The sequence below is a fragment of the Cysteiniphilum sp. JM-1 genome (assembly GCF_008711525.1).
Taxonomy (GTDB): domain Bacteria; phylum Pseudomonadota; class Gammaproteobacteria; order Francisellales; family Francisellaceae; genus Caedibacter.
On record NZ_VXKS01000007.1, the window covers coordinates 57,672 to 114,847 of the forward strand.

The 57,176-nt window shown below is 38.9% G+C and carries 56 protein-coding genes and 3 tRNA genes (1 of these 59 only partly in view); 30 read left to right on the forward strand and 29 right to left on the reverse strand.

The window, feature by feature from the left end; genetic code table 11:
• From F3D68_RS04660 to F3D68_RS04680, 5 genes are all read left to right on the forward strand, one after another.
• Window positions 1–1,269 carry the 3' end of a ribonuclease E/G gene (locus F3D68_RS04660; RefSeq protein WP_151193297.1) on the forward strand. It extends 1,440 nt beyond the left edge of the window, so the window shows 1,269 of its 2,709 coding nt (coding positions 1,441–2,709); its start codon lies off the left edge, out of view; it ends in the stop codon at window positions 1,267–1,269.
• 57 nt (window positions 1,270–1,326) lie between these two features.
• A complete protein-coding gene (locus F3D68_RS04665; RefSeq protein ID WP_151193298.1) occupies window positions 1,327–1,899 on the forward strand; it encodes a tetratricopeptide repeat protein in 573 nt (190 codons plus the stop codon).
• A gap of 23 nt (window positions 1,900–1,922) precedes the next feature.
• Complete coding sequence (ffh, locus tag F3D68_RS04670; RefSeq protein WP_151193299.1) at window positions 1,923–3,323, forward strand: signal recognition particle protein; 1,401 nt, start codon at window positions 1,923–1,925, stop codon at window positions 3,321–3,323.
• A gap of 135 nt (window positions 3,324–3,458) precedes the next feature.
• Complete coding sequence (locus F3D68_RS04675) at window positions 3,459–4,673, forward strand: amino acid permease (protein ID WP_117002563.1); 1,215 nt, start codon at window positions 3,459–3,461, stop codon at window positions 4,671–4,673.
• Window positions 4,674–4,691: 18 nt separating this feature from the next.
• On the forward strand, window positions 4,692–5,429 hold the full coding sequence (locus F3D68_RS04680; RefSeq protein WP_151193300.1) for a 16S rRNA (uracil(1498)-N(3))-methyltransferase: 738 nt from the start codon (window positions 4,692–4,694) through the stop codon (window positions 5,427–5,429).
• On the opposite strand, the gene F3D68_RS04685 is transcribed toward F3D68_RS04680, so the two are convergent.
• From F3D68_RS04685 to aroK, 7 genes are all read right to left on the reverse strand, one after another.
• Window positions 5,423–9,343 (reverse strand): YhdP family protein, encoded by a 3,921-nt coding sequence (locus F3D68_RS04685; RefSeq protein WP_151193301.1) that lies wholly within the window; start codon window positions 9,341–9,343, stop codon window positions 5,423–5,425. The genes F3D68_RS04680 and F3D68_RS04685 overlap by 7 nt on opposite strands.
• A 25-nt stretch (window positions 9,344–9,368) precedes the next feature.
• Entirely contained in the window at window positions 9,369–10,847 is a 1,479-nt protein-coding gene (gene rng / locus F3D68_RS04690) for a ribonuclease G (protein ID WP_224728233.1), read from the reverse strand.
• Window positions 10,848–10,943: 96 nt separating this feature from the next.
• On the reverse strand, window positions 10,944–11,705 hold the full coding sequence (locus F3D68_RS04695; protein ID WP_151193303.1) for a class I SAM-dependent methyltransferase: 762 nt from the start codon (window positions 11,703–11,705) through the stop codon (window positions 10,944–10,946).
• A 104-nt stretch (window positions 11,706–11,809) separates the two neighbouring features.
• Entirely contained in the window at window positions 11,810–12,808 is a 999-nt protein-coding gene (locus F3D68_RS04700; protein ID WP_151193304.1) for a RelA/SpoT domain-containing protein, read from the reverse strand.
• A 111-nt stretch (window positions 12,809–12,919) separates the two neighbouring features.
• A tRNA-Leu gene (locus F3D68_RS04705) sits at window positions 12,920–13,006 on the reverse strand.
• Between the two features lie 129 nt (window positions 13,007–13,135).
• On the reverse strand, window positions 13,136–14,224 hold the full coding sequence (aroB, locus tag F3D68_RS04710; RefSeq protein WP_224728234.1) for a 3-dehydroquinate synthase: 1,089 nt from the start codon (window positions 14,222–14,224) through the stop codon (window positions 13,136–13,138).
• Window positions 14,221–14,745 (reverse strand): shikimate kinase AroK, encoded by a 525-nt coding sequence (gene aroK, locus F3D68_RS04715; protein WP_117003305.1) that lies wholly within the window; start codon window positions 14,743–14,745, stop codon window positions 14,221–14,223. The genes aroB and aroK overlap by 4 nt, the downstream gene beginning before the upstream one ends.
• A 241-nt stretch (window positions 14,746–14,986) precedes the next feature.
• Between aroK and F3D68_RS04720 the strand changes: the two genes are divergently transcribed.
• Together F3D68_RS04720 and F3D68_RS04725 are read left to right on the forward strand one after the other, a co-directional pair.
• Window positions 14,987–15,466: a DUF2062 domain-containing protein gene (locus tag F3D68_RS04720; RefSeq protein ID WP_151193305.1), complete on the forward strand. Its 480-nt coding sequence runs from the start codon at window positions 14,987–14,989 to the stop codon at window positions 15,464–15,466.
• A gap of 225 nt (window positions 15,467–15,691) precedes the next feature.
• Window positions 15,692–17,065 (forward strand): O-antigen ligase family protein, encoded by a 1,374-nt coding sequence (locus tag F3D68_RS04725; RefSeq protein WP_151193306.1) that lies wholly within the window; start codon window positions 15,692–15,694, stop codon window positions 17,063–17,065.
• Window positions 17,066–17,067: 2 nt separating this feature from the next.
• On the opposite strand, the gene F3D68_RS04730 is transcribed toward F3D68_RS04725, so the two are convergent.
• From F3D68_RS04730 to F3D68_RS04750, 5 genes are all read right to left on the reverse strand, one after another.
• Window positions 17,068–17,508: a prepilin-type N-terminal cleavage/methylation domain-containing protein gene (locus tag F3D68_RS04730; RefSeq protein WP_151193307.1), complete on the reverse strand. Its 441-nt coding sequence runs from the start codon at window positions 17,506–17,508 to the stop codon at window positions 17,068–17,070.
• A gap of 225 nt (window positions 17,509–17,733) precedes the next feature.
• Window positions 17,734–18,444 (reverse strand): 1-aminocyclopropane-1-carboxylate deaminase, encoded by a 711-nt coding sequence (locus tag F3D68_RS04735; RefSeq protein ID WP_224728235.1) that lies wholly within the window; start codon window positions 18,442–18,444, stop codon window positions 17,734–17,736.
• Between the two features lie 197 nt (window positions 18,445–18,641).
• Entirely contained in the window at window positions 18,642–18,821 is a 180-nt protein-coding gene (locus tag F3D68_RS04740) for a rubredoxin (protein ID WP_117003344.1), read from the reverse strand.
• Between the two features lie 75 nt (window positions 18,822–18,896).
• Window positions 18,897–19,811 carry an acyltransferase gene (locus F3D68_RS04745; RefSeq protein ID WP_191092701.1) on the reverse strand — a complete coding sequence of 305 codons (915 nt, stop codon included), beginning with the start codon at window positions 19,809–19,811 and terminating at the stop codon, window positions 18,897–18,899.
• A gap of 218 nt (window positions 19,812–20,029) precedes the next feature.
• The gene (locus F3D68_RS04750; protein ID WP_151193310.1) at window positions 20,030–22,135 is read right to left on the reverse strand and encodes a DNA internalization-related competence protein ComEC/Rec2; all 2,106 of its coding nucleotides are present in this window, start codon (window positions 22,133–22,135) and stop codon (window positions 20,030–20,032) included.
• A 261-nt stretch (window positions 22,136–22,396) separates the two neighbouring features.
• Between F3D68_RS04750 and F3D68_RS04755 the strand changes: the two genes are divergently transcribed.
• From F3D68_RS04755 to F3D68_RS04785, 7 genes are all read left to right on the forward strand, one after another.
• On the forward strand, window positions 22,397–23,557 hold the full coding sequence (locus F3D68_RS04755) for a saccharopine dehydrogenase family protein (RefSeq protein ID WP_151193311.1): 1,161 nt from the start codon (window positions 22,397–22,399) through the stop codon (window positions 23,555–23,557).
• A gap of 41 nt (window positions 23,558–23,598) precedes the next feature.
• The gene (locus F3D68_RS04760; protein WP_318010182.1) at window positions 23,599–25,089 is read left to right on the forward strand and encodes an aldehyde dehydrogenase family protein; all 1,491 of its coding nucleotides are present in this window, start codon (window positions 23,599–23,601) and stop codon (window positions 25,087–25,089) included.
• A 10-nt stretch (window positions 25,090–25,099) separates the two neighbouring features.
• Window positions 25,100–25,903 carry a DUF1338 domain-containing protein gene (locus F3D68_RS04765; protein ID WP_151193313.1) on the forward strand — a complete coding sequence of 268 codons (804 nt, stop codon included), beginning with the start codon at window positions 25,100–25,102 and terminating at the stop codon, window positions 25,901–25,903.
• Window positions 25,904–25,911: 8 nt separating this feature from the next.
• Window positions 25,912–27,192 (forward strand): aspartate aminotransferase family protein, encoded by a 1,281-nt coding sequence (locus F3D68_RS04770; protein ID WP_151193314.1) that lies wholly within the window; start codon window positions 25,912–25,914, stop codon window positions 27,190–27,192.
• Between the two features lie 147 nt (window positions 27,193–27,339).
• Window positions 27,340–27,416: transfer RNA gene (locus tag F3D68_RS04775), tRNA-Arg, on the forward strand.
• A gap of 7 nt (window positions 27,417–27,423) precedes the next feature.
• A tRNA-Gly gene (locus F3D68_RS04780) sits at window positions 27,424–27,498 on the forward strand.
• A gap of 209 nt (window positions 27,499–27,707) precedes the next feature.
• On the forward strand, window positions 27,708–28,859 hold the full coding sequence (locus F3D68_RS04785) for a polyamine ABC transporter substrate-binding protein (protein WP_151193344.1): 1,152 nt from the start codon (window positions 27,708–27,710) through the stop codon (window positions 28,857–28,859).
• A 116-nt stretch (window positions 28,860–28,975) separates the two neighbouring features.
• Here the strand turns inward: F3D68_RS04785 and glyA are convergent, their stop codons facing one another.
• Window positions 28,976–30,253 carry a serine hydroxymethyltransferase gene (gene glyA / locus F3D68_RS04790; RefSeq protein ID WP_151193345.1) on the reverse strand — a complete coding sequence of 426 codons (1,278 nt, stop codon included), beginning with the start codon at window positions 30,251–30,253 and terminating at the stop codon, window positions 28,976–28,978.
• Window positions 30,254–30,344: 91 nt separating this feature from the next.
• Here glyA and yjgA point away from each other — a divergent pair, with 91 nt between their 5' ends.
• The 4 genes from yjgA to F3D68_RS04810 all read left to right on the forward strand — a co-directional run bounded on the left by yjgA (window position 30,345) and on the right by F3D68_RS04810 (window position 32,033).
• Window positions 30,345–30,866, forward strand: a complete 522-nt coding sequence (gene yjgA / locus F3D68_RS04795) for a ribosome biogenesis factor YjgA (protein WP_151193315.1) — start codon at window positions 30,345–30,347, stop codon at window positions 30,864–30,866.
• A 3-nt stretch (window positions 30,867–30,869) separates the two neighbouring features.
• Complete coding sequence (locus F3D68_RS04800) at window positions 30,870–31,358, forward strand: TIGR02281 family clan AA aspartic protease (protein WP_151193316.1); 489 nt, start codon at window positions 30,870–30,872, stop codon at window positions 31,356–31,358.
• 74 nt (window positions 31,359–31,432) lie between these two features.
• Window positions 31,433–31,714, forward strand: coding sequence for a type II toxin-antitoxin system RelE/ParE family toxin (locus tag F3D68_RS04805; protein ID WP_151193317.1), 282 nt, complete (start codon window positions 31,433–31,435; stop codon window positions 31,712–31,714).
• 16 nt (window positions 31,715–31,730) lie between these two features.
• Complete coding sequence (locus tag F3D68_RS04810; RefSeq protein ID WP_191092702.1) at window positions 31,731–32,033, forward strand: HigA family addiction module antitoxin; 303 nt, start codon at window positions 31,731–31,733, stop codon at window positions 32,031–32,033.
• A 4-nt stretch (window positions 32,034–32,037) separates the two neighbouring features.
• Here F3D68_RS04810 and metG read toward each other — a convergent pair whose 3' ends face one another.
• Complete coding sequence (gene metG, locus F3D68_RS04815) at window positions 32,038–34,071, reverse strand: methionine--tRNA ligase (RefSeq protein WP_151193319.1); 2,034 nt, start codon at window positions 34,069–34,071, stop codon at window positions 32,038–32,040.
• 157 nt (window positions 34,072–34,228) lie between these two features.
• Here metG and F3D68_RS04820 point away from each other — a divergent pair, with 157 nt between their 5' ends.
• Window positions 34,229–34,897 carry a trimeric intracellular cation channel family protein gene (locus F3D68_RS04820; protein WP_151193320.1) on the forward strand — a complete coding sequence of 223 codons (669 nt, stop codon included), beginning with the start codon at window positions 34,229–34,231 and terminating at the stop codon, window positions 34,895–34,897.
• A gap of 349 nt (window positions 34,898–35,246) precedes the next feature.
• Window positions 35,247–35,909, forward strand: a complete 663-nt coding sequence (locus tag F3D68_RS04825) for a ComF family protein (RefSeq protein ID WP_151193321.1) — start codon at window positions 35,247–35,249, stop codon at window positions 35,907–35,909.
• On the opposite strand, the gene udk is transcribed toward F3D68_RS04825, so the two are convergent.
• The 11 genes from udk to F3D68_RS04880 form a co-directional block, all read right to left on the reverse strand.
• Window positions 35,900–36,553: a uridine kinase gene (gene udk, locus F3D68_RS04830; RefSeq protein ID WP_117003325.1), complete on the reverse strand. Its 654-nt coding sequence runs from the start codon at window positions 36,551–36,553 to the stop codon at window positions 35,900–35,902. The genes F3D68_RS04825 and udk overlap by 10 nt on opposite strands.
• A gap of 82 nt (window positions 36,554–36,635) precedes the next feature.
• On the reverse strand, window positions 36,636–38,018 hold the full coding sequence (locus F3D68_RS04835; RefSeq protein ID WP_151193322.1) for an aldehyde dehydrogenase family protein: 1,383 nt from the start codon (window positions 38,016–38,018) through the stop codon (window positions 36,636–36,638).
• A gap of 17 nt (window positions 38,019–38,035) precedes the next feature.
• Complete coding sequence (locus tag F3D68_RS04840; RefSeq protein ID WP_224728236.1) at window positions 38,036–38,833, reverse strand: sulfite exporter TauE/SafE family protein; 798 nt, start codon at window positions 38,831–38,833, stop codon at window positions 38,036–38,038.
• A 211-nt stretch (window positions 38,834–39,044) separates the two neighbouring features.
• Entirely contained in the window at window positions 39,045–39,380 is a 336-nt protein-coding gene (locus tag F3D68_RS04845; RefSeq protein WP_151193323.1) for a type II toxin-antitoxin system PemK/MazF family toxin, read from the reverse strand.
• Entirely contained in the window at window positions 39,377–39,631 is a 255-nt protein-coding gene (locus tag F3D68_RS04850) for an AbrB/MazE/SpoVT family DNA-binding domain-containing protein (RefSeq protein ID WP_151193324.1), read from the reverse strand. Before F3D68_RS04850 ends, F3D68_RS04845 begins: the two co-directional genes overlap by 4 nt.
• Window positions 39,632–39,775: 144 nt before the next feature.
• Window positions 39,776–39,994 (reverse strand): translation initiation factor IF-1, encoded by a 219-nt coding sequence (infA, locus tag F3D68_RS04855; protein WP_117003346.1) that lies wholly within the window; start codon window positions 39,992–39,994, stop codon window positions 39,776–39,778.
• A gap of 155 nt (window positions 39,995–40,149) precedes the next feature.
• Window positions 40,150–40,722, reverse strand: a complete 573-nt coding sequence (pgsA, locus tag F3D68_RS04860) for a CDP-diacylglycerol--glycerol-3-phosphate 3-phosphatidyltransferase (RefSeq protein WP_151193325.1) — start codon at window positions 40,720–40,722, stop codon at window positions 40,150–40,152.
• Between the two features lie 69 nt (window positions 40,723–40,791).
• Window positions 40,792–41,247: a dUTP diphosphatase gene (dut, locus tag F3D68_RS04865; protein WP_151193326.1), complete on the reverse strand. Its 456-nt coding sequence runs from the start codon at window positions 41,245–41,247 to the stop codon at window positions 40,792–40,794.
• Between the two features lie 8 nt (window positions 41,248–41,255).
• Window positions 41,256–42,308 carry a glutamine-hydrolyzing carbamoyl-phosphate synthase small subunit gene (gene carA, locus F3D68_RS04870; protein ID WP_151193327.1) on the reverse strand — a complete coding sequence of 351 codons (1,053 nt, stop codon included), beginning with the start codon at window positions 42,306–42,308 and terminating at the stop codon, window positions 41,256–41,258.
• A gap of 140 nt (window positions 42,309–42,448) precedes the next feature.
• A complete protein-coding gene (locus tag F3D68_RS04875) occupies window positions 42,449–43,912 on the reverse strand; it encodes a peptide MFS transporter (protein ID WP_151193328.1) in 1,464 nt (487 codons plus the stop codon).
• A 359-nt stretch (window positions 43,913–44,271) separates the two neighbouring features.
• A complete protein-coding gene (locus F3D68_RS04880) occupies window positions 44,272–45,306 on the reverse strand; it encodes an FUSC family protein (RefSeq protein WP_151193329.1) in 1,035 nt (344 codons plus the stop codon).
• Between the two features lie 119 nt (window positions 45,307–45,425).
• Between F3D68_RS04880 and F3D68_RS04885 the strand changes: the two genes are divergently transcribed.
• The 6 genes from F3D68_RS04885 to F3D68_RS04910 all read left to right on the forward strand — a co-directional run bounded on the left by F3D68_RS04885 (window position 45,426) and on the right by F3D68_RS04910 (window position 50,122).
• Window positions 45,426–46,772, forward strand: a complete 1,347-nt coding sequence (locus F3D68_RS04885) for a hypothetical protein (RefSeq protein ID WP_151193330.1) — start codon at window positions 45,426–45,428, stop codon at window positions 46,770–46,772.
• Window positions 46,773–46,837: 65 nt separating this feature from the next.
• A complete protein-coding gene (gene ispB / locus F3D68_RS04890) occupies window positions 46,838–47,809 on the forward strand; it encodes an octaprenyl diphosphate synthase (RefSeq protein WP_151193331.1) in 972 nt (323 codons plus the stop codon).
• Window positions 47,810–47,821: 12 nt separating this feature from the next.
• Window positions 47,822–48,277: a YcgN family cysteine cluster protein gene (locus F3D68_RS04895; RefSeq protein WP_151193332.1), complete on the forward strand. Its 456-nt coding sequence runs from the start codon at window positions 47,822–47,824 to the stop codon at window positions 48,275–48,277.
• 24 nt (window positions 48,278–48,301) lie between these two features.
• Entirely contained in the window at window positions 48,302–49,393 is a 1,092-nt protein-coding gene (locus tag F3D68_RS04900; RefSeq protein WP_151193333.1) for a DSD1 family PLP-dependent enzyme, read from the forward strand.
• A 172-nt stretch (window positions 49,394–49,565) separates the two neighbouring features.
• Window positions 49,566–49,802, forward strand: coding sequence for a hypothetical protein (locus tag F3D68_RS04905; RefSeq protein WP_151193334.1), 237 nt, complete (start codon window positions 49,566–49,568; stop codon window positions 49,800–49,802).
• 32 nt (window positions 49,803–49,834) lie between these two features.
• A complete protein-coding gene (locus F3D68_RS04910; RefSeq protein WP_224728239.1) occupies window positions 49,835–50,122 on the forward strand; it encodes a type II toxin-antitoxin system PemK/MazF family toxin in 288 nt (95 codons plus the stop codon).
• 203 nt (window positions 50,123–50,325) lie between these two features.
• Here the strand turns inward: F3D68_RS04910 and mutT are convergent, their stop codons facing one another.
• Window positions 50,326–50,730 (reverse strand): 8-oxo-dGTP diphosphatase MutT, encoded by a 405-nt coding sequence (gene mutT / locus F3D68_RS04915; RefSeq protein WP_151193335.1) that lies wholly within the window; start codon window positions 50,728–50,730, stop codon window positions 50,326–50,328.
• A gap of 5 nt (window positions 50,731–50,735) precedes the next feature.
• Here mutT and F3D68_RS11205 point away from each other — a divergent pair, with 5 nt between their 5' ends.
• The 3 genes from F3D68_RS11205 (at window position 50,736) to F3D68_RS04925 (ending at window position 52,195) form a co-directional block, all read left to right on the forward strand.
• Entirely contained in the window at window positions 50,736–50,900 is a 165-nt protein-coding gene (locus F3D68_RS11205; protein ID WP_191092703.1) for a hypothetical protein, read from the forward strand.
• Window positions 50,893–51,303, forward strand: a complete 411-nt coding sequence (ruvX, locus tag F3D68_RS04920) for a Holliday junction resolvase RuvX (protein WP_151193336.1) — start codon at window positions 50,893–50,895, stop codon at window positions 51,301–51,303. Before F3D68_RS11205 ends, ruvX begins: the two co-directional genes overlap by 8 nt.
• A 64-nt stretch (window positions 51,304–51,367) precedes the next feature.
• Window positions 51,368–52,195 (forward strand): mechanosensitive ion channel family protein, encoded by an 828-nt coding sequence (locus F3D68_RS04925; RefSeq protein ID WP_191092704.1) that lies wholly within the window; start codon window positions 51,368–51,370, stop codon window positions 52,193–52,195.
• 15 nt (window positions 52,196–52,210) lie between these two features.
• Here the strand turns inward: F3D68_RS04925 and F3D68_RS04930 are convergent, their stop codons facing one another.
• Complete coding sequence (locus F3D68_RS04930) at window positions 52,211–53,449, reverse strand: pyridoxal phosphate-dependent aminotransferase (RefSeq protein ID WP_151193338.1); 1,239 nt, start codon at window positions 53,447–53,449, stop codon at window positions 52,211–52,213.
• Window positions 53,450–53,607: 158 nt separating this feature from the next.
• Window positions 53,608–55,248, reverse strand: a complete 1,641-nt coding sequence (gene glpD, locus F3D68_RS04935; protein ID WP_224728237.1) for a glycerol-3-phosphate dehydrogenase — start codon at window positions 55,246–55,248, stop codon at window positions 53,608–53,610.
• 163 nt (window positions 55,249–55,411) lie between these two features.
• Here glpD and F3D68_RS04940 point away from each other — a divergent pair, with 163 nt between their 5' ends.
• Window positions 55,412–56,614, forward strand: a complete 1,203-nt coding sequence (locus F3D68_RS04940) for a sensor histidine kinase (protein WP_151193339.1) — start codon at window positions 55,412–55,414, stop codon at window positions 56,612–56,614.
• An 85-nt stretch (window positions 56,615–56,699) separates the two neighbouring features.
• Here the strand turns inward: F3D68_RS04940 and F3D68_RS04945 are convergent.
• A partial coding sequence (locus F3D68_RS04945) for a DDE-type integrase/transposase/recombinase (protein ID WP_151193340.1) occupies window positions 56,700–57,176 on the reverse strand: 477 nt, incomplete at its 5' end.

A 57,176-nucleotide genomic window follows, 5' to 3' on the forward strand; every position in this document is an offset into this window, starting at 1 on the left:
TACAGCGTGCAACGCATTTGGGGCGATGCTTATACGGCAAGTCGCCCAAGCTATGATTTGATTGAAGATAAAAAAGATGTTGAACTTTATAAAGCACCAAAACAAGATAAATCAAAGCAGCCTGCGTTAAAATCGGCTGATTATAATCAACCTTCTCACAACACATCTAACAATAGTGACAGCAAAAAAACTGAAGATAAGCCACAAGTTAACAAAGAATTGAGCAAAGAAACCAAGCATAACAAGGCTGAGACCAAGGGTTTCTGGGCAAAATTAAGCGCTTTTTTCTTCAGCGATAAAGAAGCTAGCACTGAGTGTGATGCACGTGATCAAAAACCATCACAGAAATCTACGCAACCTAAAAAAGGTCAGCAAGATAGAGCTGATAACAAAAATAATGAGCGCAATAATCAACGCGATAAGTCTCAATCTCGTGATGGACGCAATAATGACCGTGATAATAATCGTCGCGATAATCGCAATAACAATAAAAATCAGCACGAGAATAAGCCTCGTCATCAGCAACAAAGTGATGAGCGTAACGATCATCATAACAAATCTACTGACGCACGCGATAACAACGACAATCGCAATGATCGTGGCAATAAGAATGATCGTAATGACCGCAACAATCGTAATGATAGAAATGATCGTGATAGAGGTAATAAGGGCAACCGTAGTAATAACCGCAATAATCAACGCCTACAAGTTCACCAAAGTGAAGAGATGGTTGACATTGCTGCACTGAAAAAGGATTCACCTGAAGCACAAAAAGCGGCGAAAGAAAAAGCGATTATGAAAACGATTTCAACCACACCTGAAGAGAAGATTTCAGTGATGGTCAAAGAAGTTTTAGCCGAAGTTACGACACTGGCCAGTGATCAAGCTGTTCAGATTGAAACGCATGCTTCACAAACCCGCAAAGTTAAATACTTAAACTTTGAAGTGGTGGATACGCAAGCATTAACTGCTCAAATTGCCAAAGAAGAAAAGCTTAAGCAAAAAGAGCTTGCCAAACAGGCTAAAGAAGCCCAGGAATCAACAGCAGAAGCGGAAGAAATTGGAATTATCATCGGTGAAACCACACTACAAAGTGATAATAGCACTACTGATGATCGCGAACTTGAAACAGTTGAAGCAAGTGATCATGACGATAACAACAAACAAGAGAGAAAACCGCGCCCTCGCAAATCAGCGCGTAAACCGGCGCACATGGAATACTCTCCTGCGGTTGATGTTAACTCTCAAGGCTATATCACTAAAGCCTAAATAAAGCAGTCATCACCTTTTTAAGGTGATGACCATTTCAAAATGTGAGGATGGATTATGACGCACTTTAAACGTAACGCACTTTTTATTGGTGGTATTTTATTAGCAAGTTTCAGCATTCAAACAGCAAATGCTTGTCGCTCCAAAGCTTATAATGACGCATATGCATTGTTTAAACATGGTCAATATAGCCAATCGGTGCCTGCATTTACCAAGCTCTATAATAACGGCTGCCCAACCTCCCCTTACTTTCTAGGGACTTATTACACCTATGGCATTGCCGTTAAACCTAATTATGATACGGCGATCAAGTATTTTGATAAGTTCCTTGATAAGAAAAATCTGGCACAACCCAGGGACTATCGCGCCAATGCCTATCGCGCCTTGGCACTGATTTACAACGCTAAAAATCAACCAGCAAAAGCCCATGCTTATCTTATTGACTCAGCCAAGCTAGGTAATACTGAGGCGATGTATTTATTAGGCCGGTCATATATTGGCAAAGATCAACCGTATTATACAAAAACCGATCTTCACCAAGCCTTTATTTGGCTTAATAAGGCTGCTAATTATGGCAACATTGCTGCCATGAAACTCATTTATCAACATGAATTACAAAAAGATGCTTAAAGCACAATAAACAGGTAAAACATATGTTTAAAAGTTTATCCGAACGCTTAGGTGGCTCACTTGACAAACTCAAGGGTCAAGGTCGCTTAACCGAAGACAATATCAAAAGTGCCTTACGCGATGTGCGTATGGCATTACTTGAGGCTGATGTTGCCCTCCCCGTCGTCAAAGAGTTTATCAGTCGCATTCAAGAAGAAGCATTGGGTGAGAAAATCCGCACAAGTCTCACACCAGGGCAGACCTTTATTGCAATGGTCAAAAAAGAACTTGAACACACATTAGGTGAGAAAAATGAAACACTTAATCTAAGCGCTCAACCACCTGTTGTTATCTTAATGGCAGGTTTACAGGGCTCTGGTAAAACAACGACTACGGCAAAGCTTGCAAAGTTCTTGAAAGAGCGTCAAAACAAAAAAGTCATGGTGGTCAGTGCCGACATTTATCGACCAGCGGCGATTAAGCAGCTACAAACTTTAGCCGAGTCCCTAGATATCAGCTTTTGCCCATCGTCAGCTGATGAAAAGCCGATTGATATTGCACAAAGAGCCTTGCAACTTGCCAAGCAACAAGTATGCGATGTCTTAATACTCGATACTGCTGGGCGTTTGCATATTGACGCTAAGATGATGGATGAGGTCAAAGCATTACATCATGCGATGAAACCAACGGAGACGCTCTTTGTCGTTGATAGCATGACCGGTCAAGATGCGGCAAATACAGCCAAAGCATTTAATGATGCTTTGCCGTTAACCGGTGTTGTGCTGACTAAAGCCGATGGTGACGCCAGAGGAGGAGCTGCTCTTTCTATTCGTGAGATTACTGGCAAACCGATTAAATTTATCGGGATGGGTGAAAAAACCGATGCTTTAGAGCCATTTCACCCAGATCGTATTGCTTCACGCATTTTAGGAATGGGTGATGTGCTTTCTTTGATTGAAGAAGTTGAGCATAAAGTCGATCAAAAAGAAGCTAAAGAGCTTGCAACAAAACTTAAAAAAGGTAAATCATTCACCTTAGAAGACTTCAAAAGTCAGTTGCAACAAATGAAGAAAATGGGTGGTGTCGGCTCAATGCTGGATAAACTGCCAGGCATGGGTAACATGTCTGCTAATCTTCAGGATAAAGTCAACGATAAGATGTTTGTACAAATGGAAGCCATCATTAACTCGATGACCCCTTTTGAACGTCGCAAACCTGAATTTATCAAGTCATCACGTAAACTGCGTATTGCTAAAGGCTCTGGCACACAAGTGCAAGATATTAATCGCCTATTAAAGCAGTTCACACAAATGCAAAAGATGATGAAGAAAATCAGTGGCAAAGGCGGCATGGGCAAAATGATGGGCGCTATGCGCCAAATGAAGCAAATGAAAAACATGCCAGGCATGATGCCTTCTGGTGGCAAAGGTGGCAAGCTATTCTAAAATAGCTTGTCTGACTCAACTTCATTTGATCGACTTCAAAAATAAATTATCTAATATTTTCACTTTTATGCAGCAGGAAAATCAGGTACTGTAACATTTTAGTAATCAAAACCTTCAATATCTGGAAACTTTTTCATGGCAAATAACTCATTGGCAAAGCAGCTTGGCTGCATGATGATTGTCACCGGTACTGAGATCGGTGCTGGTATTTTAGCGCTCCCCATAATCACCGCCAAGCTTGGCTTTTTTATCAGTAGCATTGTGATGCTTATTGCGTGGTGCATTATGACCTATACTGCACTTTTAATTGCTGATATCTCGCTATCAATGCCAAAAGGCGCAAGCTTCGCCTCTATTGCTAAGCGTACATTAGGTTTGCCTGGTGTTATTATCACTTGGATTTCATTTTTGCTCTTGATGTACTGCATTAGTGTGGCGTATATCTCAGGCGCTGCGTCTGCTTTTAATTCATTACTACCTAGCATTTCCTCAAGCGCATGGTCATTAATATTTGTTGTTGTTTTTGGGGCAATCGTTGTTGTTGGCACATCCGCTGTGGATGTGATCAATCGCATACTGCTCTCAGCTAAGCTTATTTTCCTAGTACTTGTTTGTTTGATTTTCTTGCACTTTGTTGACTTTAGCAATCTTGCAGTATCACCCGTTGATTTAGTACCAACCTTATTAATTGCGATCCCCGTCATTATTACTTCTTTTACATCACATATTATTGTACCAACCCTAAGTGATTATCTTAATCAAGATGCTAAAGCATTATTTCGCGTGATTTTTATTGGTAGCCTCATCCCGCTAATACTCTACTTTTTATGGTTAATTGCAGTACTTGGCGTATTACCTTTGCATGGACCGATCAGCTTTATGAGCTCTATTTTTGATCATATGAGTATTGATCAGGCAAATGTCGGTAACATCCTACATGCATTAAAAGAAAAAATCACAACAACAACTGCTAATATCAGCATGAATGTCTTTACCGATATATCAGTCATGACATCCTACTTAGGTGTCAGCTTGGCACTTTATCACTTTAATGTTGATAGCTATCGCTTAAATCGCCTGCCTGCTCAATTTAAGATTCTTATCGCAATTATTCTCACCTTTATTATTCCATTATTAGTTAACTTGCTTGACCCTAATCTATTTATTAGTGCCATTGGTTATGTTGGTGTGTGTATCGCTGTTTTACTCTTAATGATGCCTGCCGTTATTGCCTATAAACTCAATAAATCAGGGCATGTTTTTCATTATAAAATTAGTCAGTTCTCGCTATTGTGGCTTATCTCATTTATTGCTGGTATTGCCATCATTGTGATTCATTTTTCTGCCTAACCGTAAGCGAGTTATTATATGAGAATTTCTCGTGTATTTTATCCTGAGATTTCTGCGCAATCCGCAATGATCACCCTTTCTGCTGAAACAAGTCATTACCTTATTCGTGTATTAAGGCATAAACAGGGTCATCAAGTTATTTTATTTAATAATACTGATGGGCTTGAGTACCTTACTGAGATCAGTCTTGCAGATCCAAAAAAAGCGATACTTCAGATATTATCTAAAACTGAAAAGCAAAATGAATCACCCATTCATATTCATCTTTTTCAGGCGCTGTCTAAGGGCGACAAGCTAGAAACAGTCATTCAAAAAGCCACTGAGCTTGGCGTCAATGAACTCACACCAATGCTAACCGAACGCGTTGATTACAAGCTTAATCAAGATCGCATAGCGCATAAACTAGATCATTGGCAGAAAATTGCCATAAGTGCCAGTGAGCAATCCGCTCGTGTATTTGTGCCTAAAGTTAATATGCCTCAAGCTTTAGCTGATGTATTAACGATCGATGCAGATATTAAGTTATTCCTATCTCCTCATAGCAATGAGACAATTACCCATCGCTATCAACAGCAATCAAATGCTAAACGTTTTGCTATTTATATCGGTCCTGAGGGTGGTTTTAGTGATAATGAGGAATCGCTTGCATTAAATAAAGGCTGTCACAGCATACGTCTTGGTAAAAGAATACTACGTACAGAAACTGCACCCTTGGCAATTATCGCCATATTGCAGGCTTTATGGGGTGATTACTGAACCTGTTTAAGAGTTGGTTTATCCCAACTACCCGTCACATCAAAACTTATTAAACCAATATTTTTAAATACCGTATTGCCTAAAAGTTTTGTGCCTAAGTAAGTCGCAAAAGCCACAACAGGACCACCAATAGCACCTGCCACTGCCGCGGTTGTTCCCGAGAAATGCGGCTGATATTTAATACGCTGATTTAACTGTTTATTAGTTATATCAACATCACCTGTCACCACCAAAGCAAAGCTAGGGGTATCAATAATCACTGAAGGGTTACTTTTTGCCAAACCATTATCAAGCGTATAAGCACCAACCACACTATTAAACGCCATCCCACGATGCTCAAAATCATCATAAGGCATAAATAAACGTTTGAAATATGAATCCAAACTTAATAAACCAATATATTTAGCAATCCCTGAATCAACCGACAACACGACGCCATTGAGTAAATCAGCCGTTGCCTTACCTGAAACAATCGAAACATTTGGCATGAAATTTGACCAGCTTAATTGCACTTGGACATTGCCAGATCCGCCTTTTAAGAAGTCATCATAGCCAAAATTATGCAGCATATTACCCCAATTTAATGAAAAGACATTTGCATGTATATAACTACCATACGAGGAAAGCTTCGCTGTTGCTAATAACTTGGCATTTGGATCATAGGCGGATAATACCGGAATCGATAATGCTCCTCCTCTAACCGTTGTTGCCATTAGAAAATTTGGGATCGAGTAACCACCTACTTGCAGGTTGATCAGCTTGACATTCATATCGGGCGTTTTACGTAGCACATCAGACGTTAATAACGTGTTTAACATCGTCATAAAGTCGTTCGTATTATTTACATTACTTTTATTATTTTTATTTTCAGTTTCTTTTTCCTTTTGTGGCAAAGCAAAAAACAAATTATCCGCACTGACTTCAATCGGTTCACTTAACGTATCAGGCACACTGATAACCAATGATTTTTGCAATTCCCCACGCGCAATATAGTTTGTATAGTTATGCGCCCTATTGGTTTGCAAAGTGACACTCTGATAATTACTACCAAAAAGGTTTAACTGATCAATACTGAGCATCACTTTTGGGCGCAGTAACTGATTAAGTTGTCGATAAACACAGTCATTATAATTTGCAACCACAAAACATCCTGTTTGACTAAGTTCTTTATCAACCATCGGCACATCTAAGTGCAAAACCTGCTGCCATTGTTCTTTATTTGCTACATTTATAATATCAGCACTACTGATACTTTGCATTGCATTGACTATCAGCTGGCTACTTATTGTTGATAGCTGCCCATATAAGCCAACATCAGACACAACACCCTTGTCATTGACATTAAGACTTGCGCTTATCTTGTCCTGATGCTTGATATCCAACTTGCTACTAAGATGCCATGAGGCTATCTTCTTTTCTGATTGATTTTTTTGCCATGTGCTTTTTAATAACAATGGCGTATATTCAAAGCTTTTTTTCGTTAGCGGTTCACCCAAGTTATTTTGCCAACCCAGTAAATTAGAGCTCACTTGCAAAATACCTTCATTGATATTACCTTTAATCACAAAGTCAAATGGCAACACACCTTGCATCACATGATATATCCCATAATCTAATTGCTCAGCACTGAATCTAGGCGAAAATTTGACAGATGCTCCTCCTTCAAGGTTAATACTCGGATTTTCAAGATCAGCGACATCTACCACACCCTTGACATTAAAGGGTATTTTCATATTCAAAAATCCTGAAAGATTTTGAATTTTGAGCGTCTGATTATTAATCAGCACTTCAGCATTAACATCATAAAGTGATTTAGACAGCGGTTTTTTAATATCAACAACACCCGATTTAAGTTCAACTTTACCTGCAAAGCGATCCTTTTTTGTATGATCACCCAGAGCAATACCAATATTAAGCTTGGCATTAATGTCCCCTTGATACTCAGCATATTGATTAATTTGTTGTGCCAAGGTTCCATATTTCGTTTGCGCTAAATACGCATAGGCATGTTGGCTATTCGTTGCAACATCGGCATCGATACTGAAGATTGCCGGTACATCCGGCGCAATATTATCAATCTTCAAATCGACATTTTTGATCGGAATACCAGCTAAAAATCCCCCATTAACCTTAGCAGTAAATACCTCATTATCAAAATGCAAAGCACCCATAACTTGATGAGCGACACCTAAACCAAAATAAGGCGACAAACTACCCTCTTGAATGGTCGCATCAATCTTAAATATGCCATCATTGTTGGGATATGGAATTTTGTGGGCAATGCCATTTATTACAAAGCTTGCATCTAGTTTTTTAGCACCATATAAACACTGCATTAACCAATCATACAACGGTTTAGGGATTCCTTTTTGCGGCAAAAAGGCCTGATATTCAGTTGTGAGGTTTTGTCCATTAATCTTGCCCTTAAGATCAAGGCTAAAGTCTTTAGGAGTAGTTAATGGCACATCAACGGAGCCTTCAGTCGTAAAATGAATATTCGCATTCGTTAATGCTAAATTATCAACCACAAAGCGGATTTTTGAAGGCTCTTTGATAATATCTATATTTCCCCTAACTGTAAGCTCAGGCCAATCACGGCTAAATATATGATTCTCTGCCATATCAAAATTTGGCGAGTCTATGCTTAGTTTTACATGATTCTCACGCCACCAAACGTTGCCACTTAAGCCTTTAAAATCGACATTATGATCGCTATTAGCAATGCCTAGATCATTAAAATGCGCCTTTAATTGCATACCACTTAAACTAAAATCCTGAAGATCAAAACTAAAGCTCACATCACTTAGCACACCAGAGAGCACAATGTTTTTACGCCAATCACTGGTTTCCATCTGCACTAATGACGAGAAATCCGCTAAATCAAGTCGTGGAATATTCATCACTAAGCGGTGTTGGTCTAATGAAAAAAGAGCTGATCTGAAGGTATATCGCTTATGATTCGTTACAAAAGACAAAGGATTAGCACCTAATACAAAGCGATTTTGATAACGGAATAATCGCAAATTAAATACGATATTACTGTATATTGACTCATCTAATTGACTGGTTTTAAACTCAGCTTTTGATAACTCACCCATGATCATCACTGAATCTAGTCCTTTAACTGAGCTGACCACTGACAATGCCAACTGATGATCGATTAGCTGAGATATTTTTACTTGTTGTGTCACGTTATCAATTAAGGTTGCCAAAACATTATGCTTATCATTTAAGGTACTATCGAAATAGTATTTTCCGTCTTTTTCTTCAACAACAGAAACAATATCAATCTGACTAGGATGATTATTTTCATCATGTTCTTTTTGCGGTTGTAGTGTCAAGCGTAAAACGCCTTTTGCTTGAGTTCTTTGCTGATAATTTGCATTAACTATCAGTTTTGCCAATGATTGAGGATTTTTATGAATATCAACGCGCATATTCTGCAATTCAAGATTATTTTGCTGCAATAAATAATCCAAGATACTTGACAAGCGAGTGCCGACTTCATCAATCTCCGCGACTGATAAAGATTGCAACATTCGATAATCGAAACCTTTGCCACTGGAATAAAAGACAAGTTTAGGTGCTGCCACAGTGACGTCTCTGGTCACAAAGCGCCAACTCATTAGCGATTGCCAGGCATTGATATGCACAGTCATTCTAGGAATATTAAGAGAAAACCCTCTATCTTTAACCTTGACATCTCTGACTTCAATCACAGGATTGATACCATGCCAGCTGGCATACTCTACCTTTAAAGAAACACTAGAGCCCGTTACCTTTGACAACACATCTTCAATCGAGCTTTGATAAGCAGGTAAAAGCCTTAAAACACCATAGCCAACGACACACGCAACAATAAGAAAAGTAGCAAATACTGAACTTAACCATAATATAAATATTCTTCTTTTCATAAATTGCTGCTCATTAGATCCATAATTACATTAGCACGATATCATACATTTCTTGAGCATAGCTTAATTCTGGCTGAAGTTTAATGGGTTTACCAATAATAATTTCTAACTCACCTAGACCAAACGATTCATCATTTTGCAAGGCATCAATTACCGAGTTTGCAGCAACAATCAAAAAGCCATTGCTTTGGTAAGCATTTGCCTCACGATTAATCTCGCGAAAAATCTCATAACAAATGCTTTGTACTGATTTAATGCGACCTTTTCCTTGGCACATCGGGCAAGGCTCGCATAAAAACTGTGCCAGACTTTCCTGCGTGCGCTTACGCGTCATCTCAACTAAACCAAGCTCTGATAAAGGTGAAAATGTCGTACGTGCATAGTCAAGTTCCAACGCCTTTTCAAGTGCTTCTAAGACTTGAGCTTTATGCTCTTCCTCAGACATATCAATAAAATCAACAATGATAATACCGCCAAGATTTCTTAGTCTTAACTGCCTTGTTAAAACGCGTACTGCCTCTAAATTAGTTTTAAAAATTGTCTCTTCAAGATTGACCATACCGACATAACCACCGGTATTGACATCAATCGTTGTCATAGCTTCAGTTTGATCAATAACAATATGCCCACCAGATTTTAATGGCACTTTACGCTCAAGCGCACGTGATAACTCTTCTTCAACACCATACATATCAAAGATTGGTGTATTTGAGCTATATAACTCCAGTTTCTCACGTACTCCAGGCACAAATTTATCACTAAAGCGGCATAGCTCACTATACATATCGATATTATCAATGCGAATGCGCTCAACCTTATCATTGGCAAAGTCTCTTAACGCACGCATAAGCAGGCTTAAGTCTTGATAAACAACACCAGGCTTTGTCACAGTACTGGCTGAATCGACGACGTCCTGCCATAGGTTTTGCAAGAAATTAATATCCTTTCTAAGCTCCTCAGAAGATAAGCCCTCAGCAACCGTGCGAATGATAAATCCGCGTGGATAATCAGAGCCAATCGCCTCTTTCATTACTTGCTGCAAACGCTCACGCTCTTCCTCGGATTCAATGCGCAAAGAAATACCGATATGATCTAAATCTGGCATATGCACTAAATAGCGCGACGCTAATGACAAATGCGCACTTAAACGCGCACCTTTGCTACCTAATGGGTCTTTAAGCACTTGCACCAAGATGCTTTGCCCTTCTCTCAGCCAATGACGCACATCAGCTTCTTTGCTGTTTAAGTCAATGCCAGCACTTTCATCTGAAGCAATCGGCATAACATCAGAAACATGTAAAAAGCCAGAGCGCTCAAGCCCTATATCAACAAACGCAGCCTGCATTCCAGGTAAAACCCGCGTGATTTTCCCTTTATAAATATTGCCAACAATACCGCGCTGATTCTCACGCTCAAAATGCACTTCCTGCAACACACCGTTTTCGATCACGGCAACCCGCTTTTCGTGTGCTGCTATATTCATTAAAATCTCTGCTTTTACCATAACAGCCACTACCAAAATCAAAATAATTTATCCATGCACAGTTTACTGGATTTAACTCGGTGCAGCAGTAGTTTTTACAGTGTTTTTGGACTTTAATTACTTAAGCTTGATTGCCACCATGCGTAAACGCACATAATCAGCATACCACTGCCCATCTTGATATTGTGTACCTTTTGCCAACGACTCAACCTCGCTTAAATAATCTTCATGACTATCATTTGGAATCTGGCTTAAGACATCATTGCGAAACATCTTTACCCAATTGCGTAAGCCCTCACCTGTTTGCAATAAGGTTGGGCGATCAAAATGAACAGCAAATGTCACACGGAAACCGTTATTTTCAAGTAATGTCGCATATTCTGCGATTGATGGGTAAAAATTAAAAGCACTAAACTTTGTTACACCATAAGCTTGAGCTGCTGTCTCAATCGCAGTTAGCACATTATTAACATTGCCTTTACCACCCATCTCAAAAACAAAGCGTCCATTGGATTTTAGCACTTCTTTGATATTTTTAATCACCGCATCGGCATTGTGCATCCAATGAAGGGCAGCATTAGAAAAAACAGCATCAAAACTTTCTTTGGCAAAAGGAAAAGTCAATTCTGCATTGTGCTGTGTAAACTCAATATGTGGATAATCTTTATTTGCCTGCTCAACCATTGACTGCGCAAAATCAATTCCACAGACCTTATGACTCCTTTTGGAAATTTCGTAACTTAACTCACCATTGCCACAACCTAAATCTAATATGACTTCATTTTGTTGAGGCGCCAGTAACTCAACCACCTCATAACCGTAGTTGGTGACAAAATTATGTTGTGTTGTATAACGCTTAACATCCCATTGTGTTGTCATTGTTTTATCCTCAATTGACCGTTTGAGGTTTCATTATTGTGAATAACCTAAGACTCGTCAAAAATGACAAGCAAACTTCCTTATAAGATTCAGCCCAACAACCTTCACCTTTTGATGGTTTGCTTTGCCAGCCTAATAAATTCATGGCTATCGGCAAAGTAATTTGGATAAGCTTTCTTAAGCTCCTTCAGAGGTTGCGCATTAATTAAAACAATATCTGTGTTTCGATCATCATTAAATTGTTTTTCAAGAGCTAAATAAGTTTCAACCGCCCTTTGATAACCATTTTTTGTAAAAGGCTGAATTTTAATTTCTTGATCCTGCAAAATAAGTAAATAATACTCGCCAATACTTGGCGCTTTTTTGTCTATAAATTGTGTCGTTACTCTATATTTTGATAAAGTAGCTAGTGCATTAAGTTCATTATCAAGTTTAATTATTTGATCAACATTATTATCACCAAACAGTCCTGTCGTTGGCAATTGTTCCATTTTGGCAAACTCATCCGATACTCGAGCAAAAAACTCTAACCATTTTTCATTACCTGTACTTGCTTTTAACATCTCTCGATTAAAAAGTCCTACAATTTCCACAGCAGTTGCCCAAGCATGCTGCACCTTTGTTCTTAATTGAACCTCTACCGTCAAACCTTGATATTTAGCATTTTCTTCTTTTGTTGGATTATATTTATAGCTCAAGTGCAGACTTCTATAACCTGATTTCTTTGGAGAATCAAAGTAGTTTTTCTCAATTTTTATTACTTTTTTTGCCAGTTGATCAGCAAGCGTTAACACTTGCTCTTTACTCGCCAAAACACATCGACAACCACCTATATCTTGCATTCTACTAAGTTTCATTTCTAAATAGCGCTGCAGCTTTGCAGTAATAGAAGGAGTCCGCTTAAGTCTTTGGCTCAAAATAGCACCTTTATCCAAAATCTTAGCTTTCTGCTTTAGTAATTTATAGGCGACAGTTAGTGGCTGTGCATGCATTGCCCTCCAGTTAGATAGTGCTTGTAAAGCTTCATCTGTTACATGATTTCTCAGGATTTTTCCTGCCTTATCAGCCTGGCTTTTTGAGATTGTTTGTTCGTCTGTAACCATAACGTCCTGACTTTACTGATAATATCAAATTCTTTTAGTCATTATGACAGTAAATAACAAATAGTCTAACGGCATAACAGATATTCAACATTTTAATTTAGAAAATCTTTTTGGTACCAGAGGCCGGACTCGAACCGGCACAGTGTTGCCACCGGTGGATTTTGAATCCACTGCGTCTACCAATTTCGCCACTCTGGCACACAAACTCGTGTGAATGATAAATTGAGCTTCTCGCATCGCGAGAACAGGTGCTATTCTAGCTAAAGGACACCTGATGTCAAACACTATTTAAGCTTTTATAATAATTTATGATGAATCAAGACAAACTCAATCAAAATATCTTGATAAAAATGCCGACAAAGCACTCTCTGAGGCGGACTTATCTACTTTTGCCTTACCAATTGCATCTAGCAGAATAAGCGTAATACCTGCTGTGGTATTTTTCTTATCACGTAACATTGTGGCGATAAATTCTGTCTTACTCAATCCTTTTGGTAACGCCACGGGCAATGAGAAGTACTGCAGTAGTGCGCGTATTCTTTCAACAACCAATTCATCAACAAATCCCAAAGTTTGTGATAACTCGGCAGCCATTAGCATGCCAATAGCAACCGCCTCACCATGCTTTAACCCTTGATAGTTTTGACAACACTCAATGGCATGTCCAAAGGTATGCCCAAGATTTAAAAGTGCACGCACACCCGTTTTTTCTTCTTCATCAAGGCTTACTACACGCGCTTTAAGCTCGCAGCTTTTGGCAATCGCATAGATCAATGCATTTGAATCATGCGCTATTAATAGCTGAGTATTTTGCTCAAGCCATGCAAAGAAATCAGCATCAATAATACAGCCATATTTGATCACTTCTGCCATACCTGCGGCAAATTCACGTTGAGGTAAAGTCTTTAAAAATTGCGTTGACGTCATCACCAATTGCGGCTGAAAAAAAGCGCCAATCATATTCTTACCCAGTGGGTGATTAATTGCCGTTTTACCGCCAACCGAAGAATCTACTTGTGATAACAAAGTCGTTGGAATCTGAATAACATTAGCACCGCGCTGATACGTAGCCGCTGCAAACCCTGTAATATCACCGATAACGCCACCACCTAACGCAATAAGCACACAGTTACGTGTGTAATTACGCTCAAGCAAATGTTGATAAATCGTATTTAAAGAATCACTGTTTTTATAGGCTTCACCATCGGCTAAAATACAATGCGCATATTTAAAACATTCATCTTTAATGGCTTTATCCAATTGTGATAAATACAAATCAGCAATTATGGTATTGGTAACAACCAACACTTCTTTGCTGTTGATATAGGAAATAAGTTTTGTAAAATCAATATCAGGCGAAATCATGACAGGGTAACTTGGCTTACCCTTCGGAGCAACGACAACCTCGGTGATCACACCGCCTCTTCCATTAATAGATTTGTGATTTTTTGCACGACATTGCGCACGGTCGTTTCACTTGTCTCAATGGTAATATCGGCGATCTCTTGATATAACGGCTCACGCTCTGCCATCAACTTCTTCAGTTGTGCTTCCTTATCATCGACTTGTAATAATGGACGCTTCTTATCTTTGGCTGTACGCTCTAATTGTTGCTCAATTGAGGCTTGCAAATAGACTACTTTGCCACGTGATGACAACAGCGTTCTATTCTCAGGCAGAATAATCGCACCCCCTCCAGTAGCCAAAACAATACCTTGACGAGTCGCTAAATCACCGAGCACTTCTTGCTCTCTTTTTCTAAAGCCTTCTTCGCCCTCAATATCAAAAATCCAATCAATATCAACGCCACAACGTTGTTCAATTTCACGATCTGAATCGACAAAATCAAGCTTAAGCTCACTTGCTAATTGACGACCTATTGTACTCTTGCCAGCACCAACTGGCCCAATCAAGAAAACATTTTGAGTAATAATCATTTTTCTCTACATTACGTTTAATGTGTTTAACACATAGACCCACAACACGATCATAACCTTGCATGATCCACTTCAAAAAACCAAAACAAAATACACAAAAAAGTCATTTTAAGCAAGATTTTTTGCACTAAAGAGATCTTGGCATAACGGATAGATTTTTTATTTTTTTGCCGGTGTTCAACAGCTTTTATCATCACTTTTTGCTATGATTTCCCAAGTTTATGAATAATGGAAATACATCGTGAAGCGCAAATGGCTGCCTAGCAAAGAGGAATTGAAAGAACATAAATGGTTGCGCTTTTTACACAAACACATGCACCATAATTTCTTATGGCAATTTGACAAAAGCAGTGTCAGCAAAGCCTGTGCTATCGGTGGTTTTATGTGTATGATGCCGATGCCATTTCAAATGGTGCCTGCAGCAATCTTAGCACTATTTTTGCGTGCCAACTTAATTATTGCTGTTGCCTTAGTATGGATAAGCAATCCCATTACCATGCTACCAATGATGTATGGCGCCTATTTGTTTGGCTGCTTTATTCTAGGCAAAACACCACTTTTTTATGAAGACCATTTTGAGTGGCATCAGATGATCACACATATCCACAATATTTTTATGCCACTGATAACAGGATGCGTGATTATCGGCTTGATCCTTGGAATCATACTGGCAAGCATTAGTTGGTTTGGATTTACATTGTTTAAGCCCAAACATAATTAAAGTAGCCGTACCCTGAGCGTAAGTCGAAGGGTATACTTAGGTAATGGATTAGGAATAAGTTGAGTTGTAATCACCCCTCACCCGTACAGCTTAAGCTGTACGAGCAATCCCACAAGGGGAAAGACACTAACTCATTATTATTAGAAAGCTTAGCTTACAAAGGCGTCGACTTACGCTTATAAGATAGGTAAAAACAAGTAGGAACATACGACAGGAAATTGCAATATGCTAAACAAAAAGCTTCTTTCATCCAACAACACTGAGCATTTTATCTATGGCGTGATGCTTATTGGACTCATTCTGGTCTTTTGGAGTCCGATTGGTATGATGAAAATCTCAATGGAAAACACATTAATGCTCTATGTGTGGCGTGGGATTACCGCACTTTTTTGTTGGATTGTGATTTTAATTTTATTTACCGCGAGTCGTGATGCACGAAATGGTATTTTAGCCACATTTCATGCACTTTCCACTTGGATTAAAAGTCTGATCATCTTATTCTTTTGCATTGGTATTATCTCAGCAAGCTTGGCGTTTCATCCAGCGACTGCTTTTAAAGGCATATCGATCGATATCACACTGCTACTTAGCGTGCTATTCTTAGCGCATTACTTTAGTCAATTCCCTGATCATGTTCGTTGGCTTATTGGCGCTGTGATTATTTGCGCTATTAGCTACTTATTTGTGCTGATACTCAATGTGTTACTGGCACACTTTTATTTCCCACCGAAAATTGCACAGTTTAACTTTCCTGAGTTTTTCTTGCGTCAATTTAACTTTGCTAATCCACGTTTTTTCGATCACTTTGCTACTTGGTTTTTGCCAATTTTATGCTTACCGTTATTAAGTCATAATTATAGTCGTGGATTTAAAGTATTAAGCTTAATTGCCATGGCGTCTCTTTGGTTTGTTATTATCGCACATAGCTCACGCGCTTTAATTCTCGAGTACATTGTTATCACGATTGTTCTTGGTGTTTTAAACCATAAAATATTGATACGTTTTCTTGGCTGGCAAATCTTTGCTTTTATTATCGGTGCAATTGTATTTTATCTCATTCATCAAATCGTAGGCGGCAGCTACTTATTGGATCGTGACTTTCTTGCCAATCAAGATCGCTGGAGCTTATGGGCGAAATCACTGGCATTAGCCGCACACTACCCTCTTCTTGGCGTTGGTGAGTTAAACGCGCTGTACTATCTAAGAGACTATCCGCATAATATCATCTTAACCATTGCCTGTCAGTGGGGCGTTATCGGACTGATGTGCTTTCTACTGGTTGGTTTACGTGCTTTTCGCCGCGCGTGTGAATATATGCACAAGCACAAGCAATCGGCTTTATATTTTATTGCCTTTGCTAGTGTGCTGGCAGGGATGACCCATGCATTGGTCAGTAATCTCTTCAAATTACAATTAAGTCAATTTAGCTTAGTCTTTGCCATGGGACTATTACTATCCTTTATGCCACAGTTTATGAAAAAAAATCAAGAATCTAAAAGAAGCATGCAAAAAAAATGCCATCTAGTATTGATGGCACTTTGTTTTATGTTGATTACTTTATTGTTTACATTACCGTTTTTATATCAGACGGCTATTTAAAGTTAGATACCATCACAAGGGTCAGCACTAAAGCTTGTCCCTGTTGAAGAGCATGCCCAAGTTACACCCGCACTTCCGACTGACGGGGTAAAGAATACTGTATTACCACTTAAAGTACCTGCTGCTCCAGTAAATTTGTAGGTAATAACACCTGCTGCATTTGAAACAACTCCACCATATTTACCCGTCTTGGTACCACCGGTTGTTGCTAGCCCTGAAATAGTACCGCTCGTAATCCCTTTAGAGTTAATCTGCTCAGCCACATACGTCTTATCTGAGCCAATAAACGAATATGCTTCCGCTGTTTTCGCACGCTCGGTATAACTGGTATACATCGGAATCGCAATCGCGGTTAAAATCGCAATAATTGCAATTACAATCAATAATTCAATTAACGAGAAACCTTTTTGCTTTCTCATTTTTCTAATTTGCTTAATATCCATTGTTATTCTCCTCTTTATTTATGTTTATTATTTCATGTTTTTCATGTTGGTTGGGGGCACAATAAGCGCTTGAGCTTTTTGTATTAGAAAGCTAGCTCACAGTTTCTTTTTGCGCAAGTACGTTATCGAAAAAAATAGTTTTTTTTAAGCTTAATTTAGTAAAAAACGAAATAAGCTCATCTAATGTGCGAGATTAGCCATAAGCCATTAACAACAACAGCCTAATTATCGCACAGATAATCGATAATAACGTTTAAGCATACTCTCATTACCACTAACACCTCCACAGTGCAGATAGATAATGGGTTGAGGTAATTCATGATAAGACTCAAGCATTACCCGCCACGTTAATGGGTCATACAACAAGTCAAACTCAATGCCCGTTTGTTCTTTAAGCTTATAATACATTGCCAAATGCTCAGGATAGCAAACGCCGAAGTGATACTTCTTTAAAGGTGATAGTATTGTTGGTAAACGCCATTTTCCTTGAGACAATGCATTCATTTGATCATATAAATAATCCTTATCACCAACGCAAGCCACGGTATACACTTGATAAGCCTGATCGATATGCTGTTGTAAATACAAGGCACTCACTCCCGTACCAGAAGCAATAACAATACTCGCTTGACTTGTTTGGCTTATATTGCGTGATGTAAGATAATCATTAATTTCCATGGCACAGAGTTTTAAGCCTTCTTCAGCACGAGCATCTGCACCACCTTGTGCTAAAAACAAGGTATCTGAATCTTCTTTATAATGACTTTTGATATTTGCTAAAGTTAATGCTTGATCAGTACAATGTGCTGTCATCCCAAGTGATAATGCCTCTTTATAATTACCAAAGGGCATATTTTTCAGTGTTTTGGGCAATGATTTTAACCAATAATCAAAGGACAGTTTATGCAAAGCGCAAAATTGTGCTAATGCCAGCATATAATTGGATTGCGCACCGCCAAAAGATACGATTTTGTTGATGTGTGGATTATGCTTGATATGCTTGATAAGCCAATAAAGCTTATAAGCCTTATTGCCTGAGAACAGCGGATGAATTAAGTCATCGCGTTTTATAATAAATGCTAAGCCATCAACCTCGACTTCCTCGAAGATTGGCTTTTTGAAATGGATGATAATTAGATCTCCATCATCTCAAAGTCTTCTTTACCGACGCCACAATCAGGGCATTCAAAGTCATCCGGAATATCTTCCCACTTGGTGCCAGGATGGATACCATCTTCTGGCCAGCCTTCTGCCTCGTCGTAAATCCAACCACATACCACACACATATATCTTTTGTATTCTAATTCTGACATCTCTTGACTCTTTGGCTTACTAATTAACATTCTGACACCTGTAACAGTGGGTTCGTCCAAATTATGGCGCACATCTTACTGTTTTGTGTTGTTAATGTTAAGTGATTTATCTTCTAATATTTTATTCATCATGACATCATTTTGCTGCCACAGCGCATTAATCCACGCTTGAAAGCGCGTCTTTGCAGCATCATCTTGGTAATAACCTTGATACGGAATATCCTCTGGCTCAATCAATTCAATATGAATATGCACTTCATTAATAACGCCACATAGAAAATCCCAGAAACTCGGGAAATTTTCAGGATAAACAATCGTCACATTTAAAACCCCTTTGATCTTATCACCTAAGACATCTAAGGCAAGTGCGACACCTCCGGCTTTGGGTTGTAATAAATGCTTAAATTGCTTGCCGCCTTTGAGATGTTTTTGCGGGGTGAAACGCGTCCCTTCAACAAAATTAACAACTGATACATGGCGATTTTTAAAGCGTTGACAAGCGCGTCTTGTCTCAAGCAAATCTTTACCTTTTTTCTCAGGGTGCTTTTTAAGATAGTGTTTTGAATAACGTTTCATTAACGGAAAATCCAACGCCCAACAGGCAATACCAATGATTGGCACATAGATAAGCTCTTTTTTCATAAAGAACTTGGCAAAGGGGATTTTATTTAAAAACACCTGCTGCAATACGACGATATCAAGCCAGCTTTGATGATTGCTTAAAATCAAATACGAGCGACACATACTAAAGTCCTGATAACCACTGACAATATATTTTGTCGGCAAAAGACATAAACTCACTTTGTTATTAATTGTCATCCACGACGTTGCTAAGAACATTAACATTTTCCCCACCGTATTTTGCCAAGCCTTTTGCGGAATTAATTTCAACAATGACAATATAATCACCGGTGCGCCAAAAATAATCGTATTAATAATCAACAATAGCAACAGCACAACCCCAACTGCAATATGCCATATTCTTTTCACACCTGCTCTCCAATTTTTTCTTTTAGTTTTTTTACCTGGAGCCCCACATTTTTCTATTTCAACACCCCGCCTGACAAGTTCGGCACCCCTCTCTTTACTAAGAGGGGAATATAAAATCACCATTGCCCAATTCCCCTCTTTACAAGAGGGGTGGCAGTCGCAGACTGACGGGGTGTTTCTAAATCATAGTTTTTTAAAAAATGCGCAACTCCACTTATTTACTCTTCTTCAGTTTTATTTGTTTCTATCACCAACTCGCCATTATCTTTAAATATAGCCGTGATTGCACCATTTTGTGCGGTATTTAATATTTTTATACCTGCAGCTTGATAATTTTGCACCACTTCACTATGCGGATGCTTAAAGCCATCATGCTTGCCACTGCTAAAAATCACGTATCTTGGGCTCACCGCTTCAATAAAGTCTTTAGATGACGAACTTGAGCTGCCATGGTGCGGTGCAAGCAAAATCGTTGATGGCAGTAATGTGCGCTGATTATTAAGTAGATAACGCTCAGCTGTTTTGTAAATATCGCCCGTTAACAAAACGGATTGATCATTAAAACTCACCTTTAACACGCAAGAGCCATTGTTACCCTTAAGATGATTAGCAGTCAGAAATTGAAAACTCACACCATGAACTTGCCACTGTAAACCCTCGTGACAAATTTCTGAATTCACCGCACTGATTTTTTCATTACTGAATATATTCGTTACCGTAAATTCATTAAGCACATGCTCCAAGCCACCACTGTGATCTTTATCTTTGTGACTGATAATGAGTGTATCGATATGATGAATACCTTGATGTTTAAGATAAGGGATAAGCGTTTGCTCAGCAACGATAAACTTTTTGCCGTCACTTCCCGCGGTATCATAGACAACGACCGTTTCTGGCGTTTGGATCACAATTGCCAGACCTTGCCCAACATCAAGAACGGTCATTTTAAACGCCACATCTGAAGATAAGCGCGCTTTTTGAAAAATTGGCAGAAAGAGTGCAATACTTAACACACGTAAATACCATGGTAAAGGGAAAAGCAGCAACGTTAAGCCAATAACTGCACTAATCACCGCTAACATTGAGATGCTATGCCAATAAAAGAACAACATATCAATAGGCAGAAAATTAAGCCATAGCACCAAAAATTGAATCAAATACGCACTGATAAACCAAAGATTTATGCCAAATAATGATAACAGCAGATTAATAAACAAGCTTGGCACCACTAAAAAGCTCACCCATGGAATTGCAACCAAATTGGCAATAACGCCAACCATACTAAAACCTTGAAACCAGAAAATAGTCAGTGGAATTAACAGAATCATTAATAATAATTGAATCAAAAGATACCGCTTAAACTTAGCAATTGATAATAAGCTGCGATTAATTATAATTAAAAAGAAAACTGCCATAAATGATAGCCAAAATCCTGGTTCAAATAACGACAAAGGCTGCCACAAGATAATAATAACACCCGCCACAAGCAATAAATAAAAGCTATTGATCTTGCGATTGATAAAAAGCCCAACAGAAAAAACAAGCACCATAATAAAAGCGCGTTCCGTAGGGATTGCAAAACCGGCTAATAAACTATAACCAAAGGCACTGATAACAGCGGCAATCAATCCTGCCTTTTGCGCTGGCAACCACTGGCATAAGCGCACTGAGCAAGACCATAAAACGCGTAATAAACAAAAAGCAAATAATGCAATCATGCCGATATGAAGCCCTGAGATCGCAATCAAGTGCGATGTGCCTGTTTGCTGAAAAAGGCGCTTATCTTCAAGCGTAAGCTCATTTTTATTGCCAATTAATAATGCACTAGCCAATGCTCTTGATTGTGTATTTTTAATGGTTTTTTGCAATATGCGTTCAATCCGATAACGCAAGCGCTCAACAAAATAGCGATAATCGATCCCGCGAAATTGTGCTTTTTCAGTTGTGCTCACATAACCGACTGCCTTAACTTGCTGACGTTTAAGCCAATTGGCATAGTTAAAAACACCCGGATTGCTAAAGCCTTTTGCCATTTGTAATTTAACATGTAAGCGCCAACGCGAACCGGGCGTTAACTGCCATGGTTTTAGGTTTTTATTTGGATAAACACTCAAGCGAATCAAACCATCCTTTGTTGCAAACAGAAATTTACTGACCGCTTTATCACGATCAATCAAACTAGCAACAACACCCTCAATCATGATTTTCTTATTTAATTGATTCTCAGGATATTTCTTAGCATAGCCATAAAGCACCCAAAGCCCATGCATTGTGATAAGCAATAGCAACATAATGACCAAACAAAAACCCAAACGTCTATGCATAAAAAAGTTCAAATAACAAACACTGCTCTTAGCATAGTGAAGATAAGGCGCTTTTACGAAAAAAGCTTATAAAATTCTGCTGGATTTTGATTGCAACAATACTATCAATATGTAAAATAACTCCATCATTTAGGTATCATTAATAACTATTTCGGCGAAACGGATGCGCTTAAATGAAATTTATTAACCAAAAAACATTAAAGCAGCCTATCTTTAAACTCAAGGTAAGCAACGTAAATACAAAGCAAAAGGAGGATTCTAATGATCAATATACTTATATTTGGTAGTGGTAGAGTAGGTTTACTTACAGGTGCTATGCTTGCATCAAGCGGTGATTATCATGTGCATATTGCTGATATTCAAGCCGATAGAAAGCCTTTAACCCTTGGTAAGCATGCGCATAACCTAACGCACTGCGTATTGGACATTATGAAGGAAGATAATGTTAAAGCGTATATCAAAGAGCACAATATCACGGCATTAGCCGCAGCTCTTCCTTACTTTTTAACCAAAAAAGTAGCTGAAATGGCGAAAGCTTGTGATACCAATTATTTTGATCTAACTGAAGATGTTGAAACAACAAAATATGTTGAGACACTTTCGCAAAATAGCGACAAAGTTTTCGCGCCACAATGCGGTTTAGCACCTGGCTTTATCAGTGTTGTTACTAATGATCTTGTTAAGCTTTTTGATGAAGCTGAAACGGTCAAAATGCGTGTAGGTGCGTTACCTGTTAATATCAGCCACCCACTGCAATATGCACTGACTTGGTCAACTGAAGGCTTGATCAATGAATATGTCAAGCCATGTGAAGCTATTGAAGATTTCAAAAATGTCACGATCGAGCCACTTGATGATCTTGAGACAATTAAAATTGATGGACTAACGTATGAAGCATTTAATACCTCAGGTGGTATCGGTTCACTCAAAGATACTTACAAAGGCAAAGTACGTAATATCAACTACAAAAGTGTGCGTTACCCAGGACACTGTGAGAAATTACGCTTCTTAATTAATGACCTTAAGCTTAAGAATAAACAAGAGCTTTTATGCGAGATATTCAACAATGCCATTCCGCGCGTTGAAGACGATGTCGTCTTGGTCTATGTTTCTGTTGAAGGCACAATTAATGGCGTTTATAGTGAGCGTCATTTTGCCAAGAAATACCACTCACAAGAAGCCTTTGGACAAAAGTGGAGTGCATTGCAACTAACAACAGCCTGTGGTTTATGTGTCACCATTGATCTTGCATTAAAACAAGCGCATTTTAAAGCAGGTTTTGCTAAGCAAGAAGATATTACCTTAGCGCAAATGATGGATAATCGCTTTGGGCATTATTATCGCTATAATTTTTTAGATAACTGCCCTGACAACCCAAAGCCTGAGCTTGGTACTAATCCAAGCAAAAGAGAATATATCTAAATGTAATAAACAAAATTGGAGAACATAATACAATGACTTGCATGACAAGCTACACAGAACAACTAAGCCAATATGCTGCCAAGCACAACACCGGCGAATATATTGAAAGCTTCAACCCTGCCAATAATGAACTATTGGCTAAGGTGCCAAGCTTAGGTGTTTCACATTTACAGCAAACGATTAGTGAAGCGCAAAATGCATTTACAAAATGGCGTAAGATCCCAGCGCCACAACGCGCTGAACTCGTGCGTTTAATTGGTGAAGAGCTAAGAAAGCATAAAGATCAATTAGGAAGTCTTGTATCCCTTGAAATGGGTAAATCCAAACAAGAAGGTGATGGCGAAGTACAAGAGATGATCGATATGGCTGATTTTGCCGTTGGTCAAGCGCGCATGCTTTATGGCAAATCAATGCATTCAGAGCGTCCAGATCATCGCATGTTTGAACAATGGCACCCGCTTGGTGTTGTTGGTGTGATCTCAGCATACAACTTCCCTGTTGCTGTTTGGTCATGGAATGCCTTTATTGCCGCGATTTGTGGTAATACAGTTGTTTGGAATCCCTCACCAAAAACACCACTTTGTGCCTTAGCGATTCAAGAGATTTGTGATCGCGTGACCAAAGCACATAACTTCCCGAATGTCTTCACATCCGTAGTTTCAAAAAGTGTTGATGTTTCTAAAGCACTGGTTGCTGATGAGCGCATAGCCCTTATGTCTTTCACCGGCTCTACTGCCGTGGGACGCGAGGTTGGTGCACGTGTTGCCAAGCGCTTTGGTAAATCACTGCTTGAATTAGGTGGTAATAATGCCGCAATTATTGATGAGTCTGCTGATTTAAAATTAGCAATTCCTGCCGTTGTCTTTGGTGCAGTTGGCACAGCGGGTCAACGCTGCACTTCACTACGTCGTTTATTGGTGCACAAAAACATCTATCAAGATGTTATTAAACGCCTACAAAATGCTTACAAGCAAATCACTGTTGGTGATCCACTAGATACTAACAACCTTATGGGCCCTTTGATTGATCAAAATCTTGTTGGGATTTATCAAAAAGCAGTTGCTCGCGCTAAAGAGTTGGGCGGCAATGTTCTTTTTGGTGGCAATGTAATCAATAAGCCAGGCAACTATGTCGAGCCGACAGTCATAGAAGCTAAACCTGACTGGGATATTGTTAATCAAGAAAACTTCTGCCCGATCTTGTTTGTGATGCCATTTGATGATATTGAACATGCAATTAAAATCAATAATCAAGTGGATCATGGCTTATCATCTGCCATTTTCACGCAACGTATTGACCATTCTGAGCAATTTTTATCATATGCCGGCAGTGATTGTGGTATCGCTAATGTCAATATTGGTACATCAGGTGCTGAAATTGGTGGCGCTTTTGGTGGCGAGAAACACACCGGTGGCGGGCGTGAAGCTGGATCTGACGCATGGAAAGCCTACATGCGTCGCCAAACCGTTACTATGAATTGGAGCAAGGAGTTACCTCTTGCGCAAGGAATCAAATTTTCACTTACAGAGTAGGAGAATAACTATGTCACATATCATCATTTTAGAAGACTTATGGCAACAGTACGTTGACACAAACCCACATGTGCAAAAAATTTATGATCTTTTTTGTGATCATAATGCACAAGTGATTAATGACCATATTGCACTACGCACGATTAATGACCCGCGCATTAATCTTGATGTATTAGCTAAACCTTTTATTGCTGAAGGCTATTTTGAAAATGGTGATTATCATTTTGAAGCTAAGAAACTTTATGCTAAGCATTATGAATATAGCGACACATCACAGCCTAAAATTTTCATCAGCCAGTTGTTACTTGAACAATTAAGTCCATTTGCACAAAAAACCATTAAAGAATGCATTGACAAAATCCCTCAAGCTTTGCTTGATCATCCTCAAAAATTATTACTATCTGGCAATTCTTGGGGCAAACCAAGTCATGAAGTTTACCAAAAGCTATTAGCTGAATCCGAATATGCGGCATGGTTCTATGTCTTTGGGTTTAGAGCGAATCACTTTACCGTTTTCATTAATGCATTAGATCAATTTGATGAAGTCCATGAAGTCAATACTTTCCTTAAAAAACACGGATTTGATTTAAATAGCTCAGGCGGTGAAGTCAAAGGCACACCACGCGATTTGCTTGAACAATCAAGTACTAAATCAGGCATGATTAAAGTGGAATTTACTGAAGGCACCAAAGAAATTCCATGCTGCTATTATGAATTTGCTAAACGCTACCGAGATCACACAGGTAAGCTTTATCAAGGATTTGTGGCAGCGTCTGCGGATAAAATTTTTGAAAGCACTAACGTTAACGCATAATCGAGGACATGATGAATAACGAATCATTATGGCAACTACGTGAGAGCGAGGTTCCTCAGTCGCTTGGTAATAATACCAAGCTATGCGTTAAAAAGGCACAAGGTGCAACCTTAACTGATGTTAATGGTAAAACCTATGTCGACTTTGCCGCAGGTATTGGTGCCATGAACATCGGGCACAATCATCCCAAAGTGGTTGAAGCGATCACCAAGCAGACACATGAATTTATCCAGCCATGCTTTCATGTGATGATTCATGCGCCTTACTTAAAGCTTGCAGAAGCCTTAAATACCTTAACGCCTGGTGACTTTGCAAAGCAGACAATGCTTTGCAATAGTGGTGCTGAAGCAGTTGAGAATGCCATTAAAGTTGCGCGCTTCTCCACAAAACGCCAAGCCGTACTTTGCTTTGATGGCGCTTTCCATGGTCGAACCTTTATGAGCATGTCTTTAACTGCTAAAGTCAAGCCTTATAAACAGGGTTTTGGTGAGCTTTTTAATAACATTTATCGCCTGCCCTACCCTGGCATGCATTGTGATCTTAATCACTTTAAATCATTAATTAATGATTTAATCGCGAATCAGGTTGCGTTAGAGGATATTGCTGCGATTATTATCGAGCCTGAGCTTGGCGAAGGTGGCTTTATTCCGGCAAGTATTGAAGCTATGCAATATTTGCGCCACCTTTGCAATGAGCATGGCATTGTGATGATTGCTGATGAAATCCAAAGTGGCTTTTGTCGCAGCGGCAAGTTTTTTGCGATGGAGCATTATCATTGTGCACCTGATATTATGATCATGGGTAAATCACTGGCTTCTGGTTTGCCATTAAGTGCACTAACCATCAAAAAATCCCTGCTCAAAGACATGCCCACAGCATCCTTGGGAGGTACTAATTCAGGCAATCCTATTGCTTGTGCTGCAGCACTTGCTTCTCTTGAAATATTTAAAGAAGAAAATCTTGCTGATCAAGCTATGCATCTTGGTCAAGTATTACGTGACTTTTTCAATGAGCATAAGAAAACCTGTGACTTTATTGGTGATATCAGAGGGCTTGGTGCGATGATTGGTATTGAATTTATTGATCATAATAATCAACCCAACCCAAAGATGCTAAAGCACTTTATTGATCAGTCATTACATCATGGATTGATTTTATTAAGCTCAGGCAGTCATAAGCATGTTTTACGCCTGTTATGTCCTTTGAACATTAGAGAGCATGAACTATCTCAGGCACTTAGTATTATGAGCAAAGTGCTGAATGAACTGCGTTTAGTGGCGCAAGTTTAAACAGCAATGATCAACAATAAAACAGCTGTTAATTTCAAAGCAAAAAAAGCCAAATATTTTTAATTTATCTTTACTTTGACATTGACAGGGGTGCCCCAAAGCACTATCATGCACCTCGTTTTCACGAAACAGTTGAAAACTCAATACGCACCCGTAGCTCAGCTGGATAGAGTACCTGGCTACGAACCAGGCGGTCGGAGGTTCGAATCCTTCCGGGTGCGCCATATTCAAGCGGGAATAGCTCAGTGGTAGAGCACAACCTTGCCAAGGTTGGGGTCGCGAGTTCGAACCTCGTTTCCCGCTCCAATCAGATTAGCTTCCTAATTAGTATCACTGAAATCACTTAGTTGCTAAATATTTTCATTCAACAGCTTAACAGATAATAAGTTCTATCAAGTGCTGCCACTTATCGCTACAATAGCCCAATATTTTAATTTTATAACTTTGCGGGCTTTGTTATGTTATCGACGAAACTTAAAAAGACTTCATATATTGTTACGTTATCTATTGGCTGTATGGGCTTAGTGTCTGCGGCTGATTTCCAATGTAGTGAAAAATTATTAAGCTCACCCATCACCCCATTTAAAACCAAACAAACGCTTAATTTTACAAATTGGGCAGATTATATGTCACCGGATCTTATTCCCTGCTTTAGCAAGCTTTCTAATACCCGTGTGCGTTTAAGCTATACTACCGATGATAATATGACGCGCGCCAAGGTCATGACTGGTGCTTCTGGATTTGATGTTATTGAACAAGGTGCACTTTACCTACCCAGTGAAATCAAATCACATGCGCTCATTCAGCTTGATAAAAGCAAATTGCCCAACTGGGCACATCGCAATAAAGCCATTTATGACAAAATTTCTGAGATTAATGATCCAGGTAATAATTATGCTGTTGTCTATACCTATGGCACAACAGGCATTGCCTATAACGTCAAAGAAGTCGCCAAAGTCTTTGATCACCCTGTTATACCAAATAGCTGGAAATATTTATTTGATCCCACCTATCTTAAAACCCTATCCAAGTGTGGTGTTTCAATGCTTGACCAACCCGAGCAGGTATTTGGTAACTATTTTTACTATGCTGGCATTGATCCTAATACTACCGATAAGGCAGCTTATGAAAAAGCAGCGCTGTATTTAATAAAAAATGTGCGCCCTTATATCAAATACTTTGACAGCAACAAATATCAAAATGACTTTACTGCCGGTAATTTATGCGTCGTTATGGGCTACTCGGGTGACGTTGTCCGTTCAGTTGAGCGCGCTAAAGACATTAATCCCGATCAAATCTTAAAATACGTATTACCCGCAGAAGGAACGAATATCTGGTTTGATATGCTGATGATCCCTAAGGGTGCCAAAAATCTTGATGCTGCCTATGCTTTTTTGAACTTTAATATGGATCCTTATGTTGCAGCAATGAATAGCAATTATATTTACCAACCCAATGGTGTTGTTGATAACAGTCAATATTTGAATGATTTATTCAAAGACCCCAACGTCAATCCAACAGAAGCCATGATTAAAAAAATGTATGTATTAAGTATCCATCCACCTGAGCTACAAGCCTTTGTCTCTAAAATGTGGATGTATGTAAAATATGGGATTAACTTTACCCCAAAGTATTATCATCCTGAGCAGAAAAAAGTACCTAAATAATAGTTTTTGGTAATAATGGATATTCGGGTCAAGCCCGAATATGACGATTCGTGGTCATTCTCGGACTTGATCCGAGAATCCAAAAAATACCTGATAATATTTGCATTGGTACTTAGCTACGCAAATTCAGTTGCTTTGTCTTCTGAATAAACAGGGAATTTAGCACAAAGTGCTACAACTTTTTGTTTGATTTCCTGCTCTTTTGCTTCATTGCCAAGATCATCGATAATGTCACACATCCAATGTGCGATTTGCGCACACTCCTCTTCTTTGAAACCACGCGTGGTAATGGCCGGCGTGCCAATGCGTAAGCCACTGGTGACAAAAGGAGAACGTGGATCATTCGGCACTGAGTTTTTGTTAACGGTGATATTTGCGCGACCCAAAGCGGCTTCTACATCTTTACCTGTAATATCTTTACTGATTAGATCAATTAAAATCAAATGGTTTTCGGTACCCTTTGAGACAACATCCACACCACGCGACATTAATACTTCTGCCATTTTTTTAGCATTTTTCACAACTTGTTGCTGATAAAACTTAAACTCAGGTTGCAATGCTTCTTTAAAGGCAACTGCTTTGGCAGCAATGACATGCATCAATGGTCCACCTTGCGTGCCTGGGAAAACAATTGATTGGAATTTTTTCTCAAGCTCTGGATTTGATTTAGCTAAAATAATCCCGCCACGTGGTCCACGCAATGTCTTGTGTGTTGTACTTGTTACCACATCAGCAAAAGGAACAGGATTTGGATAAACACCTGCAGCAATTAAACCTGCAACATGCGCCATATCAACCATCAAATAAGCGCCCACTTCATCGGCGATTTCTCTAAAGCGCACCCAGTCAACAATACCTGAAAATGCAGAGAATCCGGCGATAATCATCTTTGGTTTATGCTCTTTCGCTAAACGCGCCACCTCTGCATAATCAATATCACCGGTTTGTGGATCTAAACCATATTGAATCGCATTGAATAATTTCCCTGAGAAACTGACCTTAGCACCATGTGTTAAATGTCCACCATGCGCTAAAGACATGCCAAGCACGGTATCCCCTGGTTGCAGAAGCGCAAAATAAACGGCAGCATTGGCTTGTGAACCAGAATGCGGCTGCACATTAGCATAATCCGCAGCAAATAGCTCTTTTAAGCGATTAACGGCCAACTCCTCAGCAACATCGACATATTCACAACCGCCATAATAACGCTTACCAGCATAGCCCTCGGCATATTTATTGGTAAGTTGTGATCCTTGCGCTTCCATCACTGCGGGACTTGCGTAATTTTCTGAAGCAATCAGTTCAATATGCTCTTGTTGACGCTTATTTTCATTTTCAATGGCTTGAAATAATTCCGGATCAAATTGGGCAACGGTAACGTGGCGATCAAACATCGATGTATCCTCCAATATAAGGTTATATAACTTAGGAATTTGGTGTATCATTCTACACATCATTATCACAAAATCCTATTGAAAAACGGCAATGACTGAAGAATATTACCAAGATCACAACAGTGATGATTTTACTGAAGAAAAAAGTCGCACAAAAATAAAAAAAGAAGCGCATGATATTACCGACTTCGGTAAGAAATTAACTGAACTAAGTGAAGATCGCATCAAAAAAATGCCACTAGATGAGAAAATTATTGATGAGATCATCAAAGCAAAATCAATGCAACGTATCGCACTGAAACGTCAGTTGCAATACATTGGTAAATTGATGCGCAACGCTGATCTTAGCGAAGCTTATGCCACTTACGATGGTTACACACAAAAAAACCAGGTTGAAATTGCTAAGATTCATCGTTTAGAGCAATTGCGTGATGCACTTGTGAATGAGCATACGATGAAAGCAGCTCTTGATAAGCTAATGAATGATCACCCGCATACTGACACTCAGCAATTACGCCAGTTGATTCGTAATCATCACAAAGAAGTATCTCAACAAAACCCAGGTAAATCCTATCGCCAGATTTTTCAACTACTAAAAGAAACCCTAGGTTAAACAATGCAAAAGCGCTTTATCTATGCCTTTTGGATCGTCATCTTTATTCTTATCACCTATCTTGCACATTCTTATCTGCAACATGAAGAAAAAGTAAACCTAACACCGACATCACAACAAAACGCGCTTGAAAAAACGGTTATTTTAAATGCTTATAATCATCACTATGTCAGCTTTGGCTTTATTAATGGCGTCAGAGTCAAATTTTTGGTCGACACAGGTGCGAGTTCCGTCTCCATTCCCGAGCACATTGCCAAGCAAATTGGGTTAAAAAAAGGCTTGGGCTATAGCGTCAGTACTGCTAATGGCAATATCACCGTTTATCAAACATCAATTGATCAATTACGTATTGGCAATATCACATTGAGCAATGTTCGCGCTAGCATCAATCCTCAAACAGATGATGATTTCATTCTTTTAGGTATGAGTGCATTAAAACAACTTGAGATGATTCAAAAGAACAACACACTGATTTTAAAGCAAAAAATTTAACAAATCGTATAGCAACCATTTACATTCCTTGTTTATTTCGTATACTTTCAATATACAAATAAAACTTGCCGATTATGATAAAGTCATTCAAGCACAAAGGCTTAAAACAACTTTGGGAAAAAGGTACTACAAAAGGCATTCAACCCAAACATGCAGATAAACTACTTAGCCTGTTAACTGCTTTGGATCATATCAGTAATGAGCAAGAAATTATAACTTTGTTTTATCGATTAAGACCTCACCAACTCCATGGCAAAACAAGACCATGGGCCTTAGATGTTAATGGCAATTGGCGCTTAACATTTGAGTTAGTAGATGGCGATGTTTATATCGTTGACTACAGAGACTATCACTAAAACGTGGAGCATGAAAATGAGCAAACATACACAACACCCTGGTCTTGTATTTAAAAGTCTTGTGATTGATGAAGACAAAGACCTCAATATCTCAAAAGTAGCAGACATGCTAGGCATTACTCGCGTTGCGTTATCCCGAGTGGTTAATGGCAAAGCAAGCCTTACACCGGATCTAGCGGCACGCATTGAGAAAGTCTTTAACATCAGCTCAGCACTAATGTTAAAAATACAGGCATCATATGATAGTCAAAAAGCGACTAAAAAACTGGAAAGCTTGGAACTCACACCTTACCAACCAGCATTTAATCAGCATATTTAGAAACTTAGCTAATACGCATTCCGGGAATTGCTCCTTGATCGGGCTCTAGTAGATATAAAGAATCACCATCACCGGCGCATAATACCATTCCTTCTGATAGTCCAAAACGCATTTTGCGTGGTGCTAAGTTTGCCACCATTACCGTGTATTTACCCACTAGATTCTCTGGATTATACGCAGCTTTTATGCCTGAGAATACTTGTCTTTGTTCTTGCCCTAAATCAAGCTTTAAACGCAATAGTTTATCAGAACCCTCAACATGCTCCGCTTCAATAATTTGCGCGACACGCAAATCCACTTTGAAGAAATCATCAATTTTGATTTCATTGGCGATATTTAAACTATTTTTCACTTCAGTCTCAGGTGCGACTTCTATTACTTGTTCGGCTTCTGACTGCATCTTTTTTGTTTCCTCAATAATTAATTCAACCTTTTCTGGCTCAACGCGTGCAATTAATGGTTTAAAGGCATTAATCTTATGCCCCAATAACACGTTGGGAATTTCCGCCCATTGCAATTGATTGATGTTTAGAAAGTGCTCGGCTTTCAACACTAACTCTGGCATTACTGGCTTCAAATAACCAATAATGATTTTAAAGAGATTAATCGCCAAACTGCACACTTCATGCACAGTTTGCTCTTGCCCTTCTTCTTTAATCAACTGCCATGGTTTATAGGCATCAACATATTGATTCGCCTGATCAGCAAGCTGCATAATTACACGTAATGCTTGTGCAAAATCACGTTTTTCAAAAAGTGTCGTGATCTCTTCATGTGCTACATGAAAGCGCTCAATCAGCTCCTGATCATGAATATGCTCAGATAACATGCCATCAAAGCGCTTATTAATAAAGCCCGCGCAACGGCTAGCAATATTAACGACTTTACCTACGACATCTGAGTTCACCTTTTGCACAAAGTCTTCTAAATTCAAATCGATATCATCGATTCTGGGGGTTAATTTACTGGCAAAATAATAGCGCAAATAATCTGCTTTTAAGTGATTCAAATAGGTTCTGGCTGCGATAAACGTGCCACGTGATTTTGACATTTTTTTGCCATTGACCGTTAAAAATCCGTTAGCAAAAACACCAGTAGGCGTTCGATAATCTACAGCATTTAGAATTGCCGGCCAAAAAAGCGCATGGAAATAAATAATGTCCTTACCTATAAAGTGATAAAGCTCCGCTTTGCTGTCTTGATTCCAGTAGGCGTCAAAGTCAATGCCTGCGCGATTGCATAAATCTTTAAAGCTTGCAATATATCCCATTGGCGCATCAAGCCATACATAGAAAAATTTCTTATTATCCGTGCCCGGAATTGGGAACCCAAAATATGGTGCATCGCGTGATATATCCCAATCTTGCAAGCCTGACTCAAACCATTCTTTGAGTTTATTCTGCACTTCAGGTTGCAATGCCTTGTTGTGCTTCATCCATTTTTGAATATCTTCGCTTAACTGACTGATCTTAAAGAAGAAATGCTCACTGTTTTTTTGAATCGGTGTTTCACCACTAACCACAGACTTGGGATTAATCAAATCCGTTGGCGAATAGGTTGCGCCACAGACTTCACAACTATCACCATATTGATCCTCTGCTTTACACTTGGGACACGTTCCTTTGACAAAACGATCCGGCAAAAACATCTCAGCCTTTGGATCATAAGCTTGCGCAATTTCACGCGTACTAATCAGGTCATTTGCTTTAAGCTTTAAATAAATATCTTCAACAATTTCCTGATTTAATGGATGATGTGTGGAATGATAGTTATCAAATTCAACCTCAAAATCAATAAAATCATCGCGATGTGCTTGCGACATTTGCTCAACTAATTTTTCAGGTTTAATCCCTTCTTTTTTTGCTTTAAGCATAATTGGCGTACCATGTGTGTCACTACCGCAGACAAAGTGGCACTGATTACCACGCATTTTTTGGAATCTCACCCAAATATCTGATTGAATATAACCAAGCATATGCCCCAAATGCAAATGACCATTGGCATATGGCAATGCATTAGTAACTAGAATATTTCTCATATTAATTGTATAGAATACTGAAAGTGCTGGTGATTATATACCACTTGCGTAATGTTTTATAGAGCTGTTCTCTTGCATTTAAAAAAAGCTTTGCCTATTTATTATCTAGGTTTATTATGGCAAACCAATTTAAGTATAAACAACTCTTTAGCAAATAATGTACTTCCTTGTTGACAAAGTAATCGTCTTTCAAATCCTTTATGTGATCGGGATCACCGCTGAAAGCATGTCTGGCACAATCTCAGCCGGAAAAAAAAACATGGATATTTTTGGGATTGTCACCATTGCAACCATTACCGCACTAGGTGGTGGTACCGTGCGTGATGTGCTATTAGGTTACTACCCTTTGACTTGGGTAATGTATCCTGAGTATATTCTGGTGACTTTTATCGCTTCTATCTTGGCTATTTTTATCGCGCGTCACATTGTTAAGCGCCATAAATTTTTCTTAATTGTTGATGCATTGGGGCTTGTTACTTTTGCTTATTTGGGCAGTGACATTGGCTATAGTGTTGCACAGCACGCGGTAAACAATGACCATTTTATGATTTTTGGCAGCTTTATCATTGCCGTATTAATGGCGATTATCACCGGAGTATCTGGCGGCGTACTGCGCGATGTATTATGCAACGATGTCCCCCTTGTTTTCCAAGCAGAGCTCTATGCCCTTGTTGCAGCATTGGTTGGCATACTCCACGCATTAACATTGTATTTTAAAGTGGACAATCTTATTAGTGCACTGATTATTATTGCTATTGGTTTTAGCCTAAGATTATGCGCCATTTACAAAAATTGGCACTTGCCTAAAGTTAAATACTTTTCTTAATCCAACTAAAGCTACACGCCCATGCGTTTACGCGCCATATCAGTCTGGTGATCACAGAATTTTTTATAACCTTCTGCAAATTTTGCCCATTTTGAAGTATTTGCCGTGTTTGATATGCTCATTGTTATTCTCCTTGACTGGTTATGTCATTATTTCTTAGCGATTAAATATTTATCACCACCTGCTAAATTGATTGAATTTTACACTTATCTTTGCAAAATAGATGTTTCATCAAAGTATTCAGCAGTATCATTTTTGATACACGATCAACAAGAATGCATATTCCCAGAAATCTGCTTAACTGAGGAGTAGGTTATATCAAAGCTCATCAAACTGATTGGAGGAGTAAATGTATTTGCGTGATTATGCACAAAAGCTCAAAACTATTGCCTTTTTTAGCCAGTGCATTATTTGCCAGCAAATAACAGACAACGGGCTTTGCAATAACTGTCAAGAGGCACTCACCAAAGAAGCGCATGCCAGTAAGCGCCAACAATTAATAATTAACGGGCAACCTATTATTTTCTATGCATTGAATCATTTTGAAGGTTTAACACGCAGACTGCTCTTTTTATTTAAATATCAAAACAATCATATTGCGGGTAATGCACTAGGACTATATCTTGCAACAAGCTTTAAACGTTTACATTCACTTGCTGATGTTGATTATATCTTGCCTCTACCCAGCCATCGTTTGCGCTTTCTTGTGCGTGGCTTTAATCAAGCAGAAATTTTAGCGGGACATTTAGCTTCAGTTTATTGCACGGTTGATCTACATTCGATAAAGCGCCACAAATATACTAAACCCCAAGCCAAATCAAGCTATGAACAGCGACAACGCCAAATGCATAATGTCTTTAAGCAAAAGCGTGCGATCACAGCAAAGCACCTTTTAATTATTGATGATGTCTATACGACAGGGGCAACCCTCAAGGCGCTTATCGCATGCATTCAAAACTTTTCAGAAAATCATATTGAGAAAATAAGTGTATTAACACTTTGTCATGCGTGATTATGTCTTAATAATTCACGGACTTTTGAACGAATCACGTCAATCGCAATTTTATTCTTACCACCATGCGGCACGATGATATCAGCATAGCGTTTAGAAGGCTCAATAAACTGTAAAAACATCGGGCGCACTGTTTCTAAATATTGTGTCACCACGCTATCGACTGTTCTACCGCGTTCCTTTTGATCACGCACCAAACGACGGATAAAGGATACATCCATCGGCGTATCCATGAAAATTTTAATATCCATAAGCTTTCGTATATTCTCATCAGTAAACAGCATAATCCCTTCTAGAATCAAAATGCTCGTCTGCGCGCTAATCGGCAGAGTCTGACCTTTCACACGACTATGTGTTGCATAATCATACAATGGCACTTCAATATTTTGACCGGCAATGAGTGACTCTAAATGCTCTTTTAATAAAGTGTGCTCAAAGGCATCTGGATGATCATAATTTAACTTGTCTAACTGTGTTTTTGATAAGTGGCTATTATCACGATAGTAATGATCCTCAGATAATACCGTCACTCTTGCGGATTCTAAATCCTCAAGCTCCTCAACAATTGTATTAGATAATAAACTTTTTCCAGAACCAGAACCGCCGACAACACCAATGATGACAATACTTTTATTACTTTGCATCCGAGTACATGATTTGATGAGTTTGTGACATTCTAGCGACTTTTCTAAAAAAAGCAGCAAAATTTTCTGATTGTTATTGAGCTCATGATCCGATTAATACGGTTTTGATGTTAGCAAGCTCGCGTAATGCTTCTTGTGAACACTCTCGACCATAACCTGATTGTTTGATACCACCAAATGGTAATGCCGGATGCGAAGCAACACATTGATTAATAAAGCACATACCTGCTTCAATACGCTTCTCTGCTACTTCTTTGGCATACTCAATATCTTGGGTAAAAATCGCACTACCTAAGCCATACTTAGAGTTATTTGCAAGCTCAATTGCTTCTTCATCATTGTCTGCATAGCTAATTGCAATGACCGGACCAAATAACTCCTCCTGAAATGCCAACATCGATGGCATGACATCCGTTAATACCGTTGGCGCATAATAGAAACCCTTTGCATTATCTGTTTCCAAGAAATATCCACCGGTTAATAATTTCGCACCTTGAGCAATACTTTCTTCAATCTGACGATGTAAATTATCACGCAAATCAGCTCTAGCCATAGGTCCCATGGTCGTATTCTCTGCTAATGGATCTCCAACAGCAATCTCGTTAACTGCATTAAGTACCGCTTGTTCAAATGCTACTTTAATAGATTTATCAACAATCAATCGTTTCGGTGAAATACACACCTGCCCACTGTTAAGCATTCTGACATTAACTATTTCTTTAGCAACTTCCTCAACGTTAATATCTTTGCGAATAATATATGCATCGGATCCACCAAGCTCCAATACAGTTTTTTTACAAACCTCTCCGGCTTGTTTAGCAACAACACTACCTGCACGATTGCTGCCGGTAAGCGTTACCGCAGCAATATCACAATGCTTAATAATATGCTCAGAATGCGCAAGATCAATGACGACATTTTTCAACAATGGTAATGCTATTGCCTCTGTAAACAACGCTTCAATCGCACACGCTGAGCCAATAACATTCTCGGCATGCTTTAATACAATACCATTACCAATTAAGATATTAGGGATCGCCGCGCGAAACACCTGCCAGAAAGGAAAATTCCACGGCATAATCATATAGATCACACCCAATGGCGCGAAAACACGCTCAGCATTTAACCCTTGATAGTTAATCTTTTGTGGACTTAAAATTGCCTTTGCATATTCTGCATAATAATCACATAAAAAAGCACACTTCTTAATTTCAGCAATACTTTCTTTCAGTGTTTTACCCATTTCATTTGTAATTAAGCGCGCATATTGATCAGTGTTTTGCAATAACAATGCTTTGATTTTTTGCACACTTTCAATACGCTGATCAATTGCACGATCACGCCATAATAATTGTGCATTTTTGACTTTTTTAATCGTTTGATCTATTTCAGGCAACGTTAACATCGGATAAGTCTCAAGTAGCTTTGCATTACTTGGATTAACCGTTTGATATTCCTTTTTCACACTGTCCTCCTTTTTTTCTAAACAAGCATGGTGATGGCAACAATTAGCATCATTATAATGTAGATAATTTGTAAATACTTATGTGAAATAAGTGCCGTTACTTTAACACCAACATTAACACCAATCACACTTGGTATCAGGGCAACGGAGAAGAATACTAAATTCAAATAGCCAATACTATAAGGTGGCAAATTATCAGCATGCCAACCAAATAGCACAAAAAAGCCAGACATCACTAAACATAACACCATGGTCACCACTGTTGATGTACCAATTGCTTTGCGGATATCTAAGCCGCATTTTGTTAAAAATGGCACAAAGAAAACCGATACACCTGAGAGCATCGTACACATACCTGCTAGAAATGCACTCAATGCTTTTAATGCTAATGGAGCTTGCCAAACTTTTAAGACAACTTTAAGCTTGCGCCACATCCAAATCGCCATAACAATAACAATCAATGCAAAGATAATCTTTAGATCATTGCTGCTGATCGTGGTCATGAGAAACACACCCAAAACACCACCCAACAACACACTCACCATTGCCCAACGCAAGGTCTGATAGCAAATCTGCTTGTATTTATGCTGTTTAAAGGTGGCAAAAAAACCTAATAATACGCTAGAGCTCACACCTGAAGCAATCGCAACTTGCATTAAGTGATCGTTCGTCGGATAAGCATATTGCATCAATAAATAAAAGCCAGGAACATTAATAAGACCAGCACCTCCACCAAATACACCAGAAACAAATCCAGCCAGAAGTGCCACCAAACAGATAAGTACAATCAGTAAAGTCAAACTCAATTTATACACTCTCTTAACATTATTAAACACCGATAGCGATGTTTTGTTTAAAAAGCAATATTACTTAGGCATAAGCTTGTATACAAGCAAGAGCTTATTAAATTCCCAAAAAATTTCCAGCTAACGCACAAACTCTACAGACTTTATCAAATTTGAAAATATCTTGAGCGCGACTTTGTGCACTAAGTTCGCTTATATATTAGATTAAGCAGCACTCTATCTATGACAAGATCACCTTTGATATTTTTAAGGCCTGCTCAAGGCATGCTTTTGGACATATTTCTATCTTTTCGGCATTGCGTGATGTGAAGTCCATTGAGCGTATTTGAAAGGTTAGTACACTGCCCTTGGTTTTGCACTTATCGGGGAGTGTTACTTCAAATCTATTCCCTCGCTCAGTGCTTGTTATTGGAGCGACAAAAGCAAAACCAGTATGCTCATTAAAAACAGCTTTTGTTAGCACTAGCGCAGGTCTACGCTTCATTATTTCGCGTCCAGAGCTTGGATCAAAATCAAGCCAGATAATATCGCCTTGACTTGGAATATATTTTTTCAAAACTCTTTCCCTTTAGGTTTGTCGTGCATCCATTCTTTGTCTTCAGATAAAAGTTTAAAACTTGCTTTTGGACTTTCAGCAAGCATCTGCTCCAAGCTTAATTCCTCAATTCGTGGAGTTAAAATGATTTTGCTATCTTCAACATGAATATCTAGTTTATCGCCAGTATGAAGATTAAGCATTTGAAGTATCTTTTTGGGGATACTTACAATATTGGCGCCGCCTGATTGTCTAAGTGATAGTGATGACATTTGGATACTCCTGCTTTTAAATTATACAAAAGTATAACACCGGAAAGCGAAAAGTATAATACTTAATTCGATTAATTAATCATTAAGATGATTATAATACCCCAACAAAAGCTCTCAGGATTGAGCATTAGCCTACTACGATAGTTATTTATTACGGAATTTAATACGACCTTTAGTTAAATCATAAGGTGTCATTTCAACAGTGACTTTATCCCCTGTCAAAATACGAATATAGTTTTTACGCATTTTCCCTGAAATATGTGCAGTAACAATATGCCCATTTTCAAGCTCAACGCGAAACATGGTATTTGGTAATGTCTCAACTACCGTACCTTCTAGTTCAATACAATCTTCTTTTGCCATTGCTTGTTTAAATCTCTCTATATCTTCAACTTTTAGCGCTTCTGCAAGCACCCAATAAAATAAGCGTGTGAATCATGCACTATTTTCAAGAAATATTCAACACCTAGTGTTGATCTATTGGAATTTTTCGAGATTTAAGCCCATACAACTGAGTGCTAGTCTTTAATAGCACCACTGGCTTTAATTGCCTTATAGGCGGCAGATAAGTATAACCACATTGAGTAAACCGTTAGGATAACGGCAATATATAACAATACAAACCCTAAAATAACCCAGATATTACCTAGATCTTTTGGCTTTAATAATAAGATAAAAATCGCTGCCATTTGTGCTGCCGTTTTTACCTTACCAACAAAAGATACCTTAACCACTGAGCGTTGACCAATTTCTGCCATCCATTCACGTAATGCTGACACAATAATCTCGCGACAAATGATGATAATCGCAGGTAATGCCACCCATGGATACGGATAAAGTGCAATTAACAGCCCAAGTGCTGTTGCGACCATTAACTTATCTGCAACTGGATCTAAGAAGGCACCAAGTTTTGTCGTCTGCTGAAAGTAACGTGCGAGAAATCCATCTAACCAATCGGTTAGTGCTGCTAATAAAAACAAAGTGGCACTAAGGCCATGATGATGCGGAAAAGGAACATAAAATGCCACGACTAAAAAAGGAATTAGCAATATCCGTAGCATGGTTAATATATTTGGCACTGTCCAGATCATCTTCGTTATAACCCTTTTCTTAGCTGACGTTGTCAGTGTAGCAAAGCACTTAGCTTGCGACAAGTTTGTTTATACCCCAGTATGACCAAAACCGCCCACACCGCGTTTGGTTTGACCACCAAATTCTTCAACCGCGACAAAGTTTGCTTGAACCACGGGGACAATTACCAATTGCGCAAAACGCATTAATGGCTCAATGGTAATGGCATCATTTGATCGGTTCCAACAAGAAACCATTAGTTCACCTTGATAATCCGAATCAATCAAGCCAACACTATTGCCCAAGATCAGTCCTTTTTTATGCCCCAAACCAGATCGCGGCAAAATCATGCCAGCAAGTCCTTGATTTGCAATATGAATTGCAATTCCCGTTGGCACCAACTCACACTGTCCTGGACTTAACTGAATATCTTGCTCAATTGCAGCTCTTAGATCAATCGCTGCAGAGCCTGTTGTGCCATATTCAGGAATCGCTGAGAATACTTCTGGTCGTAATAACTTTAGTTCAATCGTTGTTTGACTCATATCACCACCTATAGCTGCTCGACAAATCGATCAAAAAGCCATGCCGTATCAACGGGACCAGGTCCCGCCTCAGGGTGGAACTGCACCGATGAGTATGGCAGCTCTTTATGCTTGATCCCTTGAATGGTATTATCGTTAAGATTTCTAAACCAGACTTCCCAGTTCTCAGGCATCGTTGATTCATCTACAGCAAAGCCATGGTTTTGCGAAGTTAGATAACTACGGTTACTTCCTTCTAATAAACAAGGATGATTCTGCGCGCGATGCCCAAACTTAAGCTTATAGGTTTTAGCACCAATCGCAATACCCATAATTTGCGAACCTAGACAAATGCCAAAAATTGGTTTTTGTGGCGTTTTATCCATCGCTTCTTTTAACACTTTAGCAGTCGTTTGACAACGCGCTGGATCCCCTGGTCCATTTGAAATAAACACACCATCATAAGACTCTTTGGTGTAATCATAATCATAAGGCACACGCTTCAACGTCAAATTAGAATACTCACATAGGTAACGCCAAATATTTGCCTTCATACCACAGTCAACAACGATGACTGTTTTGTCACCTGCGCCATGCACAACAGGTTCATCAATCGTTACTTCAGCAACTAAATCAAGATCACTAATATTCGGATACTTTTTTGGCAGATCTTGACCTACGACAATGGCGCCTGAAACAACACCATGATGGCGCAAAACTTTAGTTAAGGCACGTGTGTCAATATCAGCAATAATCGGTGTATTATATTTTTCACACCATGCTTGCAATGATGACTCGCCTTGGACACGCGCATAAAAGGGTGCCAATTCTGAGACAATAATACCCGCGGCATGAATCTGATCGGACTCCCAATGCGCTTGGTTTTCAACACCATAGTTACCAATCATCGGATAGGTAAAGCAGACAATCTGCCCTTTATATGAAGGATCAGTTAATACTTCTGTATAGCCTACCATGCCAGTATTAAATACAATCTCTCCGTAATTAATGCCTTTAACCCATGTCGGCACTTTGCCCTCAAATACTTCCCCGGTCTGTAAAACAAGCTTTGCTGGAATCATGAAAAATCACCTTGATTGAAGTTGATCTATTCTATACATATCACAAAGCATTTTACAGTATTTATTCCATTGAATTTCTCGTTCTTTTGAATTAGTAGTTTGCACATAAAGTGCAACAGTTTTTAGATTTCTCAACTACTTTAGATTTTTTGCTTTCTGACGAAATACATTACCACAGAGATAATGATCAGCACTATACAAGCAATTGCCGAAACCTTAGTAATCGCGCCAAAGACATTATAATAATTGTTGGCACTTTTAACCAAAAAGTCACCCGCGGTTTTGACCGTTTCAACACTGGTCAAGGTAGCAATTTCTGCTGCGGCATAATTGGCAATTGATCCTGTGATCAACATATAAAGACCTGCCAGAAAACCAACTGAACCGCCTGGGTTTAAACGTGTGATCTCAGATAAAGCAACTGGATCGACAAACAACTCAGCAAAGCCAATAACCGCCATGCCAACAATCACCCACATCATTGAAGCATGTCCATCTGTGGTCGCTGCAATTTTCGCCCCCATCATAATCATAAAAAAGCCAAAGGTTAGAAATAATAAGCCAAACGTAATTTTAAATAACGCGCTTAATCTAACACCTGCTTTGATCAGCCAATACCAAACGTATGACATGATCACGCCACCGATTAAAATCGCAAAGGGATTAATCGATTGAAAAGCCGCAGCGGGAATGGTAAATCCATTAAAATCACGAATAACATTACGCTCAATAAACAAGCTAATCGAGCTACCGCCTTGCTGATCAAATGCCCAGAAAATCAAACCAAAAATCATAAAAAAGCAAATTGCTAACAGGGATCTTTTATCTTTACCATCAAGCTTAATAAAAAGAAAAAACAAGAAGTACAGACTAACGATTACACAAGCAAGCAAAATCCAACCGGCAAATAAATAATACAAGGCAAAGCTAAAAAACACTGCGGCAAGTGCAATTAATAAAACGGTAATTGGTAATACTTTGATACTCAGCAGGCCTTTTTCTTTTAATGCTCTCCACTGCGGATCATTGCCAGCAACAAAATGTTTGCGCCCTGTCATAAAGATCACCAAACCAATCGCCATACCAATAGCCGCTAATAAGAAACCATAGTGCCAGCCCCATACTTGTGCTGCCCAGGCGCATAAGATGGGTGAAATAAAGGAGCCAATGTTACCGCCAACATACATCAAGGCAAAACCACTATCGCGCTTAGTATGCTCTCTTGAGTATGTCGCACCTAAAAGACAAGATACATTAGTTTTAAATAAGCCATAACCACAGATAATCAGAGCCAGACCAAAGTACAAACCGCCACCATCTAAACCTAGCACCAAGTGCCCTGCCACCATGGTAGCAGCCCCCAAAAAGGTTGCCCAGTAATATCCTAAGTAGCGATCTGCAATCGCACCACCGATAATAGGTGTAACATACACAAGCGCTGTATAAGCACCATATAACGCATAGGCATGGTTATCAGTAAATAAAAGCTTTTGTGTTAAGTAAAGCACCAACAGTGCACGCATACCGTAGTAACTAAAGTACTCCCAGACATTAAGCGCAATAGCGTAATAAAGTGATTTGGGTTGAGTCTCAATTTGAGTCATATAAATTCCCTGATAACCATGTAGAGAAAATAGAATATCAAAGATTTAACAAAAAACTATTAAAATCATGAAGTTTTAGCGCCATCATATGTTTTGATTTTACATGATAAGAATTCTAGATATACTGCCAAGTCTTGATTAATGACAAAACATGGAGGCTTATATGCTCGTTAGCTTTTTAATTTCATTATTAGCCTCGATAATTATTACTTGGCTTGCCGCACGCGCGTTATTTCGCCTAAATATAAAAAAAGGTCAATCGCTCACCAAAAGGGATCGATACCTTAATGCCATTATCTGCGGTTTTGTTTTTTTCTGTGTCAGCTGTTTTGTCTATGCACTACTGATTAATAGCGTTTTTAACTAAGAAGATTGTGATTCTCTTCAATCATCTGCACTGTATCAATAAGCTTTTTAAACGAGAACATCACAACACTGGCATGCCGCAACTCACTTTGAATACTCATTGACTGGCTAAATTCTTTAAGGAGTTCTTCTAGCTTAGTAATGATTTTTTGGTATTCTCCTTGGTCAAAAACATTCTTTTTAAAGCTGATGCTCATAACTTTAAAAGTATGATTGATCTCATCATATAACGCCTTAAACGCAGGATTTTGCTGAAATTTCTCGCGTTTTTCTGGATAGGTTTCAATATAATCATAAATGACACTGGTATAACGATATAACTGTCGCAAATGGCGCGTTGTCACTTTTAGCACCTTAAGGTCAATATTTGGTTTTTCATGCATTATCTCTTTTTGTAATGCGATTTGCTTTGAAAAATGACTAAAAATTTCGACCAATACATCATCATAGTCACCACCGGCAAAGAGCCGATTGTTTAACGAAGCGATACAGTTAACGGTATCACAGAAAGATTGATTGATGCGTTTGTAAGCGTGTATAGGAAAAAAATACCGATTAACAATAATCGCAATAGTAATACCAATCAGCACTTCAAGTGTACGGTAACAAGCAGTTGCTAAACTTACATCACTACTAAACAAAATAATAGCAACCGTCACTGAGCCCAAAACACCAGCATAGGTATATTTACTCGAATTTGTTGCTGTAAAAACACCGATAGCAATAATGCCAAGCCCTAAAATGAGCTGAACCATCGACATCTCAGGGAAAATCAAGATCACAATGATTGAGCATATTGACCCAATGAGGGTTCCTAAAAATCTCATTTTGGCTTTTTCTAATGCACCTCCTAAGTTTGGCTGACTTGACATGACCACCAAAACAGTAATCACAATCCATGCATACATTTGTCCAACATTAAGCCACTCACCCAATAAGTGCCCCACCAAGTAGGCAATAGCGCTAGCAACAACTGCCTTTAATGCATTGATCAATGAGTAGCGCTTACTATAAAGTAAATTCGTCATCGTAATAAATCTCCCTTAAGTGTTATGTAAACAGTATAGCGCTAAATATTGCACGGTTTTAGATGACAAGCAAAATGGTATTGTTATCATAAGCTTATTTTTTAGTGATAGGAATTAACATGAACCCAACTACAACGATACGTTCAGCGCTGTACGCTTTAAGCATCGTCGCTGCCAGTATTGGCGTGTTTGTCTATTGGCAGATTAGCAGCTATCCACAAACATTCAATAATATTGCCTTTGTTTTTGCGTATGCAGTGATGCTGACATTAATCAGCATGCCGCTTTTTGTCTCTGAAACCATCTCTGGATTTTTAAGTAAAAAACCGCTAACAGGCAGCCTGCATTTTGCTGCGCGTTCACAACGTTTACGCTTCATTGGACTCTTATCGATGGTGCTTACAGCGATTTTACTGATCATGGTGATCGCACGCATATCGGTGACAAGCTCAAGTCTTGTCTATACTAGCTTCTGGTATACAACGCATTCGGCAGAGAAAACACTGCATCTTATTGACAACTACACCTTACTGATTGGCATTATTTTTAGCGCCATTATCGTGATCATTATTGGCTTCTCACAGACACGCGAGCGTTTTTTAAAATTAAGCTCAGCATTTGCCACCCTTGGTCTTGCCTGTTTAATTGGCTTATTTATCATGAATGCGCTGACCTTTAACACCAGCCTTACAACGAGTACTTTTTTCATACCTAATTTTCATTTACTGGCATCAATCGATGTCTGGGAATCAGCATTAAGCCTTTCACTCTTTTCAGGGCTTATTGGTTTAGGTGTTAACTCCGTACTGGGCACGTATTTCAATGCGCAGTGCTCTATTCGACGCTTTAGCTGGTCATTTGTCATTGGCAGCATTGTAACAGTCATCATCATTATGCTCATGCAAAGCCTATATACCAATAGCAGTCGATCCGCTTCTGATGTATTAGGTTTTCAATACGCTTATACACTCAACTTATTAGCCTTTGGCATGTTCTTTTTCTGCTTATTAACCACCGCTTTACTGCTTTGCCAAACCTTTAAAGGCTTAAACCGATCAACCACAAAGCATAAGTGGTATGTTTATCTGCCGTTTTTCATCTTGCTTTTGGCGGCTTCAATCATCTATCAACACGTATTAGCAGACAAAGTACACGAAATCATTCAATCTGAGCTGATTATTAGTCTTATTCTTTTTATTGCTTATATTGAGATTCTCATTTTCGGTTGGATTTGCGATGCGCAGAAATTAAGTTACCAATTACACAAAGCCACAAAAATCAAACTCTCTGGACTGTATAATTTAAGCCTTCGTTTGATTGCGCCAAGTGCCATTCTGACAGTTTTTGTCCATAAAATACTAAGCATTTTTGTCACTATGCATTGGTTCTCGATCATTGGTATTTTTATTTTATCGCTTATTTTTACCGTCATTCTTGGTAGTTTTTTACATCGCAGATTCCAGTAATTCGCTTGACCTTAAAAGCAATGACAATTATCCTCAACGACTTACTTGAAGATCAAATCATAAAAATGTTAACACTTAAGCAAATTCAACAGTTATCAGCAGATGACATCCAACAAAACAATCAAGTCATCATTGACCAACTAAGCTCCGATGTCGTTTTAATTAATCAAATTAGCCAATACATTATCCACAGTGGTGGTAAACGTTTGCGCCCATTGTTACTGATGCTTGTCGCCCGCGCCCTTGACTACAAAGACCAAGATCACACCAAAGCCGCAGCTATTATTGAGTTTATTCACACAGCAACATTATTGCATGATGATGTAGTTGATGAGTCTGAATTGCGTCGCGGCAAAGAGACTGCCAATAATGTCTTTGGCAATGCCGCGTCAGTCTTAACGGGCGATTTTCTTTACTCACGCGCCTTTCAGATGATGGTGGAGTTAAATCAAATGCAAATTATGCAGATCTTAGCAGATGCCACCAATAAAATCGCTGAAGGTGAAGTATTGCAACTATTAAACTGCAACAATCCGGATATTACTGAAGCTCAATATATGCAAGTTATTTATTGCAAAACCGCCAAGCTGTTTGAAGCGGCTTGTGATGTTGCCAGTGTTCTGGCAGATGCTGGTGATAGCGAGCAAAAAGCATTACATCAATATGGTGTGCATCTTGGAAATGCGTTCCAGATTGCAGATGATGTGCTTGATTATATTGCCGATAGTGAGACACTTGGCAAAAACATTGGTGATGATTTAGCCGAGGGCAAAACAACACTACCTGTGATTTATGCACTGAAAAATGCACAAGCCCAAGATCAACAACTTATTCGTCAAGCGATTGAGCAAGGTCACCATCCTGAGATGGCAAAAATTATTGATATTATCAAGCATAGCGGTGCGATTGAGTATGCTGTTAGCAAAGCGCAACAAGCCGCTCAGTCAGCGATTGATTCGCTAGATATACTTACTGAATCTGAATACAAAAACGCGCTTATCGCACTAGCGCATATTGCCGTTGAACGTACACACTAACAGCTCAAAACTATGTCCTCTAAGTCTTTACGTGATAATTTCTGGCACTTATATCCATTAAAAGCATTAAATGATGCTGAATGGGAAGCGCTTTGCGATGGCTGTGGTTTATGTTGCTTACATAAACTGCAAGATGATGAAACCGATGAGATCTATTACACCAAAGTTGCCTGCAAGCTTTTAGACTGCAACACCTGCCAATGCACAAATTACCCTAAGCGCAAACAGCTGGTACCTGATTGTATACAACTGGATTTATATCACTTAAAACATGCCCAGCACTGGCTGCCTGAAACATGTGCCTATAAGCGTCGTTATCATGGTAAAGCCTTACCTGATTGGCATCCATTGATCACTAAGGATAAAAACAGCGTTCATAAGGCAGGCGCTTCAGCTTGTGATTTTGCCATTTCTGAGAATGACATCCATGGCGATTTGGAAGATTATTTGCTTACTAATTACGATTAAATAATGTAAAAGATGGATTAAATTATGATTGGACAACATAAATCAACACTAAACACCCCCTGCCTTGTGATTGATAAAGATAAACTTCTGCAAAACATCAATGACATGCAAGCTTTTGCCCTTAAACATAACAAATCCGTGCGCCCTCACGCCAAAACACACAAATGCACTGAAATTGCCCAGTTGCAAAAACAACAAGGTGCCATTGGCATATGTGTCACCAAGGTTAGTGAAGCACTTGTGTTGGCTGAGCATGGTATTACGGGGATTCTGATCACCTCCCCTATTGTTACCAATCATAAACTTAATATGCTGAGCAAGGCGTGCCAACTGGCACCAGATACAATAGTCGTTTGCGACTCATTTGCTAATGCCAAAGCCTTAAATCAAGTGGCTTTAAATCACTTAAAGCAAAATATGAATGTTATTGTTGATATTGATGCTGGTATTGGGCGCACAGGTGTTTCTTTTGAGCATACTGTAGCACTGGCACGACATATCCATGAGTTATCACACCTTAATTTAAAAGGCATTCAATGCTATGCAGGTCATTTTCAACACATCACTGACTACAACAAGCGCCAAGAGGCTTCTTCATTACTGCTTAAAAAAGCCGGTGAGATTAAAGCGCAAATTGAAGCACAAACAGGACATAAAAACCTTATTCAAACCGGTTCCGGTACGGGCACTTATGCTATAGATTGTAATATTCAATCCGTTACAGAAATTCAGCCAGGCTCATATACGGTAATGGATAAAGAATATTTTGATATCGAAGCAATCAATAGTTTCCTGCCAGCAATGACGCTTTTAAGCACAGTCATTAGTGCAAATCATGATACACATGTCACCGTTGATGCCGGACTTAAAGCACTCTATAAAGATCCTACCAAACCACAGATTATTAGTCATAATGATCTTCATTATGACTGGGATTACTTTGGCGATGAGCATGGCAAAGTTACCGGCAAAGTATTACCTAAGCTCGGGGACGTGATTGAGATGGTGGTACCACATTGTGATCCAACTATTAATTTATTTGATCAGTTTTATATTACAGAAAATGATATTGTTACCGATATCTGGTCAATTAATTTGCGTGGCAAAAGCCAATAACCATCAAATTGATCAGAGTAACACCTTCATTCATAATCATCACGTAAGGGCGTATTGCATACGCCCATCAAAATAGACCGACATTCTATCAAGCCACAATAAATGTTCAACATTGACAAAACCAACATCACATTATAACATTGTTATAACTTTCATCATCAGGAGAAGTCATATGCAAACGAAATTAAGGGCGATTGGTAACAGTGTTGGCATCACCATTCCTGCAAGTGAATTAAAAGCACTATCTGCTCATATTGGTGATACGATCGAAATTAACATTGTCAAAGTGATCAAGACGCCACGTTCTAGCTGGAGCGACGCTAATTTATGGCAAAATGCAAGTCATGAGCCCCTGCACCTGAATGATCTAAGCAATAATGATTTTGATAAGAAAGAATGGCAATGGTAGCTATCAAACGATTTAGTATTTGAGGTGTTGATCTGGACCCAACCAAAGGCAGCGAACAATCAGGTTTTAGACCTGTTTTGGTAATATCACCTGATGTTATGAATGATCATTTAAACACAGTGATTGTTGCACCAATGACAACTTCATTACGCGGCTGGCCTACACGTGTTCAAATAGAGCATCAAGCAAAAACAGGTGAAGTCGCACTTGATCAAATTAGAACAATTGATAAAAGCCGTTTGAAAAAAAATATGGGCTTGCTTGAAACTAGATTTCATCGCAACATTTACAGCGTTCTTGCTGAAATATTTAGTAAATAATCAAGCGCCTGAATGAATGACTTTACTTAATAGATACTGTCTAACTGGAGTTACGGACTTTTTCCATTTCAACACCCCACCTCGCAAGCTCGGCACCCCTCTTGCAAAGAGGGGAATATAAAATAACCCTTGCCTAATTCCCCTCTTTGCAAGAGGGGTGGCAGCCGTAGGCTGACGGGGTGTTTATAAAATCATAGTTTTTTCTAAAGTGCGTAACTCCAGTGTCTAAGTACATTAATAATCTCTTTATTTGCTTCAGGCATAATTTCGGCATTGAGCTTATCAACACTCACCCATTTCCCCTCTTGCCCTTCTTGAGGCGCAATCTCTCGTTGATATTGCGTGATCACAAAACAGTGAAGCTCAACAGATTTATGTTGATAGTGATGCGCCTTAACTAGCAATGATTCAAACTTCGTAACATCAATGCCAACCTCTTCTTTAAGCTCGCGCTTAAGTGCAGCATGTGGTGCCTCACTAGCTTCAAGTTTGCCGCCTGGGAACTCCCAAAGTCCGGCTAAATCCTGAGTAGATTTACGCCTAGTTAAAAAAACTTGATTTTTTTGGTCATTTAATATGACTCCAACAGCAACTTTGATTAAAATCATCGCTAATGAACAAACACTTAAATAAATCAAACATGTCGTATAGCTTAACAAAGCAATTTCTAATTGCCATGCCTAATTTGCAAGATAATGCATTTGAACATTCTGTTATTGTCATATATGAAGATAATGATAAGGGTGCCATGAGCTTTATGGGATTTGGTCATGCTTAAATTAATCGGACTTGATTATGGCAAGTCACGCATAGGGATTGCCAGTGGGCAGATGATTACTAAAACTGCTACACCCATTGCAACCATTGCCGCCAAACAAGGCGAACCTGAATGGCATGAGCTTGATAAGATTATTAAACAATGGCGCCCTAGTGATATTATTGTGGGACTTCCGATTGATGCTAAAGATCAAGAAACGAAGATCACTGAAGAAGCACGTGCCTTTGCACAAAAGGTTGAGCTTAGATATCAAAAGCCCGTGCATTTAATCTCAGAAACCTTCTCAACGCGGGAGGCGCGTTGGCGTCTAGAGGAAGTACAAAACAAATCTAACCGCCACCTTAAAGTCGATGCATTTGCCGCTTGTGTTATTTTGGAGACTTGGATGAACGATCAGAGTTAAATCACTTACAGCAAGTTTATTTCTGACCTATACTATTTAACATCCGGATAACATGGAGTTTAGTGTGACAATTTATAACTTTCTCTCACATCACTTAATTATTGGCTCAATACAAAGCATTGCTATTGCACTATTGATGTATTTTTTATATCGGTTTTTGCAGTGGTATTTTACACGGAAAATTGATAACACAACCAAGCTCAAACGCAAACTTTCCCGCCTTCGCTATCTATTGATTGCTATTTTTGTCTTTTGCTTGATAAAAATATGGGTTAGTGATTTTAGTCACATTCTCACTGCATTAGGTTTGGTCGGCGCGGGTTTAGTAGTTGCTAATAAAGAAACCATTATGAATTTTATTGGCTCGTTTATTATCATGTGGCGCGATCTTTTTAGTGAGGGGGATTATATCGAAGTGCAAGGTCAAGAAGGGTATGTCTATCGCTTGGGACCTTTATATTACACATTAGCCGAATACCCGCCAAGTGACAAAAAGACCAAGGGCAAATACATTCGCATCCCGAATGCAACCGCCATTACTGGCATTATTATCAACTACTCACAACCTGCGGTTCCTTTTAAAGGTAAAATTCAATTTAAAGTGACCTATCAACAATATACACATCTTAAGATCACCGAGTTAAAAACCACGCTAGATAAAGAGCTTACTGACTATCTTAAGACACTGAGTAAGTCGCAATTAAACACGCTGACATCAATAACAGTTAGCCTTTATGAACAACCGGATATTGATAAACCTGAGCTTATTGATATTACGATTAGTTATCAATGCTTATTTGAACATAAAAAATCACTGTCAACGCTCCTTAATACTTCTTTATTGCAAGCATTGACAGAAACTGATCAACGCAAAAGCATGTCAAAAGAATAGCCAAGCCAATAATAACTAAATAGCTTCCCTCAACATCTGTTGTATTCTATCCAAACCCAGCTTAATTTCATCAAAGCTTGGTCCAAAGCTTAAACGCACATATTTCTTTAAACGCGTATTTACGACTTTGCGACGTTGACCGGGGTTGACATCAAAGAACTCACCTGGCACACAGATCACTTTGTATTGTAATAAAGCTTTGAAAAATTTCATGCCATCAGCAAGACTCTCTGGCAGGTTCTCCAAAGAGGCAAAGCAGTAAAAACCACCCTCTGGCACTCTTGATAACACAAAGCCCATTTCCTTAAGGCGTGATACCATATAATCACGTTTTTTAACAAATTCATTCTGAATCGAATCCGCTTCTTGATCAGCGTGTTTGAGATCCAATAATGGTACAACAGCTTTTTGTATCGCGTGTACCGCGCCACCATCTAAAAATGACCCCGCCGAAGCAATGCCCTCAATGACTTCTTTTGGACCCAATGTCCATGAAATACGCAGCCCTGGATAACGCCAGTTTTTAGTCAACCCATCAACAATCAAAATATTGTCTTTTTCTACATCTTTGATATACGCGGCAGCACTTAGTGTTTTTTTGCTTTGTTCATATAAATAATGCGAATAAAACTCATCAAAAATCATCGCACAACCAATCTTTTTTGCTGAATCAATCAATTGTTTTAACTCATCACCAATAATGATCTGCCCTGTTGGGTTACATGGATTAGATAACAGCATTGCCCCCAAGCCCATATTAATCATCGCTTTTTCCATCTCAGTAACATCAGGCTTAAAACCATCAGCAATGCGATAAGAAACTGGCATCGACACAAAGCCACCAAAGACATTTAATAACTCTTCATAAGCAGTATAATCTGGCAAGAAATGCCCAAGATTAATATTATTCATCGTCGCTGCGATCCGACAAAGCGCTGAGCGCCCACCCGATGAAATGGCTACATTTTCGTAAGTATATTGTGACTTTTTATCAAAGCGATAACGCTGGTTATATAGCTCAGCCACTGCTTTTCTAAGCTCAACATCACCTGCGACAGGGCTATATTCAGCTGAGATTTGATCTAATGAAATATCTTTTAAACGTGCAGGGCTCTCTGGCATATCTCCGGTTTCAGGCGCGCCCTGCCCTAAATTAGACCACTCAGGATTGCCATAATAAAAACCATGCGCTTGCGCCTTCGACATAACATAAATCACCCCAGTTTTTGGGACTTTTTTAAAACTGCTTTCCATTTAATTTCCTTTGTTTTTCTATGTAACTAATCATATTAACCGTCCCCTGAGCATAGTCGAAGGGTACGGACGAAAACAATAAATGGCTTCAACTAACGCTCAGCCAACAATGTCAATCGCACCTTGAGCTTAGTCGAAGGGTATGTTTAAGCTTGCATTCACAGTGATTTTAAATGATTTTCTAACCATTGTGCCAATTGCGCTATTTCATCTTTTTTCAGCCATAACCCAAGCTTACTGCGACGCCACAATAATGCATCAACATCACGCACCCATTCATGTTCAACCAAATATTCAACCTCTTGCTGATAAAGGTTATATCCAAAACATATACCTAGATCATCATAGGATGTTGCATCTTTTAACACATCAATACTTTGCATACCATATGATGATGCTAAGCGATAACTATGTTTATCTTGAAGCCATGGATAAGCTGCATTTAGCTTCATCAAAATCTCAGCAAATGAGCTTGCCTCACCACCGGGTGTTGCGATTTGATCCGTTGTACAAGCCCGCATATGAGGGAAAAAAGGAATTAACTTATCAACAACATGTTTGGATAATGTGCGATACGTCGTAATCTTACCACCAAAGATTGATAATACCGGTAATTTACCCTGATCATCTTCAAGCTCTAGATGATATTCACGCGTGATTTTAGACGGATCCTTGGCATGATCATCATACAATGGACGCACACCAGCATAGCTCCAAATAATATCTTTTGGTGCAATTTTGCTTTTGAAATAACCATTGATCAGTTGACACAAATAATCAGTTTCTTCCTGACTAATGGTAATATCGCGTGGATCACCTTGATAACTAACATCCGTCGTGCCAATCAAGGTAAATTCATTATCATGTTCACTGGTGAAACCATATGGCAGCGCAAAGACAATCCGACCATCGGCATTTTGCAGGATATAGGCATGATCACCCTCGTACAACTTAGGCACGACAATATGACTGCCTTTGATCAGGCGCACTGCCGATTTAGAACTCGTTTCTAACACGTCATGAATAACATCCGCAACCCAAGGTCCTGCGGCATTAACAACGGCTTTAGCAAGCACAATTACTTCATCACCTTTGTCATTTACAAGTTTCGCTTGCCAGCTATTTTCTGCCTTCTTCACCTCTTTTAGCTTTTTCACCTTTTTCACCTCGACACATTGATATGGCATCAAGATTTTAGCGCCATGCGCTTTGGCCTGTTGTGCATTAAGCATCGTCATGCGCGCATCATCAATTCGACAATCAGAATAGGCAAAACCAACACTGAAATCATCAATCAGATTCTCACCTTCTAACGTGTTCACTAATGATATCTTTTGCGACTTTTTCAATGACATCTTACCCGCGAGAAAATCATATAAAAACATACCAATACGAATCATCCACACCGGACGCAAGTGCCTGGCATGCGGCAAAACAAAACGCAAAGGGTGGATAATGTGTGGCGCTTTCTTGAGTAATACTTCACGCTCTTTTAAGGCTTCTTTGACGAGCTTAAACTCATACTGTTCTAGATAACGTAAACCGCCATGTACAAGCTTACTACTGGCTGATGATGTCGCTGAAGCAAAGTCTTTTGCTTCACATAATGTAACATCTAAACCTCTTAATGCGGCATCAACAGCCACTCCTGTACCATTAACCCCGCCACCGATCACCAAAACATCGGTATGAATAACATTCTTTTCCTGCTTTTCTTGCTTTTCTTGTGCTTGCATGACTTTATTTTCACCGTTTAGGTTGAATACGCAGTTTGCTATTGTATACTCACCACGGTCCATTTTACAGCCTTTATTGCTTTAAGTCTGAGCTCGCACACCCCTCTGCACAATCATTTACAAGTGAAATATAATTGTATCAACTTTGCTAAACCTTGCTAAAATTTTGTTATACTGTGCACGGTCATAGTCACTGGGAAATTGTGAGCAGGATTAAGTAGGAAGAATGATGAAAAACTCAAAACAGCGTTATTCAATCTGGATGCTATGTATTTTTATAGGTGCTTGCATCGTGCTGGTTATCCAAAGCACACTGATGATTAAAAGCTTATATAAAGATGTCATCGATCAAAAACATCATTATCGCGTGATTAAAGATTTAATCGCTATCCGTGACGCCATGGTAAAGCTCGATGCCAGTGAGCTTGAGCTTGCCATTCAAACTTATGAACAAATTACTCGAAACTCAGTATCTATTGAAGCACATTCGCATATCAGTGATCACCCAGAGCTACATACCTATGATCAGATGATTGAGTATTTTAAAGCACACCAACAACTCTCCTTTGATCAATACTATCCAAATGCTGATAAATGGGTATTTTTCAACTTCAAGCCCCACAACCCTTGGATTGATCCAGTGGTTATCATTGCCATTATATTGCGTTTTATTTTTATGTTTATGATCATTTATTTAATTATCTATAGCGGCTTAAAACTATTTAGACAATCCATTTATGAACTTGGCAATGGCAATAACAACAGATCATTCCTTGGCAAAACCAAGCACGCCTTAGAGCAAAAAGTCAAAGACCTTATCGCTGAGCGAACCATGATTCTTGCCACTCTTTTTCATGATATCAAAACACCGCTAGCACGCGCCAAAGTACGCTTACAAACAGAGTATGAGCTTGATCAAGTTCCAGCTGATTTAGATGAGATTGATGAGCTTATTAAAGCGACCGTTAGCTATTACCAAGAAAGCACCCAAGATACGAGCTTTAAGATCAATACGATTTTCATGCGCCTTAAACAGCAACACCCTGATAAGATAAGCATCAATACAACAAAAGACTATATTGTGCATGGCAATGAGACGCTACTCTATCGCGCCTTTAGCAATATCACCAATAACGCGATTAAATACGCCAAGCATTGCAGCATTGACTGCGATATAGCACAAAACAAGTTAGTGATACGTTTTCAAGACACAGGACCTGGTGTCCCTCAAGATAAAATTGACAAACTTTTTCTCGCACACTATAAAAACTTGCATAGCGAGCAAAACAGTCAAGGTCACGGTTTGGGTCTTGCTATTTGCAAGAAAATTATTGAACTACATAAAGGTGAAATCTCGGCAACATCTAATGAGCAAGGTCTATGTATTACGGTGAAATTAATTGCCACTGAAGAAAACACTTCACCATAAATATGCCGATATTTGCGGCTATACACAGGCTATTCTACCCCAAAGTGTCAATACAGTTTTTTGAAAATTCTTATTCCTATACATGTCATGCAACCTGCAATGTTTTTTGTGCCTGATTTTTAAAGTTAATAGCACCTTCTTTGTACACATTCATTGGTTTTTTGTATCCCAAACTTTCATGAAATCTACGGTTATTATAAAAATCAATATAATCAGCAAGATCAGTCCTAAGCTCAGGTAAAGAATCATATTCATTAAGATAAATTCGCTCGCATTTTGCACTGCGCCAAAAACGCTCAATACAAATGTTATCAGTAGCTCGCCCTTTACCATCCATTGAGATAGTAATACCTCTACTGGATAATGCCTCAGTATGTATATGCGAGGTATATTGACTGCCTTGGTCAGTGTTAAAAATCTCAGGGTTGCCAAAGCGATCAAGGGCTTCATGCAAAACACTCATTACCAGGCTACTATCCATCGTATTCGATATACGCCAACTTAATACGGCTTTTGAATACCAATCAATTATCGCAGCAAGATAAACCATACCACCCTTAAG

Coding starts and splice junctions, on each gene's coding strand:
- F3D68_RS04665 (WP_151193298.1), top strand. CDS start 1,327: ATGACGCACTTTAAACGTAACGCACTTTTTATTGGTGGTATTTTATTA.
- ffh (WP_151193299.1), top strand. CDS start 1,923: ATGTTTAAAAGTTTATCCGAACGCTTAGGTGGCTCACTTGACAAACTC.
- F3D68_RS04675 (WP_117002563.1), top strand. CDS start 3,459: ATGGCAAATAACTCATTGGCAAAGCAGCTTGGCTGCATGATGATTGTC.
- F3D68_RS04680 (WP_151193300.1), top strand. CDS start 4,692: ATGAGAATTTCTCGTGTATTTTATCCTGAGATTTCTGCGCAATCCGCA.
- F3D68_RS04685 (WP_151193301.1), bottom strand. CDS start 9,343: ATGAAAAGAAGAATATTTATATTATGGTTAAGTTCAGTATTTGCTACT.
- rng (WP_224728233.1), bottom strand. CDS start 10,847: ATGGTAAAAGCAGAGATTTTAATGAATATAGCAGCACACGAAAAGCGG.
- F3D68_RS04695 (WP_151193303.1), bottom strand. CDS start 11,705: ATGACAACACAATGGGATGTTAAGCGTTATACAACACAACATAATTTT.
- F3D68_RS04700 (WP_151193304.1), bottom strand. CDS start 12,808: ATGGTTACAGACGAACAAACAATCTCAAAAAGCCAGGCTGATAAGGCA.
- aroK (WP_117003305.1), bottom strand. CDS start 14,745: ATGATTATTACTCAAAATGTTTTCTTGATTGGGCCAGTTGGTGCTGGC.
- F3D68_RS04725 (WP_151193306.1), top strand. CDS start 15,692: ATGCTAAACAAAAAGCTTCTTTCATCCAACAACACTGAGCATTTTATC.
- F3D68_RS04730 (WP_151193307.1), bottom strand. CDS start 17,508: ATGGATATTAAGCAAATTAGAAAAATGAGAAAGCAAAAAGGTTTCTCG.
- F3D68_RS04735 (WP_224728235.1), bottom strand. CDS start 18,444: ATGCTGGCATTAGCACAATTTTGCGCTTTGCATAAACTGTCCTTTGAT.
- F3D68_RS04740 (WP_117003344.1), bottom strand. CDS start 18,821: ATGTCAGAATTAGAATACAAAAGATATATGTGTGTGGTATGTGGTTGG.
- F3D68_RS04750 (WP_151193310.1), bottom strand. CDS start 22,135: ATGCATAGACGTTTGGGTTTTTGTTTGGTCATTATGTTGCTATTGCTT.
- F3D68_RS04755 (WP_151193311.1), top strand. CDS start 22,397: ATGATCAATATACTTATATTTGGTAGTGGTAGAGTAGGTTTACTTACA.
- F3D68_RS04760 (WP_318010182.1), top strand. CDS start 23,599: ATGACAAGCTACACAGAACAACTAAGCCAATATGCTGCCAAGCACAAC.
- F3D68_RS04765 (WP_151193313.1), top strand. CDS start 25,100: ATGTCACATATCATCATTTTAGAAGACTTATGGCAACAGTACGTTGAC.
- F3D68_RS04770 (WP_151193314.1), top strand. CDS start 25,912: ATGATGAATAACGAATCATTATGGCAACTACGTGAGAGCGAGGTTCCT.
- F3D68_RS04785 (WP_151193344.1), top strand. CDS start 27,708: ATGGGCTTAGTGTCTGCGGCTGATTTCCAATGTAGTGAAAAATTATTA.
- glyA (WP_151193345.1), bottom strand. CDS start 30,253: ATGTTTGATCGCCACGTTACCGTTGCCCAATTTGATCCGGAATTATTT.
- yjgA (WP_151193315.1), top strand. CDS start 30,345: ATGACTGAAGAATATTACCAAGATCACAACAGTGATGATTTTACTGAA.
- F3D68_RS04800 (WP_151193316.1), top strand. CDS start 30,870: ATGCAAAAGCGCTTTATCTATGCCTTTTGGATCGTCATCTTTATTCTT.
- F3D68_RS04805 (WP_151193317.1), top strand. CDS start 31,433: ATGATAAAGTCATTCAAGCACAAAGGCTTAAAACAACTTTGGGAAAAA.
- F3D68_RS04810 (WP_191092702.1), top strand. CDS start 31,731: ATGAGCAAACATACACAACACCCTGGTCTTGTATTTAAAAGTCTTGTG.
- metG (WP_151193319.1), bottom strand. CDS start 34,071: ATGAGAAATATTCTAGTTACTAATGCATTGCCATATGCCAATGGTCAT.
- F3D68_RS04820 (WP_151193320.1), top strand. CDS start 34,229: ATGTACTTCCTTGTTGACAAAGTAATCGTCTTTCAAATCCTTTATGTG.
- F3D68_RS04825 (WP_151193321.1), top strand. CDS start 35,247: ATGTATTTGCGTGATTATGCACAAAAGCTCAAAACTATTGCCTTTTTT.
- udk (WP_117003325.1), bottom strand. CDS start 36,553: ATGCAAAGTAATAAAAGTATTGTCATCATTGGTGTTGTCGGCGGTTCT.
- F3D68_RS04850 (WP_151193324.1), bottom strand. CDS start 39,631: ATGTCATCACTATCACTTAGACAATCAGGCGGCGCCAATATTGTAAGT.
- infA (WP_117003346.1), bottom strand. CDS start 39,994: ATGGCAAAAGAAGATTGTATTGAACTAGAAGGTACGGTAGTTGAGACA.
- pgsA (WP_151193325.1), bottom strand. CDS start 40,722: ATGATCTGGACAGTGCCAAATATATTAACCATGCTACGGATATTGCTA.
- dut (WP_151193326.1), bottom strand. CDS start 41,247: ATGAGTCAAACAACGATTGAACTAAAGTTATTACGACCAGAAGTATTC.
- carA (WP_151193327.1), bottom strand. CDS start 42,308: ATGATTCCAGCAAAGCTTGTTTTACAGACCGGGGAAGTATTTGAGGGC.
- F3D68_RS04875 (WP_151193328.1), bottom strand. CDS start 43,912: ATGACTCAAATTGAGACTCAACCCAAATCACTTTATTACGCTATTGCG.
- F3D68_RS04880 (WP_151193329.1), bottom strand. CDS start 45,306: ATGACGAATTTACTTTATAGTAAGCGCTACTCATTGATCAATGCATTA.
- F3D68_RS04885 (WP_151193330.1), top strand. CDS start 45,426: ATGAACCCAACTACAACGATACGTTCAGCGCTGTACGCTTTAAGCATC.
- ispB (WP_151193331.1), top strand. CDS start 46,838: ATGTTAACACTTAAGCAAATTCAACAGTTATCAGCAGATGACATCCAA.
- F3D68_RS04895 (WP_151193332.1), top strand. CDS start 47,822: ATGTCCTCTAAGTCTTTACGTGATAATTTCTGGCACTTATATCCATTA.
- F3D68_RS04900 (WP_151193333.1), top strand. CDS start 48,302: ATGATTGGACAACATAAATCAACACTAAACACCCCCTGCCTTGTGATT.
- F3D68_RS04905 (WP_151193334.1), top strand. CDS start 49,566: ATGCAAACGAAATTAAGGGCGATTGGTAACAGTGTTGGCATCACCATT.
- mutT (WP_151193335.1), bottom strand. CDS start 50,730: ATGATTTTAATCAAAGTTGCTGTTGGAGTCATATTAAATGACCAAAAA.
- F3D68_RS11205 (WP_191092703.1), top strand. CDS start 50,736: ATGAACAAACACTTAAATAAATCAAACATGTCGTATAGCTTAACAAAG.
- ruvX (WP_151193336.1), top strand. CDS start 50,893: ATGCTTAAATTAATCGGACTTGATTATGGCAAGTCACGCATAGGGATT.
- F3D68_RS04930 (WP_151193338.1), bottom strand. CDS start 53,449: ATGGAAAGCAGTTTTAAAAAAGTCCCAAAAACTGGGGTGATTTATGTT.
- glpD (WP_224728237.1), bottom strand. CDS start 55,248: ATGGACCGTGGTGAGTATACAATAGCAAACTGCGTATTCAACCTAAAC.
- F3D68_RS04940 (WP_151193339.1), top strand. CDS start 55,412: ATGATGAAAAACTCAAAACAGCGTTATTCAATCTGGATGCTATGTATT.